Source organism: Paenibacillus sp. plas6, assembly GCF_057221655.1.
The window spans coordinates 3237229-3294899 of sequence record NZ_CM170151.1; the positions used below are offsets into that span (position 1 = coordinate 3237229).

The following is a 57671-nucleotide window of genomic DNA, read 5'->3' on the forward strand; positions in this document are numbered from 1 at the left end:
CGTCAAACGTAACCGTCACATTTTCACAAGATAAAATTGGTGAAGATTTCATTATAAAAACCTCCTTAAATATTAAACAAAGTGATTAACGTAAGCTGCTTTCTTACGAAGCGACTTTTTTTGTTTTATTTGCTTTTATCGTTGCAAAATTTCGCAGGCGTGATTGAATTTTCATACTAAAGTCTTGATAAAGACCGACTAGCCCTCTAGGCATAAATACAACAACGATGACGAATAATGCACCAAGTAAAAACAGCCAAGAATCTGGATAGCTTTCACTAAGTCCGCTCTTTGCTGCATTAACAGCAATTGCTCCAATGACTGCACCGATTAACGTACCACGTCCGCCAAGTGCTACCCAGAGCACAATTTCAATCGATGGAACAATTCCCATTGTCGTTGGCGAGATGATCCCAACATGCAGTACAAACAGCATTCCTGCTAAGCCAGCGATTGCTGCAGATAAACAAAATACGAATAACTGATAGCTGGAAGGATTATAACCAATAAAACGAGCGCGATTTTCTGCGTCTCGTACGGCACGCAGCACGCGGCCAGAACGGCTGTTTACTAAACGATGACAAAGGAAATAAACGGCAACAAGCATGATGACAGTTATTAAATAAAGGACAATTTTTGTGGATTGCTCTTTTAAGGAATAACCAAAGATCGTTGAGAAACCAGTTATTCCGTTTGTTCCGCCAGTATATTGCTGCTGTCCGACAAATAGCGTCGTCATAATAATGACAAGAGCTTGCGTTAATATCGTAAAATAGACACCGCGTATTCGATTGCGAAAGGTGAAAAAGCCTAGCAGCAAAGCTAGTGCTGCTGGCAATATAATCCCAGCAGGTAAGGCCAACCACGCGTGTGCAAAGGGCTTCCAAAACCAAGGTATTTCATTCAAGCCGCTCCAGCTCATAAAGTCAGGGAGCTTGCCGCCCGTAGCTTCCAGCTTCAAAAACATTCCCATACAATATGCGCCAAGCCCGAAAAATACACCGTGACCAAGACTTAATATTCCTGTGTAACCCCATATAAGATCGAGGCCAATTGCGACAATAGCGAAAGCAAGAAATTTTGCTAATAAGCTTAAGCGAAAATCTGACATAAAGGTTGGTGCTAATAATAAAAACATTACAATAACGGAATAAACGGAGGTTAGTATTAATTTCTTTTGTAAGGATGTTTTCTCTATTATGTGCTTCATTTGAATCCCTCCTTAATCTAGTGCCCGTGTTTTCATTGTAACTAGACCTTTAGGCTTCCATTGCAGGAAGGCGATAATAGCGATAAATACAAGTACTTTACCGATTGATGCGTTAGTCCAATATTCAAAGAATGTACCTGTAATGCCAATCCCAAGCGCTCCAAATACAGAGCCGATTAGCTTACCAACACCGCCAAGCACAACGACCATAAAGGCATCAACAATATAATAGGTGCCGAGTGAAGGTCCGATCGATCCAAGTAACGTAATTGCACAGCCAGCAATACCTGCAATTCCTGATCCGATAGCAAAGGTGATAGAATCAACACGGCGAGTGGAAATGCCAAGACAAGCCGCCATTTCACGATTTTGCATAACGGCGCGCATTCTGCGGCCAGCATTACTGCGATAAATGAATAAATACATAGCGAGCAGGACGACGGCAACAAGAGCGATAATAAATAACCGTTTATATGGAAGAATAACTCCATCCATTACCTCTAAGCCGCCATTTAACCATTCAGGAGCTTGCACTGCCACATTGGGAGCGCCGAAAATGGTGCGCGCTAGCTGCTGTAGTACTAAACCGACTCCCCAAGTTGCAAGCAAACTGTCCAGTGGTCTGCCGTATAGAAAGCGGATTAGACTAATTTCTAAAATAAAGCCAAAAATGAAAGCTATTGCAAACGAAACGAGAATAGATAATAGAAAGTAGTAACCAAAGTATTGTGCAGGGAGATTAGCAGAAAAAAATAATTGAGTAACATACGTTGCATATGCACCAATCATAATAAACTCGCCATGAGCCATATTAATGACATTCATTAAGCCAAAGGTAATGGCAAGACCAAGCGCAATTAATAATAAGATTGAGCTTACACTTATTCCATTAAAAAGCTGCAGGAGCTGAACATCCATACGTAAAAACTCCTTTCCATGTTTAGCCATAGCCTAAAGGTGGAAGCCTGTGCAGTAGCTACACCGCACAGGCTATTGTCCTGTATAGATAGGTCAATATGCGTGAGTATTATGTGATTGTAAGACCTAAGTTTCGACAAGCCATTATCTAGCCATTATTCTGATTCTGCTAGACCGCTTGCCCAGTCGTAACCTTTCAAATATGGATCTGGTTTAACTGGCTCCTCCGTGCTGTACAATGTTTTAAACATACCGTCACTTTGCACTTCACCAATTAATACCTTCTTATAAATGTGCTGAGTTTCACCATCAATAGTGACCTTACCCTCAGGCGCATTAAATTCTATGCCAGCTGCTGCCTCACGAACTTTATCAACATCGGTTGTTCCAGCTTTCTCTACAGCTGCTGCCCATAGGTAAACGGCAATATATCCAGCCTCGATTGGGTCGGCGGTTACACGATTATCGCCATAAGCAGCTTTATAGCCTGCGACGAATTTTTCATTTTCTGGAGTTTCTGTAGTTTGGAAATAGTTCCAAGCTGCTAAATGTCCTTCCAACACATCCGTACCAATACCGCGAATTTCTTCCTCAGCGACACTTACAGAAAGAGTCGTTAAGTCAGCGGCAGTAATACCAGCATCTTTAAGCTGCTTAAAGAATGCTACGTTGCTATCGCCATTCAGCGTATTAAAGACAACATCTGGTTTTGCTTCTTTAATTTTGCTAATAACAGTACTGTAATCAGTATGACCTAGCGGTGTATATTCTTCAGCAACAGTTTCACCGCCTAATGCTTCAAGCTGTGCTTTAATGATTTTGTTGGCTGTACGCGGGAAAACATAGTCAGAGCCAAGCAAGAAGAATTTTTTACCGCGATTTTCTAGTAGCCATTCTACTGCTGGAACGATTTGTTGATTTGTTGTTGCTCCTGTGTAGAAAATGTTAGGGGATGACTCTAAACCTTCGTATTGCACTGGATACCAAAGCAAACCGTTAAGCTCTTCGAAAACAGGAAGCATTGCTTTGCGGCTTGCAGAAGTCCATCCGCCAAATACAGTAGCTACTTTATCTTGCTGCAGTAGCTTTCTCGCTTTTTCGGCAAAGGTTGGCCAGTCAGAGGCGCCATCTTCAAGAACAACTTCAATTTGCTTTCCTAGTACCCCGCCTGCTGCATTAATTTCTTCGATTGCAAGCAACTCAGCATCTTTTACAGAGACTTCACTTATAGCCATCGTACCGCTTAATGAATGCAAAATACCGACTTTTATCGTGTCCCCATCATCAGTTGGTGTTGCAGTAGGTGAACTACCGCCGCTTTCTGCAGTAGGTGATGCACTTGGCGTTGAGTTTCCTCCCTTTCCACAGCCTGCTACAACAAGACTGAATGCAAGCATTAATAATATTGCGCTGCTCCAAAATTTTTTCATCATTTTCCCCCACTCCCTTTTTATAACACTATATAAAAAATGTGAACATTTTTCATCTTTTGGAATAAAATGTTCGTGTTTCAAATTATAAGAATGGACAATTATTGTGTCAATAATATTTACATAAAAAGTTCGATTTGTGCAAATAAATAGGATAATTGTGAAAATTTACAAAAAGTTCTTTATATATCCTAAATTATGTGTTATATATATTTACGTGATGCGGAAAGTTTTGCGGAATGTTCACTGGAGGTGACCTAAAGCTATGCATTTAACAGAGCGTGAAAAAGAGAAGCTAATGATTAGTTATGCCGCTGAACTAGCACGCAAGCGGATGGAAAAAGGAATAAAGCTTAACTATCCTGAGGCGATGGCAATCCTAATTTCCGAGGTGCTTGAAGGGGCTAGAGAAGGAAAAACTGTGGCGCAGCTTATGGAATATGGCGGGACGATTTTGAAGAAGGAACAATGTATGGAGGGAATTCCAGAAATGATCGCAGAAGTGCAAGTAGAAGCAACTTTCCCAGACGGCACAAAACTAGTAACGATTCATGAACCGATTCGCCAGTGAGTTCGTTAGGCTCATACTTGGTTAAGGAGGAATGAAGCGATGATTCCTGGAGAATACCGAATTCAAAAAGGCAGCATTGAACTTAATAGCAAAAGACGAACAATTTCTTTACTCGTCATTAATAAAGGTGATCGTCCGATACAGGTAGGCTCGCATTATCACTTTTATGAGGTGAATCGTGCGCTAAGCTTTGATAGGAAGCAGGCGTTTGGCATGCGGCTTAATATAGCTGCAGGTACTGCTGTACGCTTTGAGCCAGGAGAAGAAAAACCAGTTGAGCTTGTTGAGCTCGGGGGAGCGCGAATTGTATTTGGGTTAAATAAACTGACGCAAGGAAGTGCTGGAAAGCATTGGGCAGATGATCCTAAGCTTGAGCAAGTATTAAAGGCATGGGAGGAGAAAAAGCCATGACCTCAATATCTAGAGAGCAATATGCATCCATTTTTGGTCCAACGACGGGCGATGCGGTGCGCTTAGCAGATACAAATTTATGGGCTTGTATCGAACAAGATTATACAGTGTATGGTGATGAGTGCAAATTTGGTGGAGGGAAAGTTATTCGTGACGGTATGGGACAGTCGTCTCGGATTACGAGAGCTAAAGGAGCGCTTGATGTTTTAATTACAAATGCAATCATTATTGATCATTGGGGAATTGTAAAGGGGGATATTGGGATTCGTGATGGACGTATCGTAGCAATTGGTAAAGGCGGTAATCCCGATACGATGGATGGTGTTCATCCGGAACTTATCGTCGGCGCTTCGACCGAAATTATTGCAGGAGAAGGTCGAATTGTGACAGCAGGCGGAATTGATACCCATATTCATTTTATTTGTCCGCAACAAATTGAAACTGCACTTGCTTCGGGGATTACAACGATGATCGGAGGCGGAACAGGACCAGCAACAGGAACAAATGCGACAACCTGTACACCGGGAGCATGGCATATTCATCGGATGCTTGAAGCAGCAGAGGCTTTTCCTATGAATATTGGCTTCCTTGGTAAAGGAAATTGTGCAACAGAAGCCCCGCTTATTGAGCAAATCGAAGCTGGCGTAATTGGGCTTAAGCTGCATGAGGATTGGGGCACGACACCTGCAACGATCGATACCTGTCTATCTGTCGCAGATAAGTTTGATGTACAAGTGGCAATTCATACTGACACTTTAAATGAAGCAGGCTTTGTTGAGGATACATTGGCTGCAATTAAGGGCAGAACGATTCATACGTATCACACCGAGGGGGCTGGCGGTGGTCATGCACCTGATATTATTACAGCAGCGAGCTATCCAAACATTATTCCTTCTTCAACTAATCCAACACGTCCATTTACGGTGAATACGATTGAAGAGCATTTAGATATGCTAATGGTCTGTCATCATTTGGATTCTTCTATACCAGAGGACGTTGCTTTTGCCGACTCAAGAATTCGTCCTGAAACGATTGCCGCTGAAGATATTCTTCATGATATGGGAGTCTTTAGTATTATTAGCTCTGATTCTCAAGCAATGGGCCGAGTAGGTGAGGTAATTACCCGAACATGGCAAACGGCAGATAAAATGAAGGCACAGCGCGATGCATATCAAGCTGAAAGAACTAATCCTCTTTCGAATGAAGCGGACCGGAGCGATAACGAGCGGATTAAACGTTACATTGCGAAGTATACGATTAATCCTGCGATTGCTCATGGTATTTCGCATATTGTTGGATCAATCGAACCTGGCAAATGGGCAGATCTTGTCATTTGGCAACCTGCGTTTTTCGGGGTAAAGCCAGAACTTGTCTTAAAGGGCGGTTTTATCGCTTATGCACAAATGGGCGATCCGAACGCCTCGATTCCAACTCCGCAGCCTGTATTTGGCAGAGGGATGTTTGGCTCATATGGCAAGGCGGTAAGTAAGGGCTCGTTTACATTTTTATCAGCAGTTGCCTATGATCGAGGTGTCCATATCCAGCTTGGTTTGCAGAAGCAAATTGCTGTAGTAAAAAATACACGAAATATCGGGAAAAAGGATATGATTCACAATGATGCGACACCAGAAATTAAAGTAAATCCGGAAACGTATGAGGTTACGGTCGATGGCGAGCATATTACCTGTGAGCCAGCTAAGGAGCTACCGATGGCGCAGCGCTACTTTTTATTCTAGTAAATGATTATGAGGTTGACGCTGATAGGCAGCAAATGAAGAACGAGAAAAAGGAGGGAGGGGGATTGAGTAATCAAGGACAACTGCTGGCTTATATTCAAATGCTAGATTCAGCATTTCCGATCGGCAGTTTCTCTCATTCCTTTGGACTGGAAACCTTTGTTCAGCAGGAGAAAATCAACAATTTGCAGCAACTAGAGCATTATATCCAGGCACAGCTACAGTCTGCAATTATTCCGTTTGATGTGTTAATAATACGAGACATTTATCGCGCTTTAGCTGAAGGGGCAGAGGAATATGCAGTTGCTAGCTCCAATGATTTATTAAATGAAACAACTATTCTGCAACGAATTATTCGCCTAGATGCGCTTTGTCATACGCAGCGCACAGCGCAGGAAACTAGAGATGGTCTGCATAAAATGGGCAAGCGTTTAATTAAATTAGGGAAATCACTGTTTCCTGAGGGGAGGCTATTAGAGCTTGAACATTTGCTGCAGCGTGAACGGGGTTATGGCACGTATGCTACCGTTTTTACTTGGATTGCTTTTCATTTAGGTTTAGATGAAGAGCTAACGATTTCTGGTTACTTGTATACAAACACTAGTATGATCGTCAATAGTGCCCTACGTCTAATGTCTTTAGGTCAGACAGACGGACAATTGCTTATTAGTCGAGCCGTGCAATTTGGGTTAGCTTTATGGGAAGAGATGAAGCAACATGACTATGATGAGCTATTTTGCTTTGCAGTTGTGCAGGAAATTATGGCGATGCAGCATGAGACGCTTTATTCTAGGCTGTTTATGTCTTGAGGTATTAATTTATTTAAGGAGAGGATAATATGTGTCAAGGAGCAAATCATTCACATGATCAATGGGAAACACCAACAATTCAATTAGGACGTCCAATTCGTATCGGAATTGGTGGACCAGTAGGATCGGGGAAAACAGCGCTTGTTGAGAAACTGGCAAAGGCAATGCGAGAGCATTACAGTCTGGGTGTTATTACGAATGATATTTATACAGCAGAAGATGCGCGCATTTTGATTCGTGAGGATGCCTTGTCAGAAGAGAGAATTATTGGCATAGAAACTGGCGGTTGTCCGCACACAGCGATTCGCGAAGATGCTTCAATGAATTTTGAGGCTGTAGAAGAGTTGCAAAGCCGCTTTCCAGATTTAGAAATTATTTTTATCGAGAGTGGTGGAGATAATTTAGCTGCGGCCTTTAGTCCAGAGCTTGTCGATCGTTTCATTTATATTATTGATGTTGCGCAAGGAGAGAAAATTCCGCGTAAAGGTGGACCTGGGATTATCCGCTCCGATCTGTTAATTATTAATAAAATTGATTTAGCACCATATGTAGGAGCAAGTCTTGAAGTAATGAAGCAAGATACCGAAATGATGCGCGGCAATCGTCCGTATATTATGACCAATCTGCGTGATGAAATCGGTGTAGAGCAAATTGTTCATTGGCTGGAGCATCAGCTTCCCGGCAAGCATCGCATTTCTCAGCATGAGCCAAACTCAAATCATTCTACTCCTTCACACCATCACCACAGTCATGATACAAACCAACCCATGCATCATTGAGGCATAGCCTATGGAAACACAAACGACAAGCCGTTCATCGCTGCTACGTGCACGTTGTCAACGAATTGATCATCAATCTGTACTTACTGAACGTTATCATCAAGCGCCGTTAAAAGTAAGCAAAACCTTTCGCGAGCCAGTTACTAATGCACTTATGCTTTATATGATGGATGCTTCACCGGGGATGATGGAGGGGGATGCTTATAAATTAGATATAAAGCTTGAGTCGCAAACACATCTTGTGCTTACTAATCAGTCTTTTACGAAGATTCATCCTGCTGCTAGCTGTGGCGCAAGCTATCATTCGCAGTTTACGATTGGTGAAGGAGCGCTTCTCGAATATATACCTGAACCAACAATTCCATATAAGGACAGTATCTATAGTGGTAGTAATTTATTTTATTTAGAGAAGACTTCCTCGTTAATTTTTGTTGAAATGATAACCCCAGGCAGAACGCATCGCAATGAAATCTTTCAATTTGCGAAATATAAATCAGCTACGGAAATTTATATTGAAGGACAACTGGTGGCTAGTGATTCCTTCTGTTTAATTCCTAGCCTGCATAAATTTGCTGTAAGCGGAGTGCTTGAGCATTATACGCATCAAGCAGTGATGTGGATTTTTTCTCCTCTAGTAAAGCAGACTCTTCTGCACAGCATTCGTGAGCAGTTAGCAGCCTGTGAAGCATGTGCTAACAATAAGCTGCTTGCTGCTGTTAGTCAAGCTAGTAGCGGCGGTCTCGTAGTAAGGATGCTTGGCAACACGATATGGGAAATACAGCTTCTTGCTCAGCAAATATGGGATAGATGTAGAATTGAGCTGTGGAAAATGCCGCCTTGTTATATAAGGAAATAAAAAATACGCAATGGTGCAGTTGTCCGCTCCCATTGCGTATTTTTATTATAAACGATTATGTGAAATAGTACTAGCTTTGAATTTTGTAGTCGTCAATCACTTTAATAAAAATAGATATGAGTAAAATTTAAATGAATTGAATGATCTCGTCGATCATACAGAGCAAGATCATTAGAATTGATAGTATCGTAAACATTAAAATTAACTGTGCAAGGCCATCCCATCACTTGGGAATGGTCTTTTTGCATTTCTTATTTACTATTGCGAAGCGCTTTAAATCTATGAGAAGATGCATATTAGCAGATTGAATTTATTGCTAGTTCAGCTAAAGGAAAAGACCAGCAATAGGGATGTGATAGAATGAACAAAACAATTGGAATTTTTGCACATGTTGATGCGGGCAAAACGACATTTTCTGAGCAGCTTCTATATTATACGAAAAGCATTAAACAGCTTGGACGAGTTGATCATCAAAGTGCATTTTTAGATCATCACCAGATCGAACGTCAGCGAGGCATTACCGTATTTGCTGAGCAAGCGAACTTTCAATATAGGGATAATTCGTATTATTTAATTGATACGCCAGGCCATGTCGATTTCTCACCTGAAATGGAACGTTCGATTGCTGTGTTAGATGCAGCGATTATTATTGTCAGCGCGGTTGAAGGCGTTGAAGCACATACTGAAACCGTTTGGCAATTACTGAGTAAGCATCGTATTCCTACATTTTTCTTTATTAATAAAATCGATCGCACAGGAGCAGATGCAGAGCGCGTAATGCAACAACTGCAGCAGGAGCTTTCAAGCGATGCAATATTGCTAAATGCTTCAGAACAAGGTCTTGAGCTTACCACAGAGCAAATCGAAGCAATCGCTGAGCGCAACGAGCAATTGCTTAATTTTTATTTTGAGCATGGTTATAAAGAGGAACAATGGCAGCAAGCGCTGCAACGTATGATCACAATGCGGGAAATATTCCCTTGCTTTGCCGGCTCTGCCTTGCAAAACATTGGAATTGCCCCCTTTTTCAATGCTTTTGATCAATTAACGCTTACAAGCTATGATGAACATCAAGCATTATCTGGACGAGTGTACAAAATTCGTTATGATAAATCAGGTACACGTTTAACATTTATTAAGCTGCTTAGCGGCAAATTGTCTGTGCGTGAAGAGGTAAACTATGGGCTTCGACAAGGTGCGGAACAACGTGAAAAAGTTACCCAATTGCGGCGCTATAACGGTAATCAATATGAAGTGATTAGTATAGCCTATGCAGGTGAATTAATTGCAGTGGTTGGCTTATCGGAAGCGCATGCGGGTGATGGAGTAGGACAGTTAATGGAAGCTTTCCAATACTCAATGACCCCTGCACTTACTTCAAGTGTTGTATTTGCTGAAGATGTTAATGCGAAGGAAAAGCTTCCTTATTTTCGTATGCTAGAGGATGAAGATCCTTCATTAAATGTAATTTGGTCAGAGAAGCATAGTCAAATTCAACTTCATGTAATGGGGAAAATTCAACTGGAAGTATTAGAGGAGGTCGTTAAGGAGCGCTTTGGCATACATATAACTTTTGCTCCTCCAAAAATACTTTATAAAGAAACGATTGCTGCACCTGTTATTGGCTACGGACACTTTGAGCCGCTAAAGCATTATGCAGAAGTTCATTTAAAGCTAGAGCCAGCACCGCGCGGATCGGGAGTTAGCTTCTCTTCACAATGTCACGTTGATGAGTTATCTGCTGCATCCCAGCGACTTATCGGGCAACATGTGCTGGAGCGAGAGCATCACGGTTTGCTAACTGGCTCTCCGCTTACAGATGTTCATATTACACTATTGCGCGGCAGAGAGCACAATAAGCATACGCATGGCGGAGATTTTCGTGAAGCGACATTGCGCGCTCTTCGTCAAGGGTTAGAAAAAGCAGAAAATTTATTACTAGAGCCTTATTATCAATTTAAGATTGTGGTGCATAGCGACTTGATTGGTCGGGTAATGAGCGATGTTCAACGTGCTTGCGGCGTTTTGGATCCGCTTATAACAAATGGAGACAGAGCGATTTTAACCGGAAAAGCACCTGTTTCCACATTTCTTGATTATGGGACAGAATTAGCAGCATTTACTCAAGGAAAAGGAAGGTTGCAATTGAGCTTTGGTGGATATGAGCTATGTCATAATTCAAGTGCGGTGATTGCAGAGATTAACTATGATAAGGATGCAGATCCTGAGTATACTTCTTCCTCCATTTTTTGTGCAAAGGGAGCGGGATATTCCGTACCGTGGCACGAAGCAGAAGAACTTATGCATATAAAAGACTAAGTTACAGGCGAATAAACTTCCACATATTGTGAAAGTATGTTAAAAGCAAAATATGTGGAAGGTGGAAAATAATGAGAAATAAAATTATTACAGAGCTTAAAGTAAAGCCAACGATTGATGCAAAGACGGAGATTGAAAGACGAGTTAATTTTTTAATGGAATATAGCATGAATACTAAAACAAATGGCTTTGTGCTTGGAATTAGCGGAGGAGCTGACTCAACATTAGCAGGTAAACTAGCACAAATGGCGGTCGATAGAATGAATGAACAAGGGCAGCAAAAGCAATTTGTTGCACTTCGCTTGCCTTATAAAGAGCAGCTAGATGAGCAAGATGCGCAAAAGGCGTTGCAATTTATCGCACCTAGTAAAACATTTACCTTTAATATTGCTGCTGGAGTAGATGCTTTAGCTGCACTTTATGAGCAGGTTACAGGTAAGCCGCTATCTGACTTTCATAAAGGCAATATGAAGGCCAGAGTTAGAATGCTGATGCAATATGCGATTGCCGGAGAACAAAGTTTGCTTGTTATCGGGACTGATCATGCGGCTGAATCAATTACAGGCTTTTTCACAAAGTTTGGCGATGGCGCTGCAGATATTTTACCATTGAGTGGTTTAGTTAAATCGCAGGTTCGCAGGTTATTAGACGAATTAGGAGCAGGCAAGCTGCTTAGCGAAAAACCGCCGACTGCAGATTTATTAGATAAAAAGCCGCAGCAATTGGATGAAACGGAACTAGGATTAAGCTATGAAGTAATTGATAGCTTTTTAACTGGCAAGCCTGTGTCTAGTGAAGATGAGGCTGCGCTTATAAAACGTTATAAGGCTACGGAACATAAGCGTCGAATGCCTGTTTCAATGTTTGATGACTGGTGGCGTTCTTAGTCAGTTCATTTCCGAGGAAATAATATGTAGAATAATCTGGATCTCGTTGACAGGGAAAGTGTATTAATGTTATAAAAACTTGTATAAATTTAAAAATAATGAAAATATATGGTCGACGTACTGGGATTGCGAGTAGGAGGGATCCTTATTATTTTACTGCCTAAAACTGAGCAAGATGAGCCATTTTTACAACAGCTTTATTATGAAATTCGTGCAGCAGAAATAAGCGCTTGGCCGATGCCAGAGGGAGAAAAGCAATTTTTTCTGCAAATGCAATATCATTTTCAAAGGCAGCAATATGATAGACCGATAAGTTATCGGAACTATGATGTGATTTGGCATAATGAGCAAAGAGTTGGCAGATTCATTGTTGATCGACAGGAGCATAATTGGCGGATTGTTGATATATCGATTTTACCAGCAATGCAAAATCAAGGGATTGGCAGTAAACTAATTACGCAATTGCAGACAGAAGCAAGACAGCAAGCAAAGCAGCTTGCTCTTTCTGTATTGCTAACTAATCCTGCAGGGCGTTTATACGAACGGCTAGGTTTTGTTGAACATAGCAGGGATGAAGTATATCGGAGTATGATTTATGTTCCAAGCTAATATTATTATTTAATACTTTTAATCATTCACAACTTAAAAGTATAAATAATATAGTTTTGTTATTATAGAATAAAAATCATAGATTTTATAAGATATACACATTTTGTTCGAAAATTTACCAAATGTTTACTGAAAAATTTACTGGGATAGGATATGATAATGTAAGATTACCCTCCCCTTGGTAATTAAAATAGAGGAAGCTGCGAATTGTGATTCTTCTTTCACGGTCCGCAGCTTCTTTAGTTATCTGTTATAGGAGGTAAAGAATATGATTTATTTGAAAAGCTTTAAGCTGTCTTCAATCATAGATAGAAATCCAAATGCCTATCCAGATCATGTATTTAGACATATGGCTGGAGAGCTACTTGTCATGGATCGAATTACAGTATGTTATGGCAGTAACGGATCTGGCAAGTCCAGTTTACTTAATATAATTGCAAATAAATTGCAAATTAAAGGAAGCGAACGTATGACAAGCTTCGGTGAAAGCATGTATGCTAAAAATTTTATCCATCATTGCAGCTATGAGCTTGGTGAAGATGAAGGAGAGCGTAAGCTGCACGCCTTGCCTGAAAATAGCAAATACTTAAAGTCAGAGGATATTCTCTATGAAATTAAAAAAATTCAACAGGAGCATGTGTTGCGTGAAAGCTTGCTGTATGAGCAAGCGCGAACTTCTTCTTCTCAAGCGTTGATAGAGCAATATTTGAACTCGAATAAGCTAAAAAGGCAAATGGAAACTATATCATTTGCCCAAGAAAAATATTCAAATGGTGAGACATCTATGCAGTTTTTTGAGGAGCATCTACAGCCCAATCAACTCTATTTACTAGATGAACCTGAAACCTCTCTTTCATCGGCTAATCAAATTAAACTTGCAGAAAATATCAATGAATTGGCTAAATATTTTGCTTGTCAATTTATTATCGCTACGCACTCTCCATTTTTACTAGGTACACTGCATGCGAAAATTTATAATCTTGATGCTCGACCGCTGCGTGTTGCAAACTGGTATGAGCTAGAAAATATCCGTTTCTTTTATTCTTTTTTCGAGCAGCATAAACATTTATTTCAGTTATAGTTAATGCTGCAGGTAAAAAGAAAGTGAGCGTAAAAAATATTAGCTGCTAACGTATTGTATACAGTGAAGATTCCCGTACAACCAGTCGGTGTGGAATAATAATTCTATGTTGGTGAATCGATTCTGGGTGTTGAATAAGCTTTATTAGCATTTGTGATGCAGTATAGCCAAGCTGATAGGTGCCAATATCTATTGAGCTAATCGGCGGTGAAGCAAGCTCAGATAATGCAATATTGTTAAAGCTTACAATCGCCATATCTTGCGGCACTTTAAAGCCAAGCTCAGTTAATCCATGTAATACGCCAAAGGCAACTGTGTCATCAATTACTACTAGTGCACTTGGGCGCTGAGGCAAGCTCATAAAAAAATTCATTGCTCGATAGCCGCCATTTTGCAAATATTCACTTTCGACAATCCAATCTTCTTGAATATCCAAGCCAGCCTCAAGCATTGCCCGTTGATAACCAGCCTTGCGGTCCAAAGCAACGGTCATATTTGGTGGTCCACTTACAAAGCCGATTCGCTCGTGACCTTGCATTATGAGATGACGTGTAGCATCATAAGCAGCCTGCTCATTGTCATTGTCTACTGAAAGCAGGGATGCTGAGTTGTTCGCGCTGCCAATAAGCACCGTAGGAAAGTTTTGCTCATTTAACATTGTAATTAATGGATCATCAACTTTTGCTGAAAGCAGTATTACACCATCTACACGTCTGCCCAATACGAGCCGTGATACTGTTTCCTGTTCATTTAAAGGGGAAGTAGCTGCTGTTAAAAGCATATCATAACCAGCTGGGGCAGCTTGAGTTAATATTCCACGCAGCAACTCTCCGAAAAAGAAATCTTGAAACAGCTCCTCAGCCGGACGCGGTAACAGAATAGCTAATGTTTTCGTAGTTTTTGAGACTAGGCTTTTCGCCATCATATTTGGATGATAGCCCATTTCATGCATGATCCGCTTTACTTTTTCACTAGTTGAAGCGCTTATTCGTGAATGATTCGAGATGACTCGTGAGACTGTTGAAGGCGATACACCAGCAGCCTTCGCAATATCTTTGATCGTTACCATAAGGACTTCCCCTTTAAGTGCAATCGATTGTTCAAACTGTAAATAATTTGTACATAGCGTACTAAAAAATTACTATAGCTGAAATGTAAACGTTTAACAAATAGAGAAAAACTATCAAAATTGAAGAAAAAGAGAGAAAATTAAAGGGTAAATGGGAAAAAACCGCCAAATTGACCAATGCAAACGTTTTAACAATCTGCAAATTGTGTTGTATGATTAAATCACAAATAGAACGCTTACATGTTAGTCCTTTTACTTCAAATTGCTAAAAATAAAAGGGGGCTTGCGTAAACTACAGCTTTTTTATAGCTGGTGAACAAACGTTTGCGCTAGGTTGCTATAAGTTACTGCATAGATATTTAAGGATTAAGTAAGCAGACTATTTATCATTTTGAAATCATATATCGAAAGGGGATTTCTTAAGAATGAAAAAATTGCTCATGTTAACGATGGTCATGTCTCTAGTTTTTGTTGCTGCTTGTAGCAGCAATAGCAACGGAGGAGGCAACGTCGCACCTACAAATAACAGCAGCAACAGTTCTCAAGAATCAACAAACAACAGTGGCTCAGCAGAAGAAGCAGTAGAGGATGAGCTAGTACCAGAACCAGGCGCAAGCCTAGTAATCTGGGATTCCAACAACCAAGCTAGTTTTATCGAGGAAATGGCTAAAGAATTTGAACAGCAATATGGTGTAAGTGTTAAATTTGAAGAAGTTGGTAACACAGACCAAGTTAGTAAGCTAATGACTGATGGTCCTGCAGGACTTGCAGCAGACGTTTTGCTATTCCCGCATGACCATGTAGGTAGAGCAGCTGAAGCTGGACTACTATTACCAAACACAGCCTTTGAAGAAGAAGTAGTTAATGAAAATGCTGAAAAAACGGTTAAAGCGGTTTCTTACGATGGAATCTTGTATGGCTTCCCTCGTTCCGTAGAAACTTATGCACTAGTCTATAATAAAGATCTTATTGCAGAAGCACCGCAAACAATGGAAGATATTTTTACTTTTGCAGAAACATTCGCAGATCCTTCTAAAAACAAATTTGCTTTTGCATGGGAGCTTCAACAATTCTATTACAACTTTGCTTTCCTAGCATCTCAAGGCGGCTATATGTTTGGAGACGATAACACTAACCCTAATGATATCGGTCTAAATAATGAAGGCGCTGTAAAAGGTGCAACATTACTTAAAGAGATCAAAGAAAAACTGCTTCCAATTAACACTGGCGATATTGATTTTGATATTAAGAAAGGTCTATTCGAGCAAGGCAAGCTAGCGATCGATATTAACGGTCCTTGGGCTATTGCAGCGCTTAAAGAAGCAGGTATGAACATTGGTGTTGCACCGCTTCCTAAAGTTGATGGTCAACCGATGACTTCATTCTCTGGTGTTCAAGCTTACTATATCAACGCTTATTCTAAATATCCGCAAGCAGCTCAATTGTTTGCTCGCTTCTTGTCTACTAAAGAAGCACAATTGAAAAACTATGATATGAACAATTTAATTCCTTCTAACATTGAAGCATCAAAAGAGGATAGAGTTGCGAATGACGAAGTGATTAAAGGTTTCTTAGCACAATTTGAAAATTCTACTCCAATGCCATCTATTCCACAAATGGATAGCGTATGGAACCCAATCACTTCTGCATTCACTGAAATTTGGAATGACGGAAAAGATCCAAAAACTGCGCTTGATAATGCTGTAAATCAAATTAAGGACAGTATTGGTGCTGCTAACTAAATCTATGCAGGAATGAAATATACGGTTTCCTCACCTTAGTGGGGAAACCTTTCATTCTGTGCAATGTAGAGAGGAGCCGAAGGAAAATGAAGCGACATCGCACTATAGCAGCCTTGTTATCGGTAGCGCTGCAAGGTCTTGGTCAATTGTATAATCGGCAATGGCTAAAAGGGATTATTTTTCTTTGTGTACATGGATTGGGACTTTTTTATCTTATTCCGCGCTTAGGTCATGCTATTTGGGGATTAGTTACATTAGGTGAAAAAAAGCAAGGATGGGTTAAAGTTGGTAAAACAACCCAAATGGTTGAAGGCGATCATTCGATCTTCTTAATGCTTGAAGGTATTATTACAATACTAGTTTTTTTAATCTTTCTATTGATTTTTGTGTTTAATGTATATGATGCATATCAAAACGGCAAAAAACGAGATGAAGGCAAGGATGTACCAAATTTTGCGAAATCTTGGAACAATGCAACAGTTAAGCATTTTCCTTATTTTATGTTGTTTTTACCTATTCTCGGTGTGTTGTTCTTTACAATTATGCCGATATTATTCTCGATTATGCTGGCGTTTACAAACTATTCAGCGCCTAATAATATACCACCAGCCAATCTCGTCGATTGGGTAGGTTTCCAAACATTTAAAGATCTGCTTCAAATGAAAGCTTGGAGCAAAACCTTTTTTGGTCTATTATTTTGGACAATTATTTGGGCAATTACTGCAACAGTTACTTGTTACTTTGGCGGTATTCTTGTTGCTTTGCTCGTTGAATCAAAAGGGATTCGATTCAAGAAGTTGTGGCGGACGCTCTTTATTATTCCGTATGCGATTCCGCAGCTTATTTCTTTGCTAGTTATGCGTAACATCTTTAACGCTAAATTTGGTCCGATTAACCAATACTTTGCATATTTTGGGCTTGATGGACTACCATGGTTAACCGATCCGTTTTGGGCAAAGGTTACGCTAATCGTTGTTAATATGTGGATTGGAATTCCAGTCAGCATGCTGTTAGCGATGGGAGTTTTAACTGCAATACCACGAGATTTATATGAAGCTGCTGAAGTAGATGGCGCAACTGGTTTTCAAAAATTTAAAATTATTACGCTGCCGTATCTGCTATTTGCGACAGCTCCAATTCTAATTACACAATTTGCAGGAAATATTAATAACTTTAACGTCATTTACTTAATGACTGGCGGTGGACCTCCAAAAGGAGAATATCAGTTTGCAGGTTCAACAGACTTGCTAGTAACTTGGTTGTTTAATTTGACGCTAACAAATAGTAAATACAATATGTCTTCGGCAATTGGTATTTTAATCTTTATCATTATCGCTTCTCTTTCTATTTATAGCTTCCGTAGAACGAAATCGTTTAAAGAGGAGGATATGCTGTCATGAGGAAAAGAAACAGTGTTATTCGCTTATCTTTAAGTTATTTATTGCTAATCGTTTTGGCAGTATGTGCATTATATCCGGCTGTATGGGTCGTCGTGTCTTCTTTTCGTCCCGGCACCTCCTTATATAGCGATACATTTTTACCAGAAACTTGGACACTTGATCACTATGTGAAGCTATTTACCGGAACACAATATACTTTTGGTGTTTGGTATTTGAATACATTAAAAATTGCGTTCTTTACGATGATTTTTTCTGTATTTTTAATGACACTTAGTATGTATGCATTATCTCGTTTCCGCTTCCGCGGTCGTAAAACGATGTTGACCATAATGCTAATTTTGGGAATGTTCCCAAGCTTTATGAGTATGATCGCGATTTATATTATTTTGCTTCAGCTTAACTTGCTTGACACGCATTTTGCGATGGTACTCGTCTATTCTGCAGGAGCTGCGCTTGGCGGATTTATCGTCAAAGGCTACTTCGATACGATACCTCGCAGCTTAGACGAATCGGCACGAATTGATGGAGCAAGTCATCTTCAAGTATTTATGAAAATTATGCTTCCATTGTCGAAGCCAATTTTAACGTATGTTGCACTTACTTCGTTTACAGGAGTATGGGGAGATTTTATTTTCGCTCGTCTAGTATTGCGAACAAAGGAAAATTATACAGTTGCAGTCGGTATGTTTGAGCTGATTAATTCGCAGCAAAACAGTAATTTCACGCTGTTTGCTGCTGGTTGCGTGATCATTGCAATACCGATTACAATCCTATTCTTATTCTTGCAACGCTTCCTAGTACAAGGACTTACATCTGGAGCAATGAAAGGATGATAAGTCTGAGAGGCAATCGTAAAATCTCTTATGTTATTTTTCTACTGCTGCTTATGCTTACTGTTACAGCTTGCACAGGAAATTCTGCCCAATCTCAAAACTCAACTGTTCAGCAAACAGCAGAGTCGCAGCAAGTTGATAAGGAGCAAAGCGGAGATGAGCAGAAGCATGCAAGTTACGAGGTAATTGAGCAGCCAGGAACAGTATTTTACGAAATTTTTGTGCGAGCTTTTTATGATAGTGATGGGGATGGAATTGGTGATTTGAACGGGGTTACTGCGAAGCTAGATTATTTGCAGAATCTAGGAATCGGTGGAATATGGCTAATGCCGATCAATTCTTCGCCAAGCTATCATGGCTACGATACAACGGATTATTACGATATTAATTCTGATTATGGAACGATTGACGATTTAAAGAAATTGATTGATGAAGCGCATAAACGAGATATTAAAGTAATTATGGACTTAGTGGTGAATCACTCCAGCAGCGAGCATCCTTGGTTTAAGGATGCTATTACTAATCCAGATAGTCCATATCGCAATTGGTATCATATCGTTTCTAAAGATGAGCAAACAAACAGTGACAGTGCAGCAAGCAATGGCAGTCCTTGGCATCCGTACGGAAACAGCAAATATTTAGGTGTGTTTTGGAGTGGTATGCCTGATTTTAATTTTGATGAGCCGAAGGTTCGCGAGGAGCTAATTAAAATCGGTCAATTTTGGCTCAAGCAAGGCTTAGATGGCTTTCGCTTAGATGCCGCTAAGCATATTTATGGTGACTTTAAATCGACAATTAGCACTCCGGAAATTCAAGCCGCTAACAAAACATGGTGGCAAGAATTTAGAAAAGGGATGGATGAAGTCAATCCTGATGCGTTCCTGATTGGCGAAGTATGGGATTCGATGTCTGTTATCGGACCATATTTTGATCAAGCACTTGACTCTGCTTTTAATTTTGATCTTGCTGAGCGATTGTTAAATGGAGTTTCAGACGAACGTGATCCAGATTTAGCCTTTTCCTTAGGTCGTGCTCATTCTTTTTATGCGCAATCGTCTAATAATCAATTTGTTGATGCGCCGTTTTTAAGCAATCATGATCAAAATCGTGTAATGACTGTATTGGGCGGCAATATGAATCATGCGAAGATGGCGGCTTCATTGCTGCTAACGTTGCCAGGCACCCCTTTTATTTACTACGGTGAGGAAATTGGTATGCAAGGAGCTAAGCCTGACGAGTATATTCGTGAGCCGATGCTTTGGTATTCTAATCCTGCTGGAGGAGAAGGACAAACGACTTGGATCGCTTCACGATATAATAGTGACGCAGGGGAAACTTCGGTAGAAGCTCAGCTTGCTGATGAGAGCTCTTTATACCATCATTATCGTAAGCTTATCGCTTTGCGAAACAGTGAGCCAGCACTGCAAAACGGGGCAATCGAGGAGTATAAGTTAGAAATTAAGAATAATAAACTAAGTGCCTATTTGCGGGTAACAGAGGATGAACGTTTACTCGTTTTGCATAACTTATCTGGCGAAAAGCAACAAGCGACACTTACTGCATCGAATGAATATGGTAGCTTTGAGCAAATGATATTTGCGAGCGACGAAGCAGCAAAGCTATCAGGCAATGAACTAACGATTCCACCTTACAGCTCAGTCATTATTCGTTAGAAGATTGAGCAAGAAGTATGTTCCCAAAGTAACGTAAGACAGAGTGGCTAAGCTGCCAAGAAGGTCAATTGTAACTGACCTTCCTGGCAGCTTTTTAAGTTTGGGAATATAAGCGCATAATGACTTTGGCCAGCAATAGTCCGCTGATAAGAAGAAAACTGCCACTGAATAGCATTACAATAGACGCACCTAATTCATCTGCTAACATCGAAAATAACGCCAAACCTAGCGGCGGAGCGACACTCGTTGCAGAGTTAAGCAAGCCAGTCACTCTGCCCTGAAGCTCATCTCTAATCGTAGTTCGCAGCAAAATATAAATAATCGTCGTGCTAAAGCTAAACAAAATGCCAACAATCAAAATAAAAGGCAAGGCGAGATAGACGTTATTTAATAGGGCGATAAGTACAAAACATGCTCCCATTAAAATGATACTGAGCGTAATAAGCCAAGCTTTGTTTTTCATACGCTCATTTGCTTTTATTATGAGAAGTGAACCGAGCACATAACCAAGCGGGATGCACATTTCAATAAATCCGAAAAAAATCGGGCTTGCTTTCCATTCCTTTACTGCCATAACTTGGACTAACATAAAGTTTGAAAGGAAAAAAATGATAACAAGCGGTAAAATGAACAGTGAAGCTTTAGCAATTGGATGTTGCAAGATAAAGATAAAACCTGTCTTCATATCTTGGAGAAAGGAAACCTTCCGACGCTGATCTTGCCTAATGGTTTCGTAACGAAATTTTCCCGCTATTAAAACGAGCAGCGCGGAAATTAAAAATGTTACAGCATCAATTGCGATAGCCGTTGCTCCTCCTAACAACGCGACTGCTGCTCCCCCTAAAGAAAATCCAATAATACGAACTATATTATCAGAAATATTTATTGCTGCTATTGCATGATGAATTTGGGACTTGCCGACAATTTGAACGAGCGAAGCTTGGAAAGCTGGTGTTCGAAAGCAGCCAGTTAAAGCTACCAAGGCAGTTAAAGTAATAATTGAGAAGTAGGATGTCGTTTCTAAATAAATTAATAAGGCGATGAAAGCTACAAGGATAAACCGGATAAAGTCAATTGACCACATTAACATGCGACGATTTACCCGATCTGCTAGCGTACCTGCAAATGAGCTGAATAACATAGCAATAACAAGGTGAATAATTAAAACAGCGGACATTAGCTTTGCGCTGCCCGATGTTTGGAGAATCCATAGGTTTAAAGCGATGCTATGAAAAGTGTTGCCTAGTAAGGATAAACTATAGCTAGTAAATACAAAAAGATAAGCGCGATTACGCCAAATTGAATTTTTCTCATCATGAAAATGTTTTTCGACTTTAAGGTTAACTTCTGCTAAGCTAGGTGCTTCAATTGCAGCAGCTTCCTCAGATTGGAAATAACGAGAATCAGTCATACGCACATCCTCCGTTTCTAGTAAAAAATTAAACTTAAACGTTTAAGTTTTGCTAAATAAAAGCAGATTTATTCTGCCTTTATTTTATAAGTTTTACTATTATGACCTTGATTGGGTGCTGATTTTTGTAATAGATTTATTAATTGAGCTGCTGCAATAGTTCCCTTTGATTGGCTAAAGGTAATAGCTGCGGAACTAGGTGGCAACAGTTGCGACATTCCTACTGTACAAATGACAGTTAATTGTTCACTAGGAGTATATTTGGCAGCGATTAGCGCGATAGCTTCATTTATAATAATTCCTTTTTTATCGTTCTGCTTAGACAGAAATTGCTTAAGCTCTTGTTCACTAGTCATAATATAAATTTGCTCCTGCGGCAATGGCAAAAGCTTCACAATGTATTGCATTAATTGTTGATTATTATAATTGTCCAGCACAGCATAGTATTTGTCAGGTTGCTTAATTAATGAACTGATTCGAGTAAAAGCATCCTCATAATCAAAAATGATTTGCTTGAACAAAGGATCATCGATCATGCTGTCTATAATCAGCAGTGGAACACCGTAAGGAAAATGTCCAGATATATGATGAAAATGCTCACTTTTCGCATCAACTACAATTACTCCATCGAGCTTACGTTCAGCAACAATATCTAGCTTTGGTGAATTAGCATTAAGACGATGAATAATTAAATGATAGCCATGTTTATTAAATTCCAGTTCGATATCATGAATAAGTTCGTTGTAGCGAAGCAGTCCCCAACTTGTAGTCTTTTCAGGCATATTAATGAGCAAGCCGACTAAACCAGATTGCTGTTTTACTAGAGAGCGTGCAGCTAAGTTAGGGACATAACCAAGTGCTTTGGCAGTTTCTAAGATACGGGTACGTGTTTCCTCAGCAATTGTTTGATTGGCAACATTGTTTAATACATAACTGACTGTAGCTGTGGAAACGCCCGTTTGTTTTGCTATTTCTTTTAAAGTAACTTTTTTCAAAGCAACAGCTCCTTTTGCACATATCGTTACTTAATCGTTTAAGTTATTATGCCATAAACTTACAATTTTGTCTAGCAGGGATTGCAAACGTTTGAATAAAATAGCCACTTGCATTACGAATTCGTAATGAAGTGGCATTTTTTACTTTTCATCTTTATTTTTCAAGAAGCACAATAAAGCTGTAAGCAGGCAGGGATAGTGAAAGCTTATTAGTTGCTGCTGATGACTTAGTAATAATCTCAGCACCGCCGTTTGCAGTTAGCACTTTCCAGTTAGACGCTGATTCAATATCTAGCTCAAGCTGAGAATTACTTTGACGTGCATTTAGCGCAATAATGATACGCTCGTTTTCTTCGCGTCGTTCATAGACTAAGCTGCCGTCCTCCTTATCTTGACCGATATGAATAAAGGAAATTTGACTGCTGCGCAGTGCTTTATAGGAATGACGTAATCCGATCGTATTTTTATAAAATTGTAAAAGCTCTTGATTTTGTTGCTCAGGCTCCCATACCATACATTTTCGGCAATCAGGATCTCCTTCACCGTTAATGCCTACTTCATCGCCATAATAAATACAAGGTGTGCCTGGGAAAGTAAGCTGGAATAGAGCAGCTAACTTCATTTTCTCCTCATTATCGCCACAAACGGTAAGCAGTCGTGGCGTGTCATGACTATCTAATAGATTGAAGGATACTTCCGTCACCTGTTGCGGATATGAGGCAAGCTGTCTACCGATCGCATTAGCAAAGTTTTGGGCATTTATCGTTTCATGTGCGAAAAAGTCCAGCACTGCATTAGTAAATGGATAGTTCATTACTGCATCAAATTGATCACCTTGCAGCCACATCATCGAATCATGCCAAATTTCACCTAGAATATATGCATCTGGATTTACGCTTTTGACTACTTTTCTAAATTCACGCCAAAATTGATGATCCACTTCATTTGCTACATCAAGTCTCCAGCCATCAATTCCGATTTCTTCAATCCAGTAGCGAGCGACATTTAATAAATATTGCTTAACCTCTGGATTTTCAGTGTTTAGCTTAGGCATCAATGGCTCGAACGCAAATGTATCATAAGTAGGGATGCCGTCCACGATTTGCAATGGCCACTCGCGTACATGGAACCAGTCCGCATATTTTGAATTTTTTCCATTCTTTTGCGCATCGACAAATGGTGCGAAGGTGCGTCCTGAATGGTTGAATACTGCATCAAGCAGGACACGAATACCGCGTTTATGGCAAGCCTCAACAAGTTCTTTAAGCTTCTCATTAGTTCCAAAGTGAGGATCCACCTTTAAATAATCTTGCGTATCGTACTTATGATTGGTTGTTGCTTCAAAAATAGGCGTAAAATAAATTGCATTAATGCCAAGCTCAGCAAGATGATCAAGATGATCAATTACGCCTTGAAGATCGCCGCCGAAGAAGTTTTTCGGTGTTGGTTTGCCGCCCCAAGGCTCGACATTTTCGGGGCTAATTGATGGATCGCCATTAGCAAATCGTTCAGGAAAGATTTGATAAAAGACAGCATCCTTTACCCATGTTGGCGGATTAAATACGTCTATCGGGTTAATAAATGGAAAATCAAAAAAGTCTTTGTGAGGATTTTCCGGTGTTTGCGATGCAAAGCCGCCCTCTGTAAAGGTAATTTTTTCACCTGTAACCGCGTCTGTTAGTACAAATGCGTAGCGAAGTCTGCGAAAAGGCGGGACAACATTAATCTCCCAATAATCATATAGTGCGTCTTGCGCAAAAATTTTCATTGGGATAGTTTGCACAGTTTTTTCCCATGCGTACTTATCTCCGACAATTGCTTCAACCAGTGAGCAATCGTCTCTTTTTGTTCTAAGTCGCAAATGAATTGTCTGTTTGTCGTAGGCATACGACCAGTTTTGCTTAGGTCTGTGATAAACAGCTTCAAGTAACATTGAACATCACTCCTACAATAAATTTAAGAGATTCATACAAAAAAAGGTACAACCTCTAATTTATTAAATCCGAGGTTGTACCTTTTCTTAAAACGTTTATGTAAACTGACATAAACGAGGGTGGCGGTAACATTGCCTTTATATTGTATCTCTCAACAAATCTATTATATACCATCATTACCAATAGAAACAATAATATTTACAATTTTTGAACTAGTATTTTTAACATGTCAAATTATAGCGTTCGTTTAGCTTCTTTGCCATTTGAGCAAGTTCATCTGCGTTAGGCAGCATAAGCGGGTGAGAAGAGAGAGATAAATTTTGCTCTAAAATCGTTCCATTATGCTCTAGCAGCACTTGCTTAATCAAGTTCGTAAAGCTTGTATGAACTGGCTCTTTTAGTGAAGTTAGCTCCTCTAGGCTAGCAGTGCTTTCATCAGTTACGTTTGGATACTTAAGCGCAGCGTCACCATTTGCCGCAATTTCATAAAAGCGCCGAACTAAGCTTGTTCTATGTTTGCCGATGCCTGAAGCAACAACGAAGGCTTGCACACAGTAAGCATTTAGTAATCTACGCTGGGCAATTCCGCAAAATTTACGATCATTAATGCTCAGATCATAATCACCTGGACAGTATGCCCCACGAATTTCTCCTTTCTGCACAGCAGATCCATTTTCAGCAAGAGCAATAGAGATAAGCTGATACATTTTTTCAAAATCTTCTTTTAAATTGGTTTTGTTATTGGGATGAGAAGGGAAAATAAGCGAGATGTTGACTACTCCATCATCTAGCGGAACAGCAGCTCCCCCTGAATTACGAACAATCGGTAAGTATTGGTTGCTTTGCAGCCATTCCATCGCTTGCTTAGCAAAGGGCAAACGAGCATCCTGTTGACCTAATACAAATCCGTTAGGATGGCGCCATATTCTACATATTTTTAAGTGATGTTGTGCTGCTTGTTTTAATAACAATTCATCTTTGGCAAAAGAAAGCATCGGATCAACGCTTTGCAGCAAATCACTTTCATCTAAGATCAACATATTTTGGGCCCAAGCGGCAATTGACTGATTCATCGTTGGTTTACTCCTTTATTCTTCTGATTTTTAGTATAGCACAACAAAGGAGACAGCTATAAATTTCGCATTATTTTTATTTAACTGTTGAAAAAACTCATATTTTTACAATTAATGTCCAAACTATGGATAGCTTGGCTATGAAAGGGTGAAAGTTGAAATGGACAATCAGCGGTTAGGCAACGAGGCTAGTGAAAGCGAGAAAAGCGAAAGCGGGGCTAGCAAAGATAGCCCAAATCGCAGCGGGATTACGAAAAATGAGTCTAGTAGCAAAGAGTACAATGAACAGAAGCAATCTGACTATAAAGAGGAAGCAGCTTTAGCTATGCAAGAAATTCCATATGAAAGCACGACTCAGCTTGAACCACGCAAGCAATGGTTTAAGCAGCAATTTGATCGCTGCTCGGACATTGTGTTTCATAATATGACGCTGAATGCTGGGATTGGAATTGCAGGCATAGAAGCAATGCTTATTTATACGAATGGAATGTTTGATATTGCCCAAGCAGAACTACATGTGCTCAAGCCACTGCTAGAGCGCAACTTTTATACGAAGCAGGAGCTAAGTCAATATCTTTATTCACTGAATCGTTTGCCAGTTACTGAAATACGCTGGGAAAAGGATGGGGAAGAGGCAAGAAAAAGCATTCTCAATGGTCAAGGAATCTTTTTCTTTGAAGGAGACGAACGATTTTTAATTTTGCCGTTTAGCAAATTTGAGAAGCGGGGAATTGAAGAAGCACCGAATGAAACAGTTATACGGGGTCCGCGTGAAGCGTTCGTTGAAGATTTGCAAACGAATATTAGCTTAATTCGCAGAAGAGTAAAAAGTCATCATTTGAAAACAGAGCAGTTTGAGATAGGAAAGTATACATCAACTAGACTTGTTGTTACTTATTTGGAAGGAGTATGTAAGCCATCATTAATTGCTGAAATTAAAAGAAGAATTGATTATATCGAAGCCGATGGATTAATCGCTGCTACACAAATTGAGGAGGCAATCTCGGACAATCCGAAAAGTCTGTTTACACAATTGCAGCATACAGAACGTCCTGATGTTGTAAGTGCAGCTCTGTTAGAAGGCAGAATAGCAATTCTAATCGACAACTCTCCAGATGCGATGCTGGCGCCAGCAACATTAATGATGAAAATGCAGTCCTTGGAGGATTATAACCAAAACTTTATTGCGACAAGCTTTATTCGGATGATTCGCTTTCTTTTTATGTTTATTTCACTTATGCTTCCTTCTTTTTATATAGCAGTTACTACTTTTCATGCAGAAATGATTCCGTTTAACTTGCTTATTTCTGTAGCTTCGGCAAGAGAAATCGTTCCGTTTCCTGCTTTGCTTGAAGCGTTTATTATGGAAATTTCCTTTGAAGCATTGCGTGAGGCGTCCGTACGTATTCCAAAGTATATTGGACAGACGGTATCAATTATCGGGGCGCTTATTATCGGAACTGCTGCAGTGCAAGCCGGGATCGTATCATCAGCAATGGTTATCATTGTATCGGTTACAGGGGTAGCCTCCTTTATAATCCCTGGATATGATTTGAGTTTAACGTTACGTCTGCTTCGTTTTCCATTAATGCTGCTTGCAGGCTTTCTCGGTATTTTTGGCATCGCATGCGGTTTAATTTTAATTTATACGCATATGCTCAATCTTAAATCTGTAGGGGTGCCTTTCTTATCACCACTTGCGCCAAGCAGCTTCAGCTCAATGGAAGATACCTTTGTTCGTTTTCCATGGTGGAAGCTGAAAAATAAACCAACCTTTGCATTACAAAATAGACAGAAAGAGGATAGCAAAGACATACGCGGCTGGACAAAAGAGGAGGAGCAAACGTGAAAAAAGTAAGAGTAATGCTGCTCGCTTTATTATTTACCTTTTTACTGACTGGCTGCTGGTCGTCTCAGGAACTAAATGATGTAGCTTTTGTCAGTGTCATTATTGTCGATAAGGTGGATGATCAAATAGAGATAACTTTAGGCGTACCATTAACGAACAATATGGCTGTTGGCGATGTAGGTGGTTCCTCAGGCGGACAACTGTTTGGTTATTTTAGCCGTAGGGCATCAACGATTGAGGATGCATTGCAGAAGGTGCAGGGGGACCTGTCACGTAAAGCAAACTTTGGACAAAATCGCAATATTGTTATCGGAAGGACTATGGCTGAAAGCGGGATAATGCCGATTGTTGAGTTTTTTTCAAATAACCCTTATATGCGGCTAAATACGAATATATTTATGGTTGACGGTAATGCCAAGGAGGAAATTTCGAAAGCGACGATCGTATCTGAGCGTTTTGTCGTAACGATTTTAAATAAATATGTGGAACAATGGACCTCTTTACAGACGACGATTCGAGATCTAATCATCTCTAAAACAACCGGAGGTGATGCAGTGATTCCAATTATCAATTTTTCGCAAGTATCCGAAGGTTCATCGGATGAAACTGCATCAACAGTTGGTACAGGCGGTGCTGGAATTTTTCGCGAAGGTAAATTGGTAAAACCACTCCTTACTCCTTTGCAGGCATCAGCTGCTAAAAGTGTTCGCGATCAGCTAAGACAATATTATTTTAGTGTGCCGTCACCAATAGATGAAAAACCTGTCGGCTTATACAGCACAATCGTGAATGAAAAAACACATATTACAAAAAAAGATGGAAAATTTAGCGTGATTATTAGACCTGTTTCGGAAATCGTAGTCCTTTCAAATAATTCAATGATCGATTTTTCAAGCATTGAGCATACCATGATGATGGAAAAGCAAATAGAACAATTTCTCAATAATTTGATCGCTGACACAGTAAAGGTTGTGCAACAAACCGGAGCTGACGTATTTCACTTCGATCGTTACTTTAGCGTGAAATATCCGAACGAATGGAATAAGTTAAAGTCTAGCTGGCGAGATTTTTATCGTGATCAACTTAATATTGAAGTGGATAACGTCGTTAATTTACGTCGTAAAGGGTCAAACGTACGTTCATTTAATAACTTTTTTAAGGAAGTTAAGATGGAAGGCGGTAGCTAGCAATGGACATCATATCTGTTACACAAAAGCAGGTGCTTAAATTTTTCGTAATCAATATGATAGCGACGATCGTAGCCTTTTTTACAGGAGCAGTGCTGTTAAAGGGCGGATTTAATGCACCTTATGGAGCCATCATTGGTGGCTGCATCGCCTTGCTCATTGTTTTATTAAATCTTAAATTTGTTCAGCGTCGTCCGGATGAGCATTTTGCGGCTTACGGCGCTGAGATTGTTTCACGCTGGGTTCATTACCCATTAATGATGTGTGTCATCCTGATCAATTTATGGATTACTGTGCTTGATTTGTGGAAAACACAGGACTTCCTTTTACAGTTTTATCTATTAGATACGCCTCCATTTATTGTTATTATTTTAAGTTGCTTATGTATAGCCTATACTGCACGTTTTGGGGTGAAAACGATATTTAGAGCTGCGGAAGGCTTGTTTTATATAAGTATGCTATCGTTTATCATTATCCCATTTTTAGTGCAATCGAATGTTGAATGGTTTATGATGGAGGGTTTAATTACCCATTTTAATTTCCGAAGTGCTTGGGATGATGGCTACTATATGGGATCAATTTTTGGCGAAGTGGCGTTTATCGTATATATCTATCCTTATCTAAATAAGAAGGAGTTAACGAAAAGAACAGTTATATATCTGAAGTCGATTGTAATTTTGCTAGTTTGCGTTCATCTGTGCATTCTTATTTTAGTGCTTGGACCTGATCTAGCTGCCAATTTAAACTTTCCTGAGCTGGAGATGATTCGTCTTATTCCTAGCGGTTCTTATTTAGAAACGATGGACCCGATCATTATTACCTTATGGATCATTACGATCTTTATTAAATTAAGCTTTATGCTGCTAATATGCGCGCAAATTTTGAGCGAACTCTTTAAGCTAGAGCACGAGGAATCCCTTGTTTATCCGCTTGTAATATTAACAGGCGTTGCGGCGATTATGGTAGCAAAATCTCCTCTGCAATTGAGTCTGTTTAATAATATCAATATAACGAACGGCTTATATGTTATCGAATGTTTGCCATTGCTTTATTATGTGGTTGATCTTATTCGAGGCTCTAATAAGAAGAAAAAAACGGAGGAATTACAATGATACTCATCGCTTTAATATTTGGTGTGATTGCTTTCTTAGAAATTCTTTATTTAAAAGGAAAAAAAGAAAGACTTAAACCTTATATTATCATTTATAGTATACTGTTTATTTTAACGGAGATGTTGTATTTCTTCCGAAGTAAAATGTATTGACTAATTAAATAAGCAAACCGACCATTTCTTGTTAAGCGAGCATGGAACTGCATCCTAACACCAAAGTTTTAATTGGGCGGACAACTGCTGCTGCGATAACAAGAGCTGGAAGGTTTGCTTCTAATAATTCCGTTTGTCTTTAAATTCTACAGCTATTCAAATAGGCTTAATGAGCAGAATTTAAACAGTAGGTATTTATTTAGTAGCTGCTGCCAAATCATCAGCCTCAATTTTAGCTAATGCTTCTTTACTTACATCAACGCGCTTCATAAACAGTGTCAAAATTAAAGCGACAAGGCATGTTAGTGCAGCAATCATAAAAGAAAAATGAATACCATCAAGCAATCCTTGCTGTTGAATTTGAGCTTGTTGGATTTCTGTAAGTGTACTTGGATCAACTTGGCTTAGTTTCTCGTTGATACTATCTTTGGCATGAGAGTTCATTAATGAAACGAATACGGCTGTACCTAATGCACCGGCAACTTGGTTTAATGTATTGTTAACGGCTGTTCCGTGCGGGTTAAGTCGAGTTGGCAACTGGTTAAGACCATTTGTCATAATTGGCATCATAATCATTGAGATACCAACCATTCGTACGGAGTACAGGGTAATAATATAGGTATACGTCGTATCAACTTCAAAAGTTGTCATCATATAAGTTGTGATCGCAGTAATCAATAAACCAGTTACACCTAAAATTCTAGGTCCGAATTTATCAAATAATTTACCGGTAATTGGTGACATAATCCCCATAACAAGCGCACCAGGAAGCATCATTAATCCGGAATCAAATGCTGAAATCCCTCGAACATTTTGCACATAAGCTGGTGTTAAAATCATTCCCGCAAATAACGCAGCAGAGTTTACGACTGAGATTACTGAACTCAAGGCAAACATCGGATATTTATAAACAGAAAGATTTAATAAAGGAACGTTAATTCTAAATTGACGAATGACAAACAGGGCTACTAAGATAATACCGACAACGATCGTTGTAATAACGATGGAGTCATCCCAGCCATCTGTACTTGCTGTACTAAAGCCGTACAAAATACCGCCGAAACCAAGCGTAGACAGTACAATTGAAAAATAATCTAAAGATGTAGGCGAAGTTGGCATAACATTTTGCAGTTTAAATAAACCAAGCACTAAGCTTAAAATAGCAAACGGCAAAATCATTTCAAACAACAGGCGCCAATCGTAATATTGAACAATGTATCCTGACAAGGTAGGTCCAAGTGCCGGAGCAGTAATCATAACTAATCCGAAAACACCCATTGCTGCACCGCGTTTTTCGCGCGGGAAGCTAATTAACATAATATTCATAAGTAACGGTGACATAACAGAAGAACCTGCTGCTTGAATCATTCGACCTGTTAGCAGCGTACCAAAGTTTGGGGCAATTGCTGCCACCGCAGTACCAATCGTAAAAATTGACATTGCAGTAAGAAATAATTGGCGGTTCGTAAATTTCATTAATAAAAAGGCAGACACAGGAATAAGGACACCACTTACAAGCATATAGCCTGTTGATAACCATTGGATTGTGCCGTAGCTTTCAATTCCTAGGTCGACCATAATCGTTGGCAGCGCAACGTTCATTAATGAGTTGTTTAAGAACGAAACGAAGGCGCCAAAAAATAAAATTGCAATCATTAAGTATGGTGGCTTTTTTAATTGCTGTAATGTTTCGCTCATAATGTTAGTCGCTCCTATCTCTCTTTATTTTTAAGTCACTTGATGATTTTAAATCATTGGTTTATTTATTTCAAGTTTTTTATACTTTGTGTCCAAATCCCTTGAAAATTTGACTTAGACATGGGTATACTAAGGCTATCAATGATTATAAGGGGACGCAAATGAATAAGCGCAAAAAAATAGTTGTCGATCATGCGAAAGCACTTTTCTTAGAAAAAGGGATACAACAAACCTCGATTCAAGATATTATTGAACGTTCAGGGATTTCAAAAGGAACATTTTATAATTATTTTTCATCTAAAAATGAATGTGTAACTGCAATTTTACAACAAGCTTATCAAGAAACAACAATAAAACGACAAGAATTGTTACTTAAAAATAATGCGGAAGACTTAAATGTTCTTGTTCAGCAAGTTTGTATGTTTACACGAACACATGAGCAGCTTGGAATAGCTGGCCTATTTGAAGAGATTATGCACTCTGGAGACAAAGAACTAAAAAAAGTCGTAATGAATTATCGACTTCAGGAAATTGAATGGCTGGCTAGTCGCTTGGTTGAGGTTTTTGGTGATGAACTTAGACCATATGCAATTGAAGCAGCCATTATTTATTACGGTGCGCAGCAGAATTTAATGTTTGCTGCAAGGGTTACCCATCAGCGAAGCATTATGCCAGAGCAAATAGTAAACTCAGTATTCCACTATATGCGATTAATTATTAACAGCTTAATTCATGACGGTACTGCAGTACTTGATCCGGATAAAATTTCCTTCATTAGATCGGAAATTAATCAAGAAATCATAAGCTGTGAAGAAGTAGTTGAACAACTTGAACAGCTGATCGTTAACTACAAGCTAACCCAGGTTCAACTTGAGCTAACCGAAGGATTAATACAGGAGCTGAAAAGGGAGACGCTTAAAATTCATATTATAAATGCATTGCTATCATCGTTTATAGATGCGTTTCGTGGGACAAGATTATATGAACAAGCGAAGGAGATAATGGGGACAACATTGCTCTTTTTAAGGCAGCAATAATCCTTTAGCTTTGTTTAAGCTACTATAAGTAATATTGAAGCAATTAGATGTAAAAAGGTGCAGCGGCGGCAAAACTGAATGCTTTCAGTTTGCAGTAGACTGCACCTTTTGCTTTTAAATAGAAAGTTTATTATAGCTCGCTTATTGCTTGATACGATACCAGTATTGATAAGCTACTTGATAGCCTAATTTGAAATAAACATGTTTGGCAGCTTCATTGCTATCTAATACAGCAAGGTAGCTGGTGCTTGCCCCTGCTTGCTTACATTTCATTAATAAGTGGTATAGCAAATAAGAGCAGATGCCTTTATTACGATAAGCTTTAGCAGTAATTACATCGTAGATCCCGACAGTATTTTTATCTACAACAGCCATCGCAAGCGCCACCACTTCATCATCTACTTTACATTTTGCAAGCATGACTTGACCTGGCATAGCGGCAATCATATCAATCATCGTTGGAATATGGCGAGGATCAACACCGCTTAATTGACAATATTGCTCTAACCAGCGCAAAGAAATATGCTCCTCAACTTCTAAACTAAGCTGCTCCTTAAGCTGCTCATTGATTTTCGGAACTTCATGAGAAAGCTGCTCAAGGCTTAACGTTAGCATCAGCGAAAGATCAATTCGCTCATAGTCTAATTGCGCAAGCAGTTCATCTAATTGCGGCTCAGAAAAAGGAGTAATTTTAAATATAGTTGGTTGTTTAACTGCACTGTATTTATATTCACAGTTAGCAATATTCATAAACATGCTTTGTGACGTTCTGTTAATCATATGTTCAATTGTACTAACGCAATTTGCTCGCTTTGTATAGCCATTTGCCATACGCAGCTTCCAACCGTCCATATATTCGGTATTTAAAGCAGGCCAATGCTGCAAAGATAACTTTTCAAGTTGTATTAAAGGTAATGACATTTTCATCAACCTCCCATCAATACGAATAATAATACAACATACTGTATAAATATTCAATAGTTTATGCACCTATTCATAAATTTGGCAAAAGAAAAGAGATCGACGAGATAGCCTGAATTTCCTTCTCTTTCGATCTCTTTTAGCTCGTATTTTTTTGCCGTAAGCTTTGTATGTCTGATAGTTGCTCACTTATTCACTGCTACGAGCTTAAATCAGTTTCTGCTGATTGATTTACATACTGAAAACATAAGCCGTTAACTTCCTCTGCAGCTTCTTTAAATAATGAAATAAATGTACTGTACTCATTATCCTCAATTTTAGAGTCATTTGTGTCATTTAAAGTATCATTAACCCAAACAATTGTGAGCGGCAGTTCGATTTCACCAGTTAAGCAATCCCACAGTGCATCTAAATTGTGACCATAATGCGAGGGGAAGTTCAGTTTGCTGGCTAAATAATGATGTGTGGAGGGATATAAGGGAATTTCTGATTGTATTAATTTAATCGTTTGCTTCATTCAGGCATTCCCTCCGTAATATCCGTAAAAGTTTGATAATGATCGGTAGTCATATAAATTAAACCATCATTTGAAAAGACGATACGATCGCCATTTCGTTTGCCGCCTTGATAGTTAATATCTGCCTCATACCATATTCTTCCTTGCTTCTTTGGCAATAAGCCTTCGCGATTTCCAAACCGATCCCCGCCAATGCTTTTTCCAGGGGCTACTTCATGCAAATTACCTTCTGATGGTACCCAGCCTAACGCCTCAGCTTCCTTTTTCGTTATAAAATTGTCCGGCAACTTGCCATGCTCGCGAATATAGGCCGAGACTTCAGCAAAAGTTGTTAAATTATTCGCACTATCAGATTCGGAAGCATTGTTTATCGCTGTTTCATGATTGTTACTGTTTAGATTTAGCTGTATATTGCTACAGCCTGTTGTTAAGCCAAAAATAAAAATAAGGAAGCTGATTAGGGCAAGTCCGATTAATCGTTGCTTAGCCTTCATAAAGGAAAAAAGCTGTTTCATAAATCCACTCCTGAAAAAAACTACGTATTGTAAAAACTTTATATATATAATTGAGGGTTTTCCTTGATATATAAGTCTCGGAAAGCAAAAAACTTGCCACCCCCATAGTTTTAGGTTAAAAGTAAGGTTACCACACCGAACACTTAATCCCAAACAACTAGGAAGTGACAAGTTTGTATCCTCAATTATTAACCTATTTACTTGAATTTATCAAGTACCAAGATCAAATTATTAAAACTTTACTTACTCTTCTTATCGGTAAAAACATGTTTGATAAACCTAAAGAAGAGCCAATCAATAAACCATATCGTAAGCTTCAGGTGGATGATCTTCCGATCAACGAAACTCTTCAGAAGCTTGATTATCGAATCCTTCTAACAGAATACCTAGAGAAAAACGGTAAACATCTAAAGCCTGTTCAAAGGCGTTTGAATGCAAAGACGACTGTACCTAAATCTATGAACTGTCCGAAGTGTGGTGCTCCATCGGATTATCTTTATGCCAATAATGGGGGCAAAGGACAGTATCAATGTAAGGTATGTTCCTGTCTGTTTAATGATAAGAGCCGCTATTTGAAAGAGGCCATTTTAAAGTGTCCTCATTGTTCTAAGACTCTTGAAAAAATCAAAGAGCGAAAAGACTTTAACGTGTTCAAGTGTAAAAATAATGATTGTCCCTATTACCAAAAGAAACTAAATGGTATGTCTTCGAAAGAGAAGAGACAGTTTAAAAAAGATCCTCAATCCTTTAAGTTAAGATACATTTTCCGGCAGTTTCACATCGATTTTCAGCCATTGTCTAAGTCTTCCCCCAAAAAGCCCAAGGTTGATTTATCCAGGCTGTATGCGTCGCCACATACTTTGGGGCTCATTTTAACCTATCATGTCAACTATGGACTTTCGGCCCGTAAAACAGCTGCACTCATGAAAGATGTACATGGGGTAAGCATATCGCATCAAAGTATTTTAAATTATGAGAATGCAGTTGCCCTAATACTTAAGCCTTACGTAGATTATTATCCCTACGAACTTTCTGACCAGTTCTGTGGAGACGAAACCTACATCAAGGTGAATGGGCGTTGGCATTACTTGTTTTTCTTCTTTGATGCGGTAAAAAAGATTATTTTGTCTTACCCAGTATCGCCAAATCGGGATACAGTGTCAGCAATCCGTGCCATTGATGATGTCTTAATGAAACTGAAAGAGATTCCTAAAGATCTTACATTTGTGGTGGATGGCAATCCGATTTATCTCTTAGCTCAGCACTTTTTCGCTCAACACGATATTCAGTTCGACATCAAGCAGGTTATTGGACTTACCAATGAAGATCCTGTGTCAACGGAGTATAGGCATCTCAAACAAGTTATCGAAAGACTAAATCGCACATTTAAAGGCAATTATCGTTCAACACACGGGTTTGGATCCGAACAAGGATCTGTTTCTTTTGTGACCCTGTTTGTAGCTTACTTTAACTTTTTAAGGCCTCATTCTGCATTAGAAGGTAAGGTGCCAGTGCTTAATCCAGAGTTACTGCAGCTCCCGAATATGCCTGCGAGATGGACTAAACTGATCGCTTTAGCACAACAATGGATTAACGAACAACAACCAGCCTAACTTTTTGGTTTAGCAGAGCCCGAAGTAAAAACGAGCAATCGGCGGAGCGAACTCTTGACAAACCGAACTAGCCAATGGTTTAAAATGGAAAAACCAAGGGCTATTTAGCATGCCTTCTTTTTGTCCCCGTCGCCCTTGTTAAAGTAGAGTCAAACCATTGGCGTGTTTGTCAAGAGCGATTGCGTGGCCTTTCCACCCAACAAATGGGAGACGACCCGAACACCTATTGAGTTTTCATAGAACTTTTGACACTACCAAAAACTATTTTTTCTAAGTATACGTGATGAAATTACTTATCGCAAAAATGAAGGAAAAATATTTTTTAAAGCGGATTTTCATTTTATAAAAAGCGTTGTATGATGTGGAGAGAAAGTGATTGCAAAAAGCAGCAGATAAAGTTAATTTAGTTAAATCAAGCGGATTGAAGGAGTTAGTCAGCATGAACTGGAGTATAAAGCATTTTAATGAATTAAGCAATTTGGAAGTGTACGAAATTATAAAGCTGCGTACTGATGTTTTTGTTGTTGAGCAGCAGAGCATTTATAGTGATTGCGACAATAAGGATCTTGATGCCTTCCATCTAATGCTTAGAAATGATCAAGGAAAATTACTAGGGTATTTACGAATTTTAAATCAAGGTGTTAGCTATCCTTGCTATTCGCTTGGCAGAGTAATTATTGCTCCTGAGCTGCGCGGAACAGGTTATGGAAAGCAATTGGTGTCACGAGGAATCGAATTTATCGAAAAACATTGGGGAGGTAAGCAAATCACAATTTCTGCACAACAGCATTTAACTGCCTTTTATGGGGAAGTTGGCTTTGTCGTAGAATCTGAGCCCTATATGGAAGATGGCATCCCGCATGTAAAAATGTCAGCATATTTGTAATTTAATTCGGACAGCGTAGAAAAGGAGTGCTGGAGATGTGGAGATCTTTAGCAGATAAATTTCGCTTTAATTATCGAGGTAATTCTTCCTTCACCCCAGGTATGCAGGTTGCTATTGTTGAAGGAATATGGGCAGTTCTATTGCTTACCATGCTTTCTGGTCCGTTTCTAACGGCATATTTGCTTTATTTGGGAGCGACTTCATCCCAGATTGGTCTTGTGTTGGCTATTCCAGCATTAGCTAATCTGCTTCAAGTTTTGGCAGCAATGTACATGCAAAAACTTATTCATCGTAAACGCGCTTTCATAATTCTTGGTACTGTTCATCGCTTGGTAGGAATATCAACAGGAGCAATTCCTTTCATATTTCCTAAGGAATTATGGCTTATCTCATTTATTATCATTTTCTTTTTATTTAGTGCTATAAACGCGTTTTTAGGAGTAATATGGACTTCGATAATTTCTGATATGGTCCCATCAGAGGTTCGTGGCAAATATTTTGGCGTTCGCAATGTCATTACAAATGCTGCCAATAGTGCAGGGCTTTATCTAACAGGGATCATCCTCGAGCATTATCAAGGTGCTACAGGCTTTAATATTATGTTTTGTCTGGCAGCAATAACAGTAGTGATGAACATTATCTATTTTATAAAGTATCCTAATCCACAATTTGAGAAAAATGAGGGAATGAAGCTTGGTGCTTTCGTTCTTCAGCCGTTTCATGATGTAAGCTTTCGCAATGGTTTAATCTTTTTAACAGTCTGGACATTTATTATGACGATGACACATCCATTTTTCTCTTATGTGATGCTAGATATTTTACAAGTACCTTATCAAACGGTAGCTAATCTAGTAATCTTGCAAACGGTTGCTTCGATGGCAGGCTTCTATATATGCGGGCTGCTTTCTAGCAGATGGAGTGATCGAGCTTTACTAATTGGTTCCTTACCGTTTATTGCAGCAGCAGCCTTATTATGGAGTGCTCTAAACATTTTGCCACAATTGCTTGTGTTAGTGCTAGTGTTCATTTTTTTAGGCATTGGTCTAGGCGGCTATAATCAACAGATTTTTATTTTTATGATTGGTTCATCGTCTAAAGCGGCTCGTCCGATTTACATTGCTGTGTTTTCAGCGATTACAGGGATTGCTGGATTTATCGGTCCTACTTTAGGCGGAATTGTATTTGAAAAATTGAAAAAGTATCCATTATGGCTACAGGAATATGGCTGGTTTCTTTTCTTAGGTCTTTTTTTATTAATCGCAATTATTATTGCGCCGCTTATTTTTCGTACGCCCAAAAATAGGATATAATGAAAGGCAAAGCACTATATTAGAAGAATAGGTAGGTAATGAACAATGAAACAAGCAATCCATACAGATAATGCGCCACAAGCAATCGGTCCTTATTCCCAAGCTGTAAAGGTCGGCAACCTATTGTTTACATCTGGTCAACTAGGGCTTGATCCAGCAACAGGTCAATTTCCAGAAGGTGTTGCAGAACAGGCAAAACAATCTTTGAATAATGTAAAAGCAATCGTTGAAGCAGCAGGGGCGACCATGAATGATATTGTAAAAACAACTGTATTCTTAAAGGATATGAATGATTTTGCAACTGTAAATGAAGTATATGCAAGCTTCTTTGCACAACCTTATCCAGCCCGCAGTGCAGTTGAAGTTGCAAGACTGCCAAAAGATGCACTAGTTGAGATCGAGGTTATTGTGCAACTTGCGTAAATATATAGTTTGAATTCGATATAAATAACTTAATTTCCAATGCACGCTTAAAACTCCACCGACAGACCAATGAGGCAATGCAAGCCGCTTCCTCGGTCCATCGGTGGAGTTTTTTTACTATTTACTTACTGCTTACTAAGCGAGCTAAAACTTTTTTCGACGACTTTGCCCAAAAAGGCGACGGAGGAGAAAAAAGCTATAGCGCGAAGGTTTTTACTTACTAAGCGAGCTAAAACTGTTTTCGACGACTTTGCCCAAAAGGCGACGGAGGAGAAAACAGTTTTAGCGAGCGTCCTAGTTTATTTTTACCGTATAGACAATATATTCAATAAATGCTAAACTATTTGATAATGATTATCATTAATATTTACTTAAAAGGAGTTAAAGGGGATTAAGGAAATGAAAAAAACAGTAGTAGCTTTATTTTTAATTCTATGTCTTGCATTAGTTGCTTGCAGCAATAGCAGCAATTCCAATTCAAATTCGTCGAAAAATGCCACATCAACGCAAAATTCATCAACTTCCCAAAATGGAGGGAATACTCAAAATGATGACATTGCGCAAAGTGAAACCAAGACATATGAGACGGCAGCAGGATTGGTTGAAATTCCAGTAAATCCGCAACGAATTGTTATTCTTAGCGGGTCATATGCTGGTCATGCTTTGTTTTTAGGAGCACCAGTAGTTGGGGTAGAGTCTTATACTTATGAAAATCCACTTATGGCAGATTATCTTGAAGGAGTAGCAGAAGTAAATCCAGATAATTTAGAGCAAATTATAGAGCTAGAGCCAGATCTTATTATTGCAGAAGATAATGCAACGAACTTAAAGCAGTTAAGTGAGATTGCTCCTACACTTGGTTTGACATATTCTTCACAAACCTATCTTTCTCGTTTAATTGAAATCGGGAAAATCGTAAATAAAGAGAAGGAAGCAAGAGAGTGGGTAGAAGATTTTGAAGCCCGAGCGATTCAAGCAGGCAATGATATACGCGCTAAACTTGGCGATGATGTTACTGTAACAATTATTGAGAGCTGGGATAAAGAGCTTTATGTATTTGGCGATAATTATGGGCGTGGAACTGAAATTTTATATGATGCTATGAAGCTAAAAAGAACAGATGAAGTAAATAAGCTAGTTTCAGACGCAGGTTATTCTGCGATTTCTCCTGAAATATTGCCACAGCTTGGCGGCGACTTTCTTGTATTTAGTAAATCTAGCACTGCAGATAACTCATTCTTGGAAACAGAAACCTATAAAAATCTTGAATCGGTTAAAAATAATCGGGTGTTAACGGCAGATGCAGCACAATTTTACTTTGATGATCCTGTTACGCTTGAATATCAGCTTCACTTCTTTATTGAAGGAATTAAATGATCTATGAAAAATCAAGTTTTAACGAATACTTTAATCACGTTTGGGTTATTGGTGCTGCTCCTGCTCATTTTTGTTGCATCTATTGTTTTAGGTGCAGCTGATATATCGCTGAGTAATGTTTTACAAGCGCTCTTCACCAATAAAGTAAATGATCAAATATTAGTTATTCGTGAGATCAGATTACCAAGAGAACTAGCAGCTCTATTTATTGGAGCTGCTCTTGCTGTTGCTGGTGCGATAATGCAAGGAATGACAAGGAATCCGCTAGCTGATCCAGGTTTGTTAGGTTTGACGGCAGGAGCGAATACAGCACTTACTGTCACAATGGCATTTGCCATTCAAGTCTCGTTTATATCTATGCTGGTTGCTTGTTTCGTAGGTTCAGCTCTAGGTGCAATGCTTGTCTTTGCTATTGGAGCAATGAAAAGAAATGGTTTTTCTCCTGTTCGCTTAGTACTGTCAGGAGCTGCGGTATCGGCATTTCTTTTTGCAGTTTCGGAAGGGATAGCGATTAACTTTCGTGTCGCTAAAGATGTTTCGATGTGGACATCAGGAGGCTTTGTTGGAAGTAATTGGAGCCAGTTGCAATTGCTTGTTCCAATTATCGTTTTAGGAATACTTATTGCGATTTTACTTTCTAGGCAGGTTACAATATTAAGTTTAAATGAAGAAGTAGCGACAAGCCTTGGTCAAAAAACGTCTATAGTTAAAGCTATTTTATTTGTCGTTATTATTATTCTTGCAGGTGCATCTGTAGCAGTAGCGGGTAATCTTGTGTTTGTAGGATTAATGGTTCCGCACATTGCAAGAAAGCTGGTAGGGGTAGACTATAAACGGATTATTCCAATTTCAGCAATGTTAGGAGCAATATTTTTACTAGCGGCGGATACGGTTGCAAGAACTATCAATGCTCCTTATGAAACTTCAATTGTAGCTATTGTCGCCGTTATCGGTGTTCCATTTTTCTTATTTATTGTAAATAAGCGAGGTGGAACAGCATGAATGTAATAAGAAAAAAGAGTATAAAGCAATTATGGATTGTATTGAGTTTATTTTTACTTATCGTTATTACGTTTATTTTAGGAATGGGAATCGGTCATGCATCATTAGCCTTTGATCGTTTAATTCCTACCATACTAGGTGAGGGAACGACAAAAGAAACAACGATTTTATTTTCCATTCGTCTGCCGCGAATGTTGATAACGTTGCTCGCAGGAATGGCGTTAGCTCTTTCTGGGGCGATATTGCAGAGCATTACAAAAAACGAACTTGCTGAACCAGGCTTACTTGGCATTAATTCAGGAGCTGGTGTAGCGATTACGTTATATTACTTTTTTGCACCAGTAGGACAGAAATATGCTTTAATCTTCCCGCTAGTTGCATTATTAGGCGGCTTATTGACTGTTGCAATTATTTATCTGTTTTCTTATCAGCGCCATATTGGGTTTAGTCCAACAAGATTAGTTTTGACCGGTGTTGGGATTTCAATGGCACTATCTGGAATTATGGTCATTCTCATTGCTTCAGCGGAGTATGAGAAGGTACAATTTGTTACGAAATGGCTAGCAGGAAATATTTGGGGAGCTGATTGGCCATATATTGCAGCATTGTTGCCATGGCTAATTGTCTTTATTCCATTTACTTTCTATAAAATGAATACGATAAATGTAATTAGCTTAGGTGATGCTGCATCTATTGGTTTAGGAGCAAAGCTAAATCGCGAGAGAGGACTATTGCTATTAGCTGCAATTTCTCTTGCCACAGCTGCTGTTTCAGTCACTGGAGGCATATCGTTTATTGGTTTGCTAGGACCGCATATTGCTAAAGCGCTTGTTGGACCAAGAGCACAAAGATTTATACCTGTATCGATTCTACTTGGCGGATGGTTATTACTGCTTGCAGATCTTATTGGCAGAAATATTGCTTATCCAGATGGTTTGCCAGCAGGAGTTGTTGTGGCACTAATTGGTGCACCATATTTTGTATTTCTTCTTTCTCGAATGAAATAGTCTAGTATAAAACAATAGTATAATACCCATAAAACCCACTGCTAACTAAAAAGGTGCTGTTCCTTAAAAGTTTTTTACACTCTTTGGAAAATGCAGCACCTAGGTTAAGCAGTGGGCTTTATTATATAGATTTAAGAAGTCTTAACATGTGGGCGTGGAATGATCATTTCATCTCATTCCATTTCAACGCCTTTGAAGTTTAACTATTCTGTAGCTACATCGACTTGTGATTTGCTTGGCCAAACAAAGCCAATCAAGCCCCCAATAAAAGCTGGAATAAGCCAGCCAAGTCCAATATCGTACATTGGTACATATGAACTATAAAAATCATGCAGTGCTTCAACTTTCAAAATCGAGTTATCTAAACCTTCAACAATGCTTACGATAAAAGTAAAGGCTAAGCTAAACCAATAGATTGCACGTTTACCTTTAAACAATGGATGAAGGAAAGTTAATATCATCAGCACCATTGCTAATGGATAGATAGTCGTTAGTACAGGTACGGAAATTTCAATAAGCTCAGTTAAGCCAACATTTGCAAGTAATGCGCTAATAATTGATAACAGAACAGCGTACGTCTTATATGACAGACGAGGCATTAATCTGTGCAAGTAACTAGAGCATGCTGTTGTTAGTCCAATACTTGTCGTTAAACAAGCAAGCAACACAATAACTCCTAAAATAATATTTCCGTATACGCCGAAATAATATTGCGAAATTTGTGTTAACACTTGTCCGCCATTTTCCTGATAGCCTACTCCTTCTACGCTCGTTGCTCCGATAAAGGAAAGGGCCGAGTAAATAATTGCAAGAAATGCAGCAGAGATTAATGAGCATTTCACACCAGTTATTAGCAGGCTTTTTTTAGTGCTTGCTCCTTTTTCCTTAATTGCATTGATGACGATTATCCCGAATACAAATGCTGCCAGCGCGTCCATCGTTAAATATCCTTCTTGGAAACCTTGGAACAGTGCATCAGCCTGATATTTTCCTTGTGGAGGCTGCAAAGAGCCAAGCGGGTTAAATAAAGCAACAATGCTTAAAATAGCGATAAATAAAATCAGCAACGGTGTAAGAAGCTTACCAACAATATCAATCATTTTTGATGGACTTAAAGAAAGAAACAGGGTTATTGCAAAAAATAAAACTGTGAAAATAAGCAATACAATTGTATTATTTTGTTCAGCAACAAACGGTTTAATTGCGATTTCATACGATACGCTTCCTGTTCTAGGCATCGCAAACAATGGACCAATTGTTAGGTATAGAGTAGTTGTAAAAATGACTCCGTAAATCGGATTGACGCGACTCGCTAAAGAAAGCAGGTCTGGTTTACCAGAAAAACTAAAGGCAATAACACCGAGCAACGGTAAGCCAACGCCAGTAAGTAAAAAGCCTATCGTTGCAGATAAAACCTCTGTTCCTGATAATTGCCCAAGCATTACAGGAAAAACTAAATTACCTGCTCCAAAGAAAAGAGCAAAAAGCATAAGACCGATAACAATCATGTCTTTTGTAGAAATGGTATTGTTCATAAAAAACTCCTTTTATTAAGAAATAACGTGAATTATTATATCAGAATTCTAAAAACGATGCTTATATCTGGGTAAATTTACATATGATGATTTGATGAAGTAGGTATTAAAATAAATTGAACTATTTAATTTTAAAAATATCCTTGACATTCAATTGAAAATCATGATATATTATTTGAGTCACACCGAACGGGTGATGAACATAATAATTGATTGTTTTACGGAGGATTAGCTCAGCTGGGAGAGCATCTGCCTTACAAGCAGAGGGTCGGCGGTTCGATCCCGTCATCCTCCACCATATTCCGATTAATTTCGGACAAACATAGTTGGAGAAGTTTAATGCCGCGGGGTGGAGCAGTTCGGTAGCTCGTCGGGCTCATAACCCGAAGGCCACAGGTTCAAATCCTGTCCCCGCAACCAAAAAAAAGAAGTCCCTTTTGTTGTATGGAGCTGTGGTGTAGAGGCCTAACATGCCTGCCTGTCACGCAGGAGATCGCGAGTTCGAATCTCGTCAGCTCCGCCATCTACGACAACGATTGGGCTCGGTAGCTCAGTCGGTAGAGCAGAGGACTGAAAATCCTCGTGTCGGCGGTTCGATTCCGTCCCGAGCCACCATGATATTCATTACATATGCCGCTTTAGCTCAATTGGTAGAGCAACTGACTTGTAATCAGTAGGTTGGGGGTTCAAGTCCTCTAGGCGGCACCATTGTAAGGGAGATTAGCGAAGTGGCCAAACGCAGCAGACTGTAAATCTGTTCTCTGACGAGTTCGGTGGTTCGAATCCATCATCTCCCACCATTCCTATAGGGGCATAGTTTAAAGGTAGAACAAAGGTCTCCAAAACCTTTGGTGTGGGTTCGATTCCTGCTGCCCCTGCCAAAGGAAGATTAATAGAATATGGCGGTCGTGGCGAAGTGGTTAACGCACCGGATTGTGGCTCCGGCATTCGTGGGTTCAAGTCCCATCGATCGCCCCATTAAAACATGACGCTGGGGATTAGCCAAGCGGTAAGGCAACGGACTTTGACTCCGTCATTCCAAGGTTCGAATCCTTGATCCCCAGCCATTTATTTATAAACAATATTAACTATGCGGAAGTGGCTCAGCGGTAGAGCATCGCCTTGCCAAGGCGAGGGTCGCGGGTTCGATTCCCGTCTTCCGCTCCATAATTAATTTGGCGCCATAGCCAAGTGGTAAGGCAGAGCTCTGCAAAAGCTTTACCCCCAGTTCGAATCTGGGTGGCGCCTCCACAAATCACAAGCAAGAACATGCGGCCTTAGCTCAGCTGGATAGAGCGTTTGACTACGAATCAAAAGGTCAGGAGTTCGAATCTCTTAGGCCGCGCCATCTTTGCTAGCTGAAATAGGGCGCAAAGAAAAGAGAATAAGCCGGTGTGGCGGAATGGCAGACGCGACGGACTCAAAATCCGTTTCTCGCAAGGGAGTGGGGGTTCAAGTCCCTTCACCGGCACCAGTACATACAAGCGTAGCTCATTAGAGAACTTCTCTAATGGGCTTTTTTGATTTCTTTTTGTAGTTATATAATAGTGTTTATAGATGTTCACGACAACTTGTCCTAATGAGGAGAGCCGATTAATTGAGGATGATCATCATTATAATGGGAAATAAGGAGGCTCTAGTTATCGAAAATGGTACAGAAAACGAAAAACGATAGGGCATGGGAAGAAATATTTAAAAAGTATGATATTTTACAAGAGATAAAATTAAATGGATTTTTTGAAATAGCTGCAGACAATATCAAGGAGTTTCGTGAACCGCGCTTAATGTGTAAATTTGACCATGAAAGCAATTTGCCAGATATTTTTAAAAGCAATCATTTAAATGTTCTGCCGCTATCAACAAAATCCTATATCATTGGCGATTTTAAATTGTTTAAGGAGTTACAGTATGATCAAACCATCGTACCAAAATTGATGAGTATTCCAGCTCATATCGAAACCGTCAAGCCTACCGATTTGTATTCAGAGGCATCAGCTCTTCATTGTGCGTATTTAACAGGTATGATCGATGACTTTTTAGGTGAAGAAACCGCATTTACGGTTAGCGGAAAAATGGGCAGCGGTAATTTTAAATATGATGTACTTAGCAGTACTGGGGCTGCTAGACAAATTCATGTTACTGGTGCGATGATTGAGGTTGACGGAGGATATGAAGGACGGACAAACTTTATGTTAGTTGAAGCGAAAAAGCAAAAAGTAGATAATTTCAACATTAGACAGCTTTATTATCCTTATCGAGTATGGAGGCAAAAAACAAATAAGAAGATACGCCCTGTTTTTTTCACAATATCCAACGATGTATTTCATTTCTTTGAGTTTGAATTTGAAAATGATAATATTTATAATTCATTAGTTTTAGTAAGACAGCAGGATTATATGGTCAATTATGAAAGCATCACACAACAAGATGTGAATGAAGTAGCGGCAAGTATTAAAAATTTTGTTGATGAACCTGAAGTACCATTTCCACAAGCAGATGATTTTAGAAAAGTGCTTGATTTACTAGCTTATTTGTATGAACAAGATATGACAAAGGAGGATATAGCGGAGCAGATTGATTTTGATAAACGACAAAGCGATTATTATTATAATAGTTGTCTTTATTTAGGTTTGGCAAATAAATATCGCAATGAGGAAGGCACGTTTGCAACGCTTAATGAAGAAGGCAGAAGAATTATGCAACTTCCTTATCGACAAAAACGATTAGCGTTGGCGCAGCGGATTTTACAGCATAAGGTGTTTAAAGAAATCTATGATAAAACGGTTGAAGAAGGAAATGTTACGACAGATTACATTGTCAGTAGAATGAAACATCATCAGTTATACAATATTTGTTCAGAGTCAACTTACCGCAGACGAGCATCGACGATTCGAGGGTGGGTTAAGTGGTTACGAGAGTTACCGAATGATTAATTGTGAATAAGAGCTCAATAGCTATATAAGCTCGGCATCGATAAGCATTATTTTTAGACTGCTTTATGTAATCTAAAAATAATGCTTCTTTTTTATAAAATATTTCCCTACGGTCTAAATAACTAATAAGAAGGTGTACTGTTAATATGTAAAATTGATGTAGAGATTTAAATTTTAGCTTAGAAGTCATAAATATAAAAAAAAGAATCACTAAAATAGAATCTTCATGCATATAGGATGGAGATAACGTACAATTAAGTTCGCAAATATAAAAAAGGAAAAGTCATCGGTACCTCCGAATTGGTAAGTGTCGAGCAAACCAGAAGGAGAGATAACCGATGACCTACCCTCATTTTAATGGAAACTTAGAACAAATGCTATTGCAATTTATGTCGGAGCAGGACCCGATGTTATCGATGCTACAATGGCTATGTGAGCAACTCATGGAAGCAGAAGTTACAGCGAAAGTACAAGCTCAAAAATCTGAGCGCACAGATAGCAGAGAGGCTTACCGATCAGGCTACCGTGTGCGTCGTTTTGACACGCGTATGGGTACGATGTATCTCTTTGTTCCGAAGTTGCGGAAAGGAGGCTATGTGCCGTTCTTTGTCACAGAGAAATCACGTTCAGAAACCGCCTTGCTTCAAGTGATTCAGGAAGCCTATATTCAAGGCGTATCCACGCGCAAGATCAAGAAGCTTGCAAGCTCATTAGGCATTGAATCCATTTCAGCTAGTCAAGTCTCTCATATTACCAAAGAGCTCAACGAGCAAGTAGAAGCCTTCCGCAACCGTCAATTAGCCGACACATATCCTGTGCTGTGGGTCGATGCCTTGTATGAGAAAATTCGTGATGGGCATCGTGTCGTAAACATGGCTGTGCAGGTTGTCATCGGCATGGATCTAGAAGGTAAACGTGAGATCTTAGCGATTGAACCGATGCTGGAAGAGTCCGAAGCGACCTACAAAACGCTCTTTGAAGGACTAAAAGCTAGAGGGCTACAAGACGTTTGGCTTGTCGTAAGTGATGCTCACAAGGGGCTCTCTAAAGCCATTCGTGAGTCATTCCTTGGTTGTTCTTGGCAACGTTGTAAAGTTCATATGATGCGCAATGTCTTAGCGCATATTCCAAGTCGTGACAAAGAGAGATTTGCTGCTAGACTAAAACAAATCTGGTTACAACCTGATTACCAAACTGCTTTATCTTACGCTGAGCATCTCATGGATACGGAGGAAAAACAGTATCCTGCTGCGATTCAAACGTTAGAGGAAGGACTTGAGGATACCCTGCAATTCTTCCACTTTGAAGAAATGGACAGTCGTAAAATATCCTCTACCAACCTACTTGAACGCTTAAACAAAGAGATACGAAGACGTACGCGTGTAGTGGGGGTATTCCCCAACCAGGACTCCTACATTCGCTTAGTCACTAGTTATCTGATCGAGTACAGTGAGGAATGGTCTAGTGGACGTTCCTACATTCATCCTAAGATTATTCAACAAATTCAAGAAAAACGACTACTTGCTGCATAAACCGATGTGAGGTACTGATGCTTTTTGCGAACTATATTTGACACTAACTAGGATGGAAATTGAGTTGTCTATTACAAAAATATCTATTTATGTTTTTTATTTCGTATCATATAAGTTGTAATCTAGCTGCTTTTGTTTGCTTCAAAGGACATTATATTAACTCAAAAAAAGGAGGGGAATTTCATTACTGTTTTGTATAGAAACGTTGTTACCATTCATCCAAAACTTGTTATAGATTTTGGGAAAGGGGTCTATATAAAGGATGATGTTGCTTACGCTTTATCTAGATTAGAAATTAGATTGCTCGAAAAGCTAGTAGCTAATAAAGGTAGAATTGTAAGTAACGATCAATTAATTAAATTTCTTTGGTTTACAACAGATTATTACACAAAAAATGAACTGCATGTACTTATTAGCCGATTAAGAAAAAAAATAGAGAAAGATCCTAAGAACCCTCAACATCTTATTACTGTTCGTGGGAGAGGCTATATACTTAAGTAGACATTTGTCGAAAAACTGAATTAAATGAAAGGTTTTCGATTTGATAATTATGGTAATTTATAATTGCAATTGCAAATCAAAAAATATTAAATGAGGTGATTTTTATGGCATGTCCAGGAGGTACAAGCCCACATCCAACTGAACCAGTTTGTTATGGAGATCCATACTGTAACCTTGGCGATTGGTGTAATCCACTTTGGCCATGGTCAGGGGACTCAAGAATTCAACATCAATATCAGCGTTGTGTAAACAACAAAACTGGTGCTGTTACTTGCGAATATGTCAAGACTGTAACAATCGAATGCTGCTAAGGATAACTTAGTTGCATTAACTAAAAGAGCGGCAAGTGGCAATTATGAAATTATTTTTGATTCATAAACGCGAGCACTTTCCGCTCTTTTCAAAGGTATGAAATTGGAGGATAAAGATGAGTAGATTATTAGGTAATCATCGTAAATTTTTTAAAAGAAAAGAAGATAAGTTTGAAGTGGGAGATTATATTGGTGATTTGGTTTTAGAGGAGCCGAATATTAAGGTGAAAGATGAAATAAGGGAGAATAATCATCTTGTCTTAGTATTACTAAGTACTAGTTGCACTCCTTGTCAAGGAGCGCTAGAAGTCATAGATAGATTTACTAAAGAAATTAAAGATTTACGAATATTTATTTTGATAGACACACAACAAGATAGCTTCGAAGAGTTAAGTGATTATTTTAAAGATAGAGTAAAGTTGCAAAGAGTTGAAGTAAAGAAACTTGAGAAGTTATTTGGTAATGCAAGGGTGCCTTTTGGTTATGGAATTAACAATGAAGGAATTGTTCTTTCTAAGTTTTCATTTACTGATGAAAAATGGTTCAGAGAAGTTATTAATCCGATAAAGGAGTTTATTAGTGTATGAATTTTGCGAAGTTTTTTTCTAAGCAACGTGATAATACTGTTGAAATTAAATCATTTGAACGGTACGAGACTTTTCCATTTGATGACGATAATAAAAATAGAACTGATTCGTATCTTTTGCTATGCTTTATTTCTTTCTATTGTAATGACTGTATCGAACTGCTACCACATTTAAATGAGTTAAACGGCTTAACAGAGCATTTCATATTATTTACGAACGGAAGTGAAGAAGAGAATATTGAACTTAGAGAGCATTTTCAATTCACATTCCCTATTTATTCTTACCAACATGAAGAACTACTTTATAAATATCGTGTTAAAATAACTCCATATATATATATGTTAAACCCTTCTCGCCAAGTAATAGCTGACAGTGTTGTTGATACTGTAGATGATATACGAGCATTTGTTAATAATTCGATCAAATATTTAGAGCATCCAAAATAACTTACAAAAGGAGTGAAGGCACTTGTATAAAAAGCTGCTTAGAAATACAGGACTATCGTTTCTTTTGATAAGTTGTATTACAGTTCTCCTAATTCTATTGAATATTTTTAATTTGAAAATAACAAAGGAACTCTTTGACAATATAGTTGGTAATCAGGAAATTAATCAAATAATAATGCTTGTTGCAATGGTAGTAGGTATTAAGCTTACTACTTCTTTATTGACCACGTTACAATTGTTAGAGGAGTACAAGCTATCTACTAGATTAGGAAATAATACTGAAAGAACGTTTTTAGAAAAAATCGTACCTAAGACAGTTACATTAACAGAAGATGCGAATTATCGAAATGATATTACCTTCTTAAGAAGTTCTTTGTTACAGGCTAGCAATTCTCTCATTTCATCAGTTCAATTTGTACAAAAACTAATTTATCTTTTCACATACGGGTTTGTTCTTTTAAATTTTTCTTGGTATTTACCTATAGTTATATTACTTTATAGTATTCCTCAATTTGTCTTTAATATTAGGAATTCAAAAAAACGATTCCGGTTCACTGAGAAAATAAATCAACACGATAGAGAAAAATCCTATATTTCAGAATCTATCTTAAAACCAAATTATCAATCTGAAATCATATTATTGAATGTTAGAAAATTTTTTGTTAATAAATGGAATAAAATAACAGAACGTATAACCAAACAATCTATATCATTTAAAAGAAAGGAATTAGCTGCAAATTTCTGTTACGGTATATCCAATCCTGTAGGTTTTGGAATTGTTCAATTATTGTTAATCGTTCAAGTTTTTAATAGTAGTGCTACTATTGGTGACTATGCATCAATACTTGTAGCAGTGTCGCTAGTAGAAGTGAATTTAGTGGGACTAGCTCAATCTAGTTCGCAAATCAGTCATATTTTACTTACTAAAAAGAAGTTGAAAGCTTTTTGGGAAAAATATCAGGCGAGTCACTCCTCTGTTTATGAGAATGTAGAGGATTTAATAGAAGTAAAACATATTCGATTAAAACTAGAGCAATTTACTTATATCAATCAAAATAAACCTGCTTTGGAAAATATCGATATTGAAATCAAAGCAGGGGATTTTATTGCGATTGTAGGTGATAATGGTTCAGGAAAATCTACACTTACTAAGATACTATTAGGCTTGCATGATGTTGAAGAAGGAGTTTTATATTATAACAATAAAGATATAACAACAATGGAAAGATTAAGTTTATACACCAGATTTTCTATAGTTAATCAAAATTATATGTGTTATCCATTAACACTATATGAGAATATTGCACTGGAAGAAATGCAAGAAAGCAATGAAATAATTCGAGAAAGACTTCAAAATTTAAAAAATAAATATCCGTATTTACTACCTGATATAGATTTTGGAACTTTGCTAGGGAATGAATTTTCAGGTTCTTATCAATTATCAGGAGGACAATGGCAAAGGGTTGCAATTGCGAGAGGACTATTTAAGAGATGTGATGTTTTAGTGATAGATGAAGCAACGTCAGCATTGGATCCTCAGACGGCGTTGAAAATAATTCAACAATTAAAAGAGGAGAGACGAGATTTAATAACTATTATGGTGACTCATCAGTTGGATTTAACTCAATATGCCAACAAAATTTATGTAATGAATCAAGGGAGAATTGTTAAAGAAGGTACCTATGAAGAGATAAGTAACGTAGAAACGAGCAATATGGTAGAGAATAAATTTGATAAATTGTTGGTTGAAAGTACATGATTAATGCAATGTTCAATCATAGCTGAATATTGGAAATAAGGTGAATTAATAGTGATAACAATTAGTGATGTAGATAAATCTTTTATTGACGGAGAGTCTAAACGAAACATCTTTTCTAACTTTTCATTGGAAATTACTGAAGGCGAATTTGTTAGCATCATGGGACCATCAGGTTGTGGGAAATCTACACTACTTAATTTAATTGCTGGAACGGAAAAGGTTGATAGAGGGAAAATTTTTATAGAAGAAACAGAGATTACTTCATTATCTGAAGTTAAAATGACTGAGTTTCGACTTAATCATATGGGATTTATTTTTCAACATTATCATTTGATTCCTGTTTTAAATTGTTTAGACAATGTATCCTTACCGCTTATTGCTAAAGGAATAAGTGAAAAGGAAGCAACTCGTCGAGCAAAAGCTGTGCTAGAAGAACTAGGTTTAGAAGACATGATCTACAAATATCCGGCTAAATTATCTGGCGGACAGAATCAAAGAGTTTCTATTGCTAGAGCTATCGTAGGTTCCCCTAAAATTATTTTAGCTGATGAACCTACAGGAGCGCTTGATCCAGATAATACTAAAATGATAGTTAACTTGTTACACCGGATTAGCAAGGAGAAACATACTACAATAATTATGGTAACACATAATGAAAATATTGCAGATGAAACAGATAGAATTGTGAGATTGAGTTAATGCAAGATAAAAACGGTGGTGTAAAAAGTGTTTTTTACGAAATTGTCCTGGAAACTTGCAGTTAAGCAAATGATAAATCAAAGGAGACAAACCTTATTATCAATATTAGGAGGATGCATTGGTACTGCTTTAGTTATTGCAACAGTTATTTTTTATTCTTCATTTAATGGCAGCGGTAAAGCTTGGCTTGACTCTCACTTCGGAGTTATTGATTGGCAGCTTAATCCACCTAATAAAGAATTGGTATTTACTGAACAACAACTAACAGAGATTGATCAGTTACTTAAAGATAGATTGAATCAAATTAAAACGGTAATGTTTGAAACCTCTGCGTTAAATGAGGATGAGTCAGGACAACTTGCACAAGGAAATTTTCTTGTGATCGGAGTTCATCCAGAGAATATGAGTTTTTTTGAAAATTCAATCTCTGAGAACTGGGAAACGTTGTTTAAAGATAACGGTATTGTTTTATCTGATGTAGCTGCTTCTATTTTACAAGCAGATTTACAAAATCAAATTCAACTCAGAAATAATGAGAACTCTTTTACGGATTTTATAGTTACAGCAGTTGTAGATGAACAAGGGATAAGCGGTTATAGAGGTCAATCTCGTTCAAGCGGGACAGTGTTAATATCCATTGATAAGGCTCAACAGTTATTTGGTTTAGAAAGTAATGAATATAACTCAATATTAGTAATGCGAAAAAATCCAACTAGCCAAGCAGCGCCGATATTTCCTTTTGGTTCCTCGGGGTTGTTTGAGGTACTAGAGTTAAAAAATGATGCTGTACAGAAAATAGATCAATTGAAAATAAACTACGGAATGGCATTTATTGTTGCAAGCTCTTTCGCAACGTTATGCGGGGCTTTGTTACTGTTTCAAATATTACGAATTCTCTTAAATACAAGGCAGGAAAATTATAGAATATTACATCAGCTTGGAATAGCAAGAAGAACAATTAGAGGACTCTTTTATGCAGAAGCAACATTATTGAATTTTGTTAATCTAATAGTGGGTACTGGACTCGGAATTGTGTTAGGCTATGCGTTAGTAAGTTTCTTTGGAATAAAATATTCAACAATTGTTCAACAGTATGAAAGCTTATATATCCCAATTACTCATCATGTTTCTGTCACAGACTTGTTAGTGATGTCTATTGTAATTTTTATAGTACTTAACATGATTTCACTAGTATTAGGAAGAAAAATTAAATTATCAAATGAAGTCAATCAAAAGGATGCAAAAAAATCAATTGAATGGCTAAAGATTATCGTATGTGTTTTCATCCTAGGCTTCCATATTGTTCATATAACTACGAATCTCGGTTTTGAATGGATGCATACGATGAGCCGCAACCTTTCAATAAAAGGTATCATTGTTCTAGGCTGTTGGTTATTTGCGTCATGTGCGGCACTTTTTCTCTTTTTTAAAGCAATGCATCTTTTTTATATTTACTTTGAAAAATTATATAAGTTCCTACGCTTTCCAAGGCATACGATTAAGCTTGTTATCCATTACGCAAAATCAAATTTTATCTACTCATTAGGTATGTCATTACTTTTAAGTATAGTAGTGATGATTTTTACAACTGCTGTACTTATGAATGCTCAATTTTTTAAAACAGAACAAGAAGATGATTCTGCAGTTTTAGGATTTAATAGTCTTATTCCATATTACAATAGCTCTGAAAAGGAACATTATTTAACAAGACTTAGGGAAAATGAAACATTATCTGAAAAAGTCAACTATTCAATTTTAGAGCCGTATCGCTTAAACATTCAATCCGAATCATTGGTTGGATTAAATTCGTTTTCGATTGTGACTATAGATGATAGCTTTATCAAAAATTCAAATATTAAGTTAATTAAACGCTCCTCTCAATTTAAAACAGACGCTGAAGCTTGGAAAGCATTAGCTGAAAACAGCCAATATATTATTATGGATAAGAAGTTTTTATATAAAGCTTCGGAATGGACAGATAATTTTTCAAAATCAGGATTGCCAATTAATGATTTAGAAATTGGAAGTGAACTTGAACTTCAAATATTCAAAAAGAGTGAGCTAGGTGAAGAGAAAAAGATTGATACAACAGAGACCTTTGAAGTCATTGGCTTTGTAGATGCTGAACCTGGTATTAGATTTTACGATACACTGTATGTATCCCCTGCAATATATGAAAAGTATAAATCAAATGGTTTTCAATGGCCTAATACACCTGAGCTAGGATATATTATGTTTAATTTGCATGATAAAGATATAAAAGAAGTAAATGAGATAATGAGACTGCTTTTTGCCGAAGGAGTAACTAAAGTAGAGTTTCCAACTATGCTTACTATTATGAATAAAATGATGCAAAATCAAGTTTTCTCAATCTATCTTTCTTTTATTGTAGTTACCATTTTTATCGGTATCTTTGGATTAATTATGATTCAATTTAAATCTGTCTATGAGCGTAAAGTACAATTTGGCATATTAAGATTTATTGGATTAAATAAAAAGCATGTTCGGCAAATTTTACTTATGGAAGGATTGCTTATTGGTATAATCGGAGTTGTGAATGGACTATTATTCGGGATTTCTGGAGGTTATTTGCTATATATCTTTGGTCAATCTCTATTGCCACCAACGGAGGAGAAATCTAGCTTTATAATTCCTTATATGGATATCAGCATAATGTTAATATTCGCAATAGCTCTAATTGTTATTGCTACTTGGTTACCATCAAGGCAAGTCAACAAAATATCGCCATCAGAAGTTATAAAATCTTTAGACTAGGTCTTCAATTATTTATCTTGGTTAAGTAGAGGAGGTCTAGGAAAGTTTTATGATACTAAGTATTTTGTTAGCAATAGTTTTCTTATTATCTTTTTATATGAAGGCAAAAAAGATCTATAATCTGAAGTATGAAGTATTTCAATATCAAGTTGTTCCTTCCAAATATTTGTTTCTTGCTGGTATAGTTCTTTTAATGATTGAATTTTATTTATTCATTGCATTTTGCACAAATGTGTTTAAAGAAGTAACAGCAATACTAGCCATACTCTTTCTAAGCGTATTAAGTTTATTGACTTATAGAAAGAGAATACTTTCTGGAGACTCAACATGTAGTTGTTTTGGTGAAGTTCGTATCCTGAATAAAATGCCAATTTTGAGAAACTTGGCGATAGGACTTCTTGTAATTATTTGGTGGGCAATTCCAATAGAGACGGATTTAACAGTTTCCATTTTTAATATTGTGCTTTCAGTTTGTTTTGTGCTTATTGTTGATATAGTTGTTGGTATTAAAACGATAAAGGAAATGGTCAAATAATGATGTACTTATTTAATATCATTGTTACTTGTTTGGGGGTAGTTCTGTTAGTTGTCGTTGTAAATCTAAACAACTATATCAATAAAATGCGATTATCGAAAATAAATCATATAATCTCACAACACGCTATTGAATTAACGGAAGATACATTAATTCTACTTTTACACACTGAAAGTGCAGCTTTCAAAAAAATAGATGCATTATTACAACAAAAAAAACTTCCACCAATAACAATATTTTTTTATGCACCAGACTGGTTAATAGAGCTAAAAAGAAATACATGGTCTCAAGGGAATCATCGAGTGGAAAAACTAGAAAAAGAAGTGTTTGGCGGTTCTGCTAAAATTATCTTAAAAAATAAAAACAGATTATTTGATATTGAGGCATACGAATATTTAGCATTAAAATAAACTATTCAAATGAAATTTTTCTTGAATCTGTTGAATAATCTTAGGATGAATGTTAGTACGTCTGTCGTATCTCTTTATTTAAACGGTCAAGCAGGTTCGTAGAGGAGATTTTACGACTATCCATTTCTTCAAAGTGGAAGAATTGTAGCGTATCCTCTAGTCCTTCTTCTAGCGTTTGACGACTTGGAATATGAGCCAGGACATTTCGCATCATATGAACTTTACAACGTTGCCAGGAACAACCAAGGAATGACTCTCGAATCGCTTTAGACAGTCCTTTATGAGCGTCATTTTCAACAAGCCAAACGTCTTAAAGCCCCCTAGCTTTCAATCCTTCAAACAACGTCTTGTAGCATCGAAAGCATAGGGTCTTGCTCGGACATAAATTGCAACAGCATTTGTTCTAGTTTTTCATTAAAATGAGGGTAGGTCATCGGTTATCTCTCCTTCTGGTTTGCTCGTCACTTACCAATTCGGAGGTACCGATGACTTTTCTTTTTTAATATAAATGAAAAAAATGGAATTATTACTAAATTTTGTTTGATAATTTAAGCTAGCTATGAGATAATTTCGATGATGACGAATAGTATTTTTTGTATGCGCATACAATTTAGTTTTTTCTCGTCATCGACAGTGAAATGATATTTTAAAGGAGAGCCGTTTATGAAGAAAATGCGTAAGCAATTATTTAAGGTTTTTTTTGCTTTTGCGCTATTTGTGCAAACGTTTTCCTATGTTGAACTTATTGATAATAACAGTGAATGGAATAAAGCTTATGCTTCAACTAATCAATATGAGTTGCCAGCTAATACAGAAGACGGTGTTATCTTTCATGCATGGAACTGGTCGTTCAATACGATTAGAAGTAAATTGCCTGAAATTGCTGCGGCAGGATATAACACGATTCAAACATCCCCAATTCAAGGAACAAAAGAAAATACAATGACAGGAAGTATGTGGTGGTTGTTGTATCAGTCGATTAACTTCGAGGTTGGTAACGCTCAAATAGGTACAAGAGAGGAATTCGAGCTGTTGTGCCAAGAAGCAGAACAATATGGCATAAAAATAATCGTTGACGTAATAGCTAATCATACCGCTAATGCAGGCTCAGGTTCGCTACAGTATGTTCCTCATAGCAATGTTGATTCCTCATTTCGTAACGATCCTAGCTTTTGGCATGAAGCAAGGGGGATTGAAAATTTTAATGACCGCTGGCAAGTGACCCAATGGGGACTCGGACTGCCAGATTTAAATACAGCTAATCCTGCGCTTCAAGCCAAAGTTATTGACTTTTTG

At 38.1% G+C, this 57671-nt stretch carries 51 protein-coding genes, 13 tRNA genes and 1 pseudogene (2 of these 65 only partly in view); 50 read left to right on the forward strand and 15 right to left on the reverse strand.

The features are described 5' to 3' along the window. The 4 genes from urtD to urtA form a co-directional block, all read right to left on the reverse strand. Positions 1–52: the beginning of an urea ABC transporter ATP-binding protein UrtD gene (urtD, locus tag AC2TDL_RS14325; protein ID WP_484696766.1), read on the reverse strand. Its footprint begins 716 nt before the window's first position; 52 of the gene's 768 nt are visible here — the first part of the coding sequence; its start codon is at positions 50–52; its stop codon lies off the left edge, out of view. Between the two features lie 51 nt (positions 53–103). After that, positions 104–1210: an urea ABC transporter permease subunit UrtC gene (gene urtC / locus AC2TDL_RS14330; protein WP_484696767.1), complete on the reverse strand. Its 1107-nt coding sequence runs from the start codon at positions 1208–1210 to the stop codon at positions 104–106. Between the two features lie 12 nt (positions 1211–1222). Continuing rightward, complete coding sequence (gene urtB, locus AC2TDL_RS14335; RefSeq protein WP_484696768.1) at positions 1223–2128, reverse strand: urea ABC transporter permease subunit UrtB; 906 nt, start codon at positions 2126–2128, stop codon at positions 1223–1225. A 155-nt stretch (positions 2129–2283) separates the two neighbouring features. After that, positions 2284–3561 (reverse strand): urea ABC transporter substrate-binding protein, encoded by a 1278-nt coding sequence (urtA, locus tag AC2TDL_RS14340; RefSeq protein ID WP_484696769.1) that lies wholly within the window; start codon positions 3559–3561, stop codon positions 2284–2286. Positions 3562–3823: 262 nt separating this feature from the next. Between urtA and AC2TDL_RS14345 the strand changes: the two genes are divergently transcribed. The 10 genes from AC2TDL_RS14345 to AC2TDL_RS14390 all read left to right on the forward strand — a co-directional run bounded on the left by AC2TDL_RS14345 (position 3824) and on the right by AC2TDL_RS14390 (position 13616). Continuing rightward, the gene (locus AC2TDL_RS14345; protein WP_484696770.1) at positions 3824–4129 is read left to right on the forward strand and encodes an urease subunit gamma; all 306 of its coding nucleotides are present in this window, start codon (positions 3824–3826) and stop codon (positions 4127–4129) included. A 39-nt stretch (positions 4130–4168) separates the two neighbouring features. Beyond that, a complete protein-coding gene (locus tag AC2TDL_RS14350) occupies positions 4169–4540 on the forward strand; it encodes an urease subunit beta (protein ID WP_484696771.1) in 372 nt (123 codons plus the stop codon). Beyond that, a complete protein-coding gene (gene ureC, locus AC2TDL_RS14355; protein ID WP_484696772.1) occupies positions 4537–6276 on the forward strand; it encodes an urease subunit alpha in 1740 nt (579 codons plus the stop codon). The genes AC2TDL_RS14350 and ureC overlap by 4 nt, the downstream gene beginning before the upstream one ends. Before the next feature lie 65 nt (positions 6277–6341). Next, positions 6342–7085 (forward strand): urease accessory protein UreF, encoded by a 744-nt coding sequence (locus AC2TDL_RS14360; RefSeq protein WP_484696773.1) that lies wholly within the window; start codon positions 6342–6344, stop codon positions 7083–7085. A 29-nt stretch (positions 7086–7114) separates the two neighbouring features. Next, on the forward strand, positions 7115–7864 hold the full coding sequence (ureG, locus tag AC2TDL_RS14365) for an urease accessory protein UreG (RefSeq protein WP_484696774.1): 750 nt from the start codon (positions 7115–7117) through the stop codon (positions 7862–7864). Between the two features lie 10 nt (positions 7865–7874). Continuing rightward, positions 7875–8720, forward strand: a complete 846-nt coding sequence (locus AC2TDL_RS14370; protein WP_484696775.1) for an urease accessory protein UreD — start codon at positions 7875–7877, stop codon at positions 8718–8720. A 360-nt stretch (positions 8721–9080) separates the two neighbouring features. Beyond that, positions 9081–11039, forward strand: coding sequence for a GTP-binding protein (locus tag AC2TDL_RS14375; protein WP_484696776.1), 1959 nt, complete (start codon positions 9081–9083; stop codon positions 11037–11039). 71 nt (positions 11040–11110) lie between these two features. Beyond that, positions 11111–11926, forward strand: coding sequence for an ammonia-dependent NAD(+) synthetase (gene nadE, locus AC2TDL_RS14380; protein ID WP_484696777.1), 816 nt, complete (start codon positions 11111–11113; stop codon positions 11924–11926). Between the two features lie 108 nt (positions 11927–12034). Continuing rightward, the gene (locus AC2TDL_RS14385; RefSeq protein WP_484696778.1) at positions 12035–12535 is read left to right on the forward strand and encodes a GNAT family N-acetyltransferase; all 501 of its coding nucleotides are present in this window, start codon (positions 12035–12037) and stop codon (positions 12533–12535) included. 268 nt (positions 12536–12803) lie between these two features. After that, entirely contained in the window at positions 12804–13616 is an 813-nt protein-coding gene (locus AC2TDL_RS14390; RefSeq protein ID WP_484696779.1) for an AAA family ATPase, read from the forward strand. Positions 13617–13662: 46 nt separating this feature from the next. Here AC2TDL_RS14390 and AC2TDL_RS14395 read toward each other — a convergent pair whose 3' ends face one another. After that, entirely contained in the window at positions 13663–14685 is a 1023-nt protein-coding gene (locus AC2TDL_RS14395; protein ID WP_484696780.1) for a LacI family DNA-binding transcriptional regulator, read from the reverse strand. A 425-nt stretch (positions 14686–15110) separates the two neighbouring features. On the opposite strand from AC2TDL_RS14395, the gene AC2TDL_RS14400 reads away from it, so the two are divergent. From AC2TDL_RS14400 to AC2TDL_RS14415, 4 genes are all read left to right on the forward strand, one after another. Further along, positions 15111–16427, forward strand: coding sequence for a sugar ABC transporter substrate-binding protein (locus AC2TDL_RS14400; protein WP_484696781.1), 1317 nt, complete (start codon positions 15111–15113; stop codon positions 16425–16427). Positions 16428–16513: 86 nt separating this feature from the next. Continuing rightward, positions 16514–17827, forward strand: coding sequence for a carbohydrate ABC transporter permease (locus tag AC2TDL_RS14405; RefSeq protein WP_484696782.1), 1314 nt, complete (start codon positions 16514–16516; stop codon positions 17825–17827). Then, positions 17824–18660: a sugar ABC transporter permease gene (locus AC2TDL_RS14410; RefSeq protein WP_484696783.1), complete on the forward strand. Its 837-nt coding sequence runs from the start codon at positions 17824–17826 to the stop codon at positions 18658–18660. The genes AC2TDL_RS14405 and AC2TDL_RS14410 overlap by 4 nt, the downstream gene beginning before the upstream one ends. Next, entirely contained in the window at positions 18657–20333 is a 1677-nt protein-coding gene (locus AC2TDL_RS14415) for an alpha-amylase family glycosyl hydrolase (RefSeq protein WP_484696784.1), read from the forward strand. The genes AC2TDL_RS14410 and AC2TDL_RS14415 overlap by 4 nt, the downstream gene beginning before the upstream one ends. 94 nt (positions 20334–20427) lie before the next feature. On the opposite strand, the gene AC2TDL_RS14420 is transcribed toward AC2TDL_RS14415, so the two are convergent. The 4 genes from AC2TDL_RS14420 to AC2TDL_RS14435 form a co-directional block, all read right to left on the reverse strand. Then, positions 20428–21744 (reverse strand): MFS transporter, encoded by a 1317-nt coding sequence (locus tag AC2TDL_RS14420; protein WP_484696785.1) that lies wholly within the window; start codon positions 21742–21744, stop codon positions 20428–20430. Positions 21745–21812: 68 nt separating this feature from the next. After that, positions 21813–22739 carry a LacI family DNA-binding transcriptional regulator gene (locus AC2TDL_RS14425; protein ID WP_484696786.1) on the reverse strand — a complete coding sequence of 309 codons (927 nt, stop codon included), beginning with the start codon at positions 22737–22739 and terminating at the stop codon, positions 21813–21815. A 154-nt stretch (positions 22740–22893) separates the two neighbouring features. Beyond that, positions 22894–24672 carry a glycoside hydrolase family 13 protein gene (locus AC2TDL_RS14430; protein ID WP_484696787.1) on the reverse strand — a complete coding sequence of 593 codons (1779 nt, stop codon included), beginning with the start codon at positions 24670–24672 and terminating at the stop codon, positions 22894–22896. Between the two features lie 222 nt (positions 24673–24894). Beyond that, positions 24895–25746: a lipoate--protein ligase family protein gene (locus AC2TDL_RS14435; RefSeq protein WP_484696788.1), complete on the reverse strand. Its 852-nt coding sequence runs from the start codon at positions 25744–25746 to the stop codon at positions 24895–24897. A 160-nt stretch (positions 25747–25906) separates the two neighbouring features. On the opposite strand from AC2TDL_RS14435, the gene AC2TDL_RS14440 reads away from it, so the two are divergent. Genes AC2TDL_RS14440 through AC2TDL_RS14450 form a run of 3 tightly spaced genes read left to right on the forward strand, consistent with a single transcriptional unit; the run spans position 25907 to position 29894 of the window. Further along, the gene (locus tag AC2TDL_RS14440) at positions 25907–27595 is read left to right on the forward strand and encodes a spore germination protein (RefSeq protein WP_484696789.1); all 1689 of its coding nucleotides are present in this window, start codon (positions 25907–25909) and stop codon (positions 27593–27595) included. Continuing rightward, on the forward strand, positions 27592–28782 hold the full coding sequence (locus AC2TDL_RS14445; protein ID WP_484696790.1) for a Ger(x)C family spore germination protein: 1191 nt from the start codon (positions 27592–27594) through the stop codon (positions 28780–28782). Before AC2TDL_RS14440 ends, AC2TDL_RS14445 begins: the two co-directional genes overlap by 4 nt. 2 nt (positions 28783–28784) lie before the next feature. Beyond that, on the forward strand, positions 28785–29894 hold the full coding sequence (locus AC2TDL_RS14450) for a GerAB/ArcD/ProY family transporter (RefSeq protein WP_484696791.1): 1110 nt from the start codon (positions 28785–28787) through the stop codon (positions 29892–29894). 347 nt (positions 29895–30241) lie between these two features. Here AC2TDL_RS14450 and AC2TDL_RS14455 read toward each other — a convergent pair whose 3' ends face one another. Next, on the reverse strand, positions 30242–31744 hold the full coding sequence (locus AC2TDL_RS14455; RefSeq protein ID WP_484696792.1) for a DHA2 family efflux MFS transporter permease subunit: 1503 nt from the start codon (positions 31742–31744) through the stop codon (positions 30242–30244). A 161-nt stretch (positions 31745–31905) separates the two neighbouring features. On the opposite strand from AC2TDL_RS14455, the gene AC2TDL_RS14460 reads away from it, so the two are divergent. Further along, the gene (locus AC2TDL_RS14460) at positions 31906–32781 is read left to right on the forward strand and encodes a TetR/AcrR family transcriptional regulator (RefSeq protein ID WP_484696793.1); all 876 of its coding nucleotides are present in this window, start codon (positions 31906–31908) and stop codon (positions 32779–32781) included. 141 nt (positions 32782–32922) lie between these two features. Here the strand turns inward: AC2TDL_RS14460 and AC2TDL_RS14465 are convergent, their stop codons facing one another. From AC2TDL_RS14465 to AC2TDL_RS14475, 3 genes are all read right to left on the reverse strand, one after another. Beyond that, entirely contained in the window at positions 32923–33702 is a 780-nt protein-coding gene (locus AC2TDL_RS14465; protein ID WP_484696794.1) for a GNAT family N-acetyltransferase, read from the reverse strand. A 199-nt stretch (positions 33703–33901) separates the two neighbouring features. Then, complete coding sequence (locus AC2TDL_RS14470; RefSeq protein WP_484696795.1) at positions 33902–34219, reverse strand: barstar family protein; 318 nt, start codon at positions 34217–34219, stop codon at positions 33902–33904. Beyond that, positions 34216–34734, reverse strand: coding sequence for a ribonuclease domain-containing protein (locus tag AC2TDL_RS14475; protein ID WP_484696796.1), 519 nt, complete (start codon positions 34732–34734; stop codon positions 34216–34218). The genes AC2TDL_RS14470 and AC2TDL_RS14475 overlap by 4 nt, the downstream gene beginning before the upstream one ends. Positions 34735–34907: 173 nt before the next feature. Between AC2TDL_RS14475 and AC2TDL_RS14480 the strand changes: the two genes are divergently transcribed. From AC2TDL_RS14480 to AC2TDL_RS14510, 7 genes are all read left to right on the forward strand, one after another. Next, complete coding sequence (locus tag AC2TDL_RS14480; RefSeq protein WP_484696056.1) at positions 34908–36347, forward strand: IS6 family transposase; 1440 nt, start codon at positions 34908–34910, stop codon at positions 36345–36347. A gap of 376 nt (positions 36348–36723) precedes the next feature. Further along, on the forward strand, positions 36724–37233 hold the full coding sequence (locus AC2TDL_RS14485; RefSeq protein WP_484696797.1) for a GNAT family N-acetyltransferase: 510 nt from the start codon (positions 36724–36726) through the stop codon (positions 37231–37233). A 35-nt stretch (positions 37234–37268) separates the two neighbouring features. Next, positions 37269–38543, forward strand: a complete 1275-nt coding sequence (locus tag AC2TDL_RS14490; protein ID WP_484696798.1) for an MFS transporter — start codon at positions 37269–37271, stop codon at positions 38541–38543. Positions 38544–38588: 45 nt separating this feature from the next. Next, the gene (locus tag AC2TDL_RS14495) at positions 38589–38966 is read left to right on the forward strand and encodes a RidA family protein (RefSeq protein WP_484696799.1); all 378 of its coding nucleotides are present in this window, start codon (positions 38589–38591) and stop codon (positions 38964–38966) included. 399 nt (positions 38967–39365) lie between these two features. Then, entirely contained in the window at positions 39366–40343 is a 978-nt protein-coding gene (locus AC2TDL_RS14500; protein WP_484696800.1) for an ABC transporter substrate-binding protein, read from the forward strand. Between the two features lie 3 nt (positions 40344–40346). Then, the gene (locus tag AC2TDL_RS14505) at positions 40347–41345 is read left to right on the forward strand and encodes a FecCD family ABC transporter permease (protein ID WP_484696801.1); all 999 of its coding nucleotides are present in this window, start codon (positions 40347–40349) and stop codon (positions 41343–41345) included. Further along, positions 41342–42352 (forward strand): FecCD family ABC transporter permease, encoded by a 1011-nt coding sequence (locus AC2TDL_RS14510; protein ID WP_484696802.1) that lies wholly within the window; start codon positions 41342–41344, stop codon positions 42350–42352. Before AC2TDL_RS14505 ends, AC2TDL_RS14510 begins: the two co-directional genes overlap by 4 nt. A gap of 203 nt (positions 42353–42555) precedes the next feature. Here the strand turns inward: AC2TDL_RS14510 and brnQ are convergent, their stop codons facing one another. Next, positions 42556–43887, reverse strand: a complete 1332-nt coding sequence (brnQ, locus tag AC2TDL_RS14515; RefSeq protein ID WP_484696803.1) for a branched-chain amino acid transport system II carrier protein — start codon at positions 43885–43887, stop codon at positions 42556–42558. A 222-nt stretch (positions 43888–44109) separates the two neighbouring features. Here brnQ and AC2TDL_RS14520 point away from each other — a divergent pair. The 24 genes from AC2TDL_RS14520 to AC2TDL_RS14635 all read left to right on the forward strand — a co-directional run bounded on the left by AC2TDL_RS14520 (position 44110) and on the right by AC2TDL_RS14635 (position 56375). Further along, positions 44110–44185: transfer RNA gene (locus AC2TDL_RS14520), tRNA-Val, on the forward strand. Between the two features lie 45 nt (positions 44186–44230). Then, positions 44231–44307: transfer RNA gene (locus AC2TDL_RS14525), tRNA-Met, on the forward strand. Between the two features lie 26 nt (positions 44308–44333). Continuing rightward, positions 44334–44410: transfer RNA gene (locus AC2TDL_RS14530), tRNA-Asp, on the forward strand. A 16-nt stretch (positions 44411–44426) separates the two neighbouring features. After that, positions 44427–44502, forward strand: a tRNA-Phe gene (locus AC2TDL_RS14535). Between the two features lie 17 nt (positions 44503–44519). Beyond that, positions 44520–44595, forward strand: a tRNA-Thr gene (locus AC2TDL_RS14540). 6 nt (positions 44596–44601) lie between these two features. Next, positions 44602–44687 (forward strand) — tRNA-Tyr (locus tag AC2TDL_RS14545). 7 nt (positions 44688–44694) lie between these two features. Beyond that, a tRNA-Trp gene (locus AC2TDL_RS14550) sits at positions 44695–44768 on the forward strand. Positions 44769–44789: 21 nt separating this feature from the next. Next, positions 44790–44865: transfer RNA gene (locus AC2TDL_RS14555), tRNA-His, on the forward strand. Positions 44866–44879: 14 nt separating this feature from the next. After that, positions 44880–44954 (forward strand) — tRNA-Gln (locus AC2TDL_RS14560). Between the two features lie 25 nt (positions 44955–44979). Continuing rightward, positions 44980–45054, forward strand: a tRNA-Gly gene (locus AC2TDL_RS14565). A 10-nt stretch (positions 45055–45064) separates the two neighbouring features. Then, positions 45065–45138: transfer RNA gene (locus AC2TDL_RS14570), tRNA-Cys, on the forward strand. 20 nt (positions 45139–45158) lie between these two features. Then, positions 45159–45235 (forward strand) — tRNA-Arg (locus tag AC2TDL_RS14575). A gap of 40 nt (positions 45236–45275) precedes the next feature. Further along, positions 45276–45361: transfer RNA gene (locus tag AC2TDL_RS14580), tRNA-Leu, on the forward strand. 175 nt (positions 45362–45536) lie between these two features. Further along, on the forward strand, positions 45537–46820 hold the full coding sequence (locus tag AC2TDL_RS14585) for a type II restriction enzyme (protein WP_484696804.1): 1284 nt from the start codon (positions 45537–45539) through the stop codon (positions 46818–46820). A gap of 338 nt (positions 46821–47158) precedes the next feature. Beyond that, positions 47159–48352, forward strand: a complete 1194-nt coding sequence (locus AC2TDL_RS14590; RefSeq protein WP_484696305.1) for an IS256 family transposase — start codon at positions 47159–47161, stop codon at positions 48350–48352. 192 nt (positions 48353–48544) lie between these two features. Then, on the forward strand, positions 48545–48853 hold the full coding sequence (locus tag AC2TDL_RS14595) for a winged helix-turn-helix domain-containing protein (protein WP_484696805.1): 309 nt from the start codon (positions 48545–48547) through the stop codon (positions 48851–48853). A gap of 104 nt (positions 48854–48957) precedes the next feature. Continuing rightward, entirely contained in the window at positions 48958–49164 is a 207-nt protein-coding gene (locus tag AC2TDL_RS14600) for a hypothetical protein (RefSeq protein ID WP_484696806.1), read from the forward strand. Between the two features lie 116 nt (positions 49165–49280). Next, complete coding sequence (locus tag AC2TDL_RS14605) at positions 49281–49751, forward strand: hypothetical protein (RefSeq protein WP_484696807.1); 471 nt, start codon at positions 49281–49283, stop codon at positions 49749–49751. After that, positions 49748–50197: a TlpA family protein disulfide reductase gene (locus AC2TDL_RS14610; RefSeq protein WP_484696808.1), complete on the forward strand. Its 450-nt coding sequence runs from the start codon at positions 49748–49750 to the stop codon at positions 50195–50197. The genes AC2TDL_RS14605 and AC2TDL_RS14610 overlap by 4 nt, the downstream gene beginning before the upstream one ends. Before the next feature lie 112 nt (positions 50198–50309). Then, on the forward strand, positions 50310–51956 hold the full coding sequence (locus tag AC2TDL_RS14615) for an ATP-binding cassette domain-containing protein (protein ID WP_484696809.1): 1647 nt from the start codon (positions 50310–50312) through the stop codon (positions 51954–51956). Between the two features lie 51 nt (positions 51957–52007). Continuing rightward, a complete protein-coding gene (locus tag AC2TDL_RS14620) occupies positions 52008–52655 on the forward strand; it encodes an ABC transporter ATP-binding protein (RefSeq protein WP_484696810.1) in 648 nt (215 codons plus the stop codon). A 27-nt stretch (positions 52656–52682) separates the two neighbouring features. Then, entirely contained in the window at positions 52683–55430 is a 2748-nt protein-coding gene (locus AC2TDL_RS14625) for an ABC transporter permease (RefSeq protein WP_484696811.1), read from the forward strand. 49 nt (positions 55431–55479) lie between these two features. Further along, entirely contained in the window at positions 55480–55965 is a 486-nt protein-coding gene (locus AC2TDL_RS14630) for a MauE/DoxX family redox-associated membrane protein (RefSeq protein WP_484696812.1), read from the forward strand. Beyond that, positions 55965–56375 carry a hypothetical protein gene (locus AC2TDL_RS14635; protein ID WP_484696813.1) on the forward strand — a complete coding sequence of 137 codons (411 nt, stop codon included), beginning with the start codon at positions 55965–55967 and terminating at the stop codon, positions 56373–56375. The genes AC2TDL_RS14630 and AC2TDL_RS14635 overlap by 1 nt, the downstream gene beginning before the upstream one ends. Before the next feature lie 61 nt (positions 56376–56436). Here AC2TDL_RS14635 and AC2TDL_RS14640 read toward each other — a convergent pair. Beyond that, positions 56437–56727: pseudogene (locus AC2TDL_RS14640) on the reverse strand (transposase); the annotation flags it as partial. Positions 56728–57038: 311 nt separating this feature from the next. Here AC2TDL_RS14640 and AC2TDL_RS14645 point away from each other — a divergent pair. Continuing rightward, positions 57039–57671: the 5' portion of a carbohydrate-binding module family 20 domain-containing protein gene (locus AC2TDL_RS14645; protein WP_484696814.1), read on the forward strand. It continues 1110 nt past the right edge of the window; 633 of the gene's 1743 nt are visible here — the first part of the coding sequence; it begins with the start codon at positions 57039–57041; the stop codon falls past the right edge of the window.

Coding starts and splice junctions, on each gene's coding strand:
- AC2TDL_RS14415 (WP_484696784.1), top strand. CDS start 18,657: ATGATAAGTCTGAGAGGCAATCGTAAAATCTCTTATGTTATTTTTCTA.
- AC2TDL_RS14390 (WP_484696779.1), top strand. CDS start 12,804: ATGATTTATTTGAAAAGCTTTAAGCTGTCTTCAATCATAGATAGAAAT.
- AC2TDL_RS14345 (WP_484696770.1), top strand. CDS start 3,824: ATGCATTTAACAGAGCGTGAAAAAGAGAAGCTAATGATTAGTTATGCC.
- AC2TDL_RS14470 (WP_484696795.1), bottom strand. CDS start 34,219: ATGAAGCAAACGATTAAATTAATACAATCAGAAATTCCCTTATATCCC.
- AC2TDL_RS14375 (WP_484696776.1), top strand. CDS start 9,081: ATGAACAAAACAATTGGAATTTTTGCACATGTTGATGCGGGCAAAACG.
- AC2TDL_RS14605 (WP_484696807.1), top strand. CDS start 49,281: ATGAGTAGATTATTAGGTAATCATCGTAAATTTTTTAAAAGAAAAGAA.
- AC2TDL_RS14440 (WP_484696789.1), top strand. CDS start 25,907: ATGGACAATCAGCGGTTAGGCAACGAGGCTAGTGAAAGCGAGAAAAGC.
- AC2TDL_RS14435 (WP_484696788.1), bottom strand. CDS start 25,746: ATGAATCAGTCAATTGCCGCTTGGGCCCAAAATATGTTGATCTTAGAT.
- AC2TDL_RS14395 (WP_484696780.1), bottom strand. CDS start 14,685: ATGGTAACGATCAAAGATATTGCGAAGGCTGCTGGTGTATCGCCTTCA.
- AC2TDL_RS14400 (WP_484696781.1), top strand. CDS start 15,111: ATGAAAAAATTGCTCATGTTAACGATGGTCATGTCTCTAGTTTTTGTT.
- AC2TDL_RS14370 (WP_484696775.1), top strand. CDS start 7,875: ATGGAAACACAAACGACAAGCCGTTCATCGCTGCTACGTGCACGTTGT.
- AC2TDL_RS14455 (WP_484696792.1), bottom strand. CDS start 31,744: ATGAGCGAAACATTACAGCAATTAAAAAAGCCACCATACTTAATGATT.
- AC2TDL_RS14465 (WP_484696794.1), bottom strand. CDS start 33,702: ATGTCATTACCTTTAATACAACTTGAAAAGTTATCTTTGCAGCATTGG.
- AC2TDL_RS14385 (WP_484696778.1), top strand. CDS start 12,035: ATGGTCGACGTACTGGGATTGCGAGTAGGAGGGATCCTTATTATTTTA.
- nadE (WP_484696777.1), top strand. CDS start 11,111: ATGAGAAATAAAATTATTACAGAGCTTAAAGTAAAGCCAACGATTGAT.
- AC2TDL_RS14635 (WP_484696813.1), top strand. CDS start 55,965: ATGATGTACTTATTTAATATCATTGTTACTTGTTTGGGGGTAGTTCTG.
- AC2TDL_RS14610 (WP_484696808.1), top strand. CDS start 49,748: ATGAATTTTGCGAAGTTTTTTTCTAAGCAACGTGATAATACTGTTGAA.
- AC2TDL_RS14475 (WP_484696796.1), bottom strand. CDS start 34,734: ATGAAACAGCTTTTTTCCTTTATGAAGGCTAAGCAACGATTAATCGGA.
- urtC (WP_484696767.1), bottom strand. CDS start 1,210: ATGAAGCACATAATAGAGAAAACATCCTTACAAAAGAAATTAATACTA.
- AC2TDL_RS14350 (WP_484696771.1), top strand. CDS start 4,169: ATGATTCCTGGAGAATACCGAATTCAAAAAGGCAGCATTGAACTTAAT.
- urtB (WP_484696768.1), bottom strand. CDS start 2,128: ATGGATGTTCAGCTCCTGCAGCTTTTTAATGGAATAAGTGTAAGCTCA.
- AC2TDL_RS14460 (WP_484696793.1), top strand. CDS start 31,906: ATGAATAAGCGCAAAAAAATAGTTGTCGATCATGCGAAAGCACTTTTC.
- AC2TDL_RS14630 (WP_484696812.1), top strand. CDS start 55,480: ATGATACTAAGTATTTTGTTAGCAATAGTTTTCTTATTATCTTTTTAT.
- AC2TDL_RS14430 (WP_484696787.1), bottom strand. CDS start 24,672: ATGTTACTTGAAGCTGTTTATCACAGACCTAAGCAAAACTGGTCGTAT.
- AC2TDL_RS14590 (WP_484696305.1), top strand. CDS start 47,159: ATGACCTACCCTCATTTTAATGGAAACTTAGAACAAATGCTATTGCAA.
- AC2TDL_RS14405 (WP_484696782.1), top strand. CDS start 16,514: ATGAAGCGACATCGCACTATAGCAGCCTTGTTATCGGTAGCGCTGCAA.
- AC2TDL_RS14410 (WP_484696783.1), top strand. CDS start 17,824: ATGAGGAAAAGAAACAGTGTTATTCGCTTATCTTTAAGTTATTTATTG.
- AC2TDL_RS14420 (WP_484696785.1), bottom strand. CDS start 21,744: ATGACTGATTCTCGTTATTTCCAATCTGAGGAAGCTGCTGCAATTGAA.
- urtA (WP_484696769.1), bottom strand. CDS start 3,561: ATGATGAAAAAATTTTGGAGCAGCGCAATATTATTAATGCTTGCATTC.
- AC2TDL_RS14500 (WP_484696800.1), top strand. CDS start 39,366: ATGAAAAAAACAGTAGTAGCTTTATTTTTAATTCTATGTCTTGCATTA.
- AC2TDL_RS14490 (WP_484696798.1), top strand. CDS start 37,269: ATGTGGAGATCTTTAGCAGATAAATTTCGCTTTAATTATCGAGGTAAT.
- brnQ (WP_484696803.1), bottom strand. CDS start 43,887: ATGAACAATACCATTTCTACAAAAGACATGATTGTTATCGGTCTTATG.
- AC2TDL_RS14450 (WP_484696791.1), top strand. CDS start 28,785: ATGGACATCATATCTGTTACACAAAAGCAGGTGCTTAAATTTTTCGTA.
- ureG (WP_484696774.1), top strand. CDS start 7,115: ATGTGTCAAGGAGCAAATCATTCACATGATCAATGGGAAACACCAACA.
- AC2TDL_RS14495 (WP_484696799.1), top strand. CDS start 38,589: ATGAAACAAGCAATCCATACAGATAATGCGCCACAAGCAATCGGTCCT.
- AC2TDL_RS14600 (WP_484696806.1), top strand. CDS start 48,958: ATGGCATGTCCAGGAGGTACAAGCCCACATCCAACTGAACCAGTTTGT.
- AC2TDL_RS14585 (WP_484696804.1), top strand. CDS start 45,537: ATGGTACAGAAAACGAAAAACGATAGGGCATGGGAAGAAATATTTAAA.
- AC2TDL_RS14510 (WP_484696802.1), top strand. CDS start 41,342: ATGAATGTAATAAGAAAAAAGAGTATAAAGCAATTATGGATTGTATTG.
- AC2TDL_RS14505 (WP_484696801.1), top strand. CDS start 40,347: ATGAAAAATCAAGTTTTAACGAATACTTTAATCACGTTTGGGTTATTG.
- ureC (WP_484696772.1), top strand. CDS start 4,537: ATGACCTCAATATCTAGAGAGCAATATGCATCCATTTTTGGTCCAACG.